55 protein-coding genes and 1 pseudogene (2 of these 56 running past the window's edge) are annotated in these 55,386 nt (G+C 67.1%); 26 read left to right on the forward strand and 30 right to left on the reverse strand.

What is annotated here, in order from left to right; translation table 11 throughout:
- Positions 1-405: the 3' portion of an adenosyl-hopene transferase HpnH gene (gene hpnH, locus AC1Z3W_RS01020; RefSeq protein ID WP_057925555.1), read on the forward strand. The gene continues 756 nt to the left of window position 1, outside the view; 405 of the gene's 1,161 nt are visible here — the last part of the coding sequence; its start codon lies beyond the left edge, outside the window; the stop codon is at positions 403-405.
- Positions 406-556: 151 nt separating this feature from the next.
- Here the strand turns inward: hpnH and AC1Z3W_RS01025 are convergent, their stop codons facing one another.
- The 3 genes from AC1Z3W_RS01025 to AC1Z3W_RS01035 form a co-directional block, all read right to left on the reverse strand.
- Positions 557-817 (reverse strand): hypothetical protein, encoded by a 261-nt coding sequence (locus AC1Z3W_RS01025; protein ID WP_057925554.1) that lies wholly within the window; start codon positions 815-817, stop codon positions 557-559.
- Positions 818-998: 181 nt separating this feature from the next.
- On the reverse strand, positions 999-1,484 hold the full coding sequence (locus AC1Z3W_RS01030) for a hypothetical protein (RefSeq protein WP_057925553.1): 486 nt from the start codon (positions 1,482-1,484) through the stop codon (positions 999-1,001).
- Positions 1,485-1,714: 230 nt separating this feature from the next.
- Entirely contained in the window at positions 1,715-2,092 is a 378-nt protein-coding gene (locus AC1Z3W_RS01035) for a hypothetical protein (RefSeq protein WP_124832715.1), read from the reverse strand.
- Between the two features lie 493 nt (positions 2,093-2,585).
- Here AC1Z3W_RS01035 and AC1Z3W_RS01040 point away from each other — a divergent pair, with 493 nt between their 5' ends.
- Both AC1Z3W_RS01040 and AC1Z3W_RS01045 read left to right on the forward strand, forming a co-directional pair.
- Positions 2,586-2,939, forward strand: coding sequence for a DOPA 4,5-dioxygenase family protein (locus AC1Z3W_RS01040; RefSeq protein ID WP_057925551.1), 354 nt, complete (start codon positions 2,586-2,588; stop codon positions 2,937-2,939).
- A 101-nt stretch (positions 2,940-3,040) separates the two neighbouring features.
- Positions 3,041-3,472 carry a nuclear transport factor 2 family protein gene (locus AC1Z3W_RS01045; protein ID WP_483506668.1) on the forward strand — a complete coding sequence of 144 codons (432 nt, stop codon included), beginning with the start codon at positions 3,041-3,043 and terminating at the stop codon, positions 3,470-3,472.
- Positions 3,473-3,493: 21 nt separating this feature from the next.
- Here AC1Z3W_RS01045 and trhA read toward each other — a convergent pair whose 3' ends face one another.
- From trhA to AC1Z3W_RS01060, 3 genes are all read right to left on the reverse strand, one after another.
- A complete protein-coding gene (trhA, locus tag AC1Z3W_RS01050) occupies positions 3,494-4,114 on the reverse strand; it encodes a PAQR family membrane homeostasis protein TrhA (protein WP_057925549.1) in 621 nt (206 codons plus the stop codon).
- 211 nt (positions 4,115-4,325) lie between these two features.
- Positions 4,326-4,532: a YbdD/YjiX family protein gene (locus tag AC1Z3W_RS01055; RefSeq protein WP_006761279.1), complete on the reverse strand. Its 207-nt coding sequence runs from the start codon at positions 4,530-4,532 to the stop codon at positions 4,326-4,328.
- A 12-nt stretch (positions 4,533-4,544) separates the two neighbouring features.
- Positions 4,545-6,623 (reverse strand): carbon starvation CstA family protein, encoded by a 2,079-nt coding sequence (locus tag AC1Z3W_RS01060; RefSeq protein ID WP_057925548.1) that lies wholly within the window; start codon positions 6,621-6,623, stop codon positions 4,545-4,547.
- A gap of 276 nt (positions 6,624-6,899) precedes the next feature.
- Here AC1Z3W_RS01060 and AC1Z3W_RS01065 point away from each other — a divergent pair, with 276 nt between their 5' ends.
- The 7 genes from AC1Z3W_RS01065 (at position 6,900) to AC1Z3W_RS01095 (ending at position 11,728) form a co-directional block, all read left to right on the forward strand.
- Entirely contained in the window at positions 6,900-7,028 is a 129-nt protein-coding gene (locus AC1Z3W_RS01065) for a hypothetical protein (protein ID WP_260428188.1), read from the forward strand.
- Complete coding sequence (locus AC1Z3W_RS01070; protein WP_483506671.1) at positions 7,025-7,933, forward strand: RNA polymerase sigma-70 factor; 909 nt, start codon at positions 7,025-7,027, stop codon at positions 7,931-7,933. Before AC1Z3W_RS01065 ends, AC1Z3W_RS01070 begins: the two co-directional genes overlap by 4 nt.
- Before the next feature lie 181 nt (positions 7,934-8,114).
- Positions 8,115-8,594, forward strand: coding sequence for a carboxymuconolactone decarboxylase family protein (locus AC1Z3W_RS01075; RefSeq protein ID WP_057925546.1), 480 nt, complete (start codon positions 8,115-8,117; stop codon positions 8,592-8,594).
- A gap of 77 nt (positions 8,595-8,671) precedes the next feature.
- Positions 8,672-9,076 (forward strand): cupin domain-containing protein, encoded by a 405-nt coding sequence (locus AC1Z3W_RS01080; RefSeq protein WP_057925545.1) that lies wholly within the window; start codon positions 8,672-8,674, stop codon positions 9,074-9,076.
- A 127-nt stretch (positions 9,077-9,203) separates the two neighbouring features.
- Positions 9,204-10,226, forward strand: coding sequence for a LysR family transcriptional regulator (locus AC1Z3W_RS01085; RefSeq protein WP_057925544.1), 1,023 nt, complete (start codon positions 9,204-9,206; stop codon positions 10,224-10,226).
- A gap of 205 nt (positions 10,227-10,431) precedes the next feature.
- A complete protein-coding gene (locus tag AC1Z3W_RS01090) occupies positions 10,432-11,187 on the forward strand; it encodes an SDR family oxidoreductase (protein WP_483506673.1) in 756 nt (251 codons plus the stop codon).
- 25 nt (positions 11,188-11,212) lie between these two features.
- Positions 11,213-11,728, forward strand: coding sequence for an Ohr family peroxiredoxin (locus tag AC1Z3W_RS01095; RefSeq protein ID WP_057925542.1), 516 nt, complete (start codon positions 11,213-11,215; stop codon positions 11,726-11,728).
- A gap of 55 nt (positions 11,729-11,783) precedes the next feature.
- Here the strand turns inward: AC1Z3W_RS01095 and AC1Z3W_RS01100 are convergent, their stop codons facing one another.
- Both AC1Z3W_RS01100 and AC1Z3W_RS01105 read right to left on the reverse strand, forming a co-directional pair.
- Positions 11,784-12,212 (reverse strand): PRC-barrel domain-containing protein, encoded by a 429-nt coding sequence (locus tag AC1Z3W_RS01100; protein ID WP_057925541.1) that lies wholly within the window; start codon positions 12,210-12,212, stop codon positions 11,784-11,786.
- Positions 12,213-12,600: 388 nt separating this feature from the next.
- Positions 12,601-13,731: a 3-deoxy-7-phosphoheptulonate synthase gene (locus AC1Z3W_RS01105; RefSeq protein WP_057925540.1), complete on the reverse strand. Its 1,131-nt coding sequence runs from the start codon at positions 13,729-13,731 to the stop codon at positions 12,601-12,603.
- A gap of 238 nt (positions 13,732-13,969) precedes the next feature.
- Between AC1Z3W_RS01105 and AC1Z3W_RS01110 the strand changes: the two genes are divergently transcribed.
- Positions 13,970-14,524 carry a hypothetical protein gene (locus AC1Z3W_RS01110; protein WP_057925717.1) on the forward strand — a complete coding sequence of 185 codons (555 nt, stop codon included), beginning with the start codon at positions 13,970-13,972 and terminating at the stop codon, positions 14,522-14,524.
- Between the two features lie 28 nt (positions 14,525-14,552).
- Complete coding sequence (locus AC1Z3W_RS01115) at positions 14,553-14,975, forward strand: hypothetical protein (protein ID WP_057925539.1); 423 nt, start codon at positions 14,553-14,555, stop codon at positions 14,973-14,975.
- An 85-nt stretch (positions 14,976-15,060) separates the two neighbouring features.
- Here the strand turns inward: AC1Z3W_RS01115 and AC1Z3W_RS01120 are convergent, their stop codons facing one another.
- Positions 15,061-15,771: a YceH family protein gene (locus AC1Z3W_RS01120; RefSeq protein WP_057925538.1), complete on the reverse strand. Its 711-nt coding sequence runs from the start codon at positions 15,769-15,771 to the stop codon at positions 15,061-15,063.
- A gap of 430 nt (positions 15,772-16,201) precedes the next feature.
- Here AC1Z3W_RS01120 and AC1Z3W_RS01125 point away from each other — a divergent pair, with 430 nt between their 5' ends.
- Together AC1Z3W_RS01125 and hutC are read left to right on the forward strand one after the other, a co-directional pair.
- The gene (locus AC1Z3W_RS01125; RefSeq protein ID WP_124832607.1) at positions 16,202-16,966 is read left to right on the forward strand and encodes an SDR family oxidoreductase; all 765 of its coding nucleotides are present in this window, start codon (positions 16,202-16,204) and stop codon (positions 16,964-16,966) included.
- Between the two features lie 47 nt (positions 16,967-17,013).
- Entirely contained in the window at positions 17,014-17,751 is a 738-nt protein-coding gene (gene hutC, locus AC1Z3W_RS01130) for a histidine utilization repressor (protein ID WP_057925536.1), read from the forward strand.
- A 100-nt stretch (positions 17,752-17,851) separates the two neighbouring features.
- On the opposite strand, the gene AC1Z3W_RS01135 is transcribed toward hutC, so the two are convergent.
- Both AC1Z3W_RS01135 and AC1Z3W_RS01140 read right to left on the reverse strand, forming a co-directional pair.
- On the reverse strand, positions 17,852-18,700 hold the full coding sequence (locus tag AC1Z3W_RS01135; RefSeq protein ID WP_057925535.1) for a phytanoyl-CoA dioxygenase family protein: 849 nt from the start codon (positions 18,698-18,700) through the stop codon (positions 17,852-17,854).
- A 75-nt stretch (positions 18,701-18,775) separates the two neighbouring features.
- Entirely contained in the window at positions 18,776-19,579 is an 804-nt protein-coding gene (locus AC1Z3W_RS01140; protein WP_057925534.1) for an ABC transporter substrate-binding protein, read from the reverse strand.
- A gap of 485 nt (positions 19,580-20,064) precedes the next feature.
- Between AC1Z3W_RS01140 and AC1Z3W_RS01145 the strand changes: the two genes are divergently transcribed.
- The 3 genes from AC1Z3W_RS01145 to AC1Z3W_RS01155 are packed head-to-tail and all read left to right on the forward strand — an operon-like array spanning position 20,065 to position 21,511.
- The gene (locus tag AC1Z3W_RS01145) at positions 20,065-20,544 is read left to right on the forward strand and encodes a helix-turn-helix domain-containing protein (protein WP_057925716.1); all 480 of its coding nucleotides are present in this window, start codon (positions 20,065-20,067) and stop codon (positions 20,542-20,544) included.
- Between the two features lie 52 nt (positions 20,545-20,596).
- A complete protein-coding gene (locus AC1Z3W_RS01150; RefSeq protein ID WP_483506675.1) occupies positions 20,597-21,229 on the forward strand; it encodes a nucleotidyl transferase AbiEii/AbiGii toxin family protein in 633 nt (210 codons plus the stop codon).
- A 60-nt stretch (positions 21,230-21,289) separates the two neighbouring features.
- Positions 21,290-21,511, forward strand: a complete 222-nt coding sequence (locus AC1Z3W_RS01155) for a hypothetical protein (protein ID WP_057925533.1) — start codon at positions 21,290-21,292, stop codon at positions 21,509-21,511.
- On the opposite strand, the pseudogene AC1Z3W_RS01160 reads toward AC1Z3W_RS01155, so the two are convergent.
- Positions 21,467-21,733, reverse strand: a pseudogene (locus tag AC1Z3W_RS01160) (hypothetical protein); the annotation flags it as partial. The gene AC1Z3W_RS01155 and the pseudogene AC1Z3W_RS01160 overlap by 45 nt on opposite strands.
- Before the next feature lie 58 nt (positions 21,734-21,791).
- Here AC1Z3W_RS01160 and AC1Z3W_RS01165 point away from each other — a divergent pair.
- Positions 21,792-22,658 (forward strand): LysR family transcriptional regulator, encoded by an 867-nt coding sequence (locus tag AC1Z3W_RS01165; protein ID WP_057925532.1) that lies wholly within the window; start codon positions 21,792-21,794, stop codon positions 22,656-22,658.
- Between the two features lie 28 nt (positions 22,659-22,686).
- On the opposite strand, the gene AC1Z3W_RS01170 is transcribed toward AC1Z3W_RS01165, so the two are convergent.
- Positions 22,687-23,871 (reverse strand): amidohydrolase family protein, encoded by a 1,185-nt coding sequence (locus AC1Z3W_RS01170; RefSeq protein WP_483506676.1) that lies wholly within the window; start codon positions 23,869-23,871, stop codon positions 22,687-22,689.
- A 68-nt stretch (positions 23,872-23,939) separates the two neighbouring features.
- Positions 23,940-25,139: an amidohydrolase family protein gene (locus tag AC1Z3W_RS01175; protein ID WP_483506678.1), complete on the reverse strand. Its 1,200-nt coding sequence runs from the start codon at positions 25,137-25,139 to the stop codon at positions 23,940-23,942.
- A 530-nt stretch (positions 25,140-25,669) separates the two neighbouring features.
- On the opposite strand from AC1Z3W_RS01175, the gene AC1Z3W_RS01180 reads away from it, so the two are divergent.
- Both AC1Z3W_RS01180 and AC1Z3W_RS01185 read left to right on the forward strand, forming a co-directional pair.
- Complete coding sequence (locus AC1Z3W_RS01180) at positions 25,670-26,284, forward strand: outer membrane lipoprotein (protein ID WP_057925530.1); 615 nt, start codon at positions 25,670-25,672, stop codon at positions 26,282-26,284.
- A gap of 279 nt (positions 26,285-26,563) precedes the next feature.
- Entirely contained in the window at positions 26,564-27,070 is a 507-nt protein-coding gene (locus AC1Z3W_RS01185) for a GNAT family N-acetyltransferase (RefSeq protein ID WP_124832604.1), read from the forward strand.
- Positions 27,071-27,141: 71 nt separating this feature from the next.
- Here AC1Z3W_RS01185 and AC1Z3W_RS01190 read toward each other — a convergent pair whose 3' ends face one another.
- Positions 27,142-29,139 (reverse strand): glycosyl hydrolase family 28 protein, encoded by a 1,998-nt coding sequence (locus AC1Z3W_RS01190; RefSeq protein WP_483506679.1) that lies wholly within the window; start codon positions 29,137-29,139, stop codon positions 27,142-27,144.
- 547 nt (positions 29,140-29,686) lie between these two features.
- Here AC1Z3W_RS01190 and AC1Z3W_RS01195 point away from each other — a divergent pair.
- Positions 29,687-31,045, forward strand: a complete 1,359-nt coding sequence (locus tag AC1Z3W_RS01195) for an aspartate aminotransferase family protein (RefSeq protein WP_483506681.1) — start codon at positions 29,687-29,689, stop codon at positions 31,043-31,045.
- A 58-nt stretch (positions 31,046-31,103) separates the two neighbouring features.
- Here the strand turns inward: AC1Z3W_RS01195 and AC1Z3W_RS01200 are convergent, their stop codons facing one another.
- Positions 31,104-32,399 (reverse strand): serine hydrolase domain-containing protein, encoded by a 1,296-nt coding sequence (locus AC1Z3W_RS01200; protein WP_124832601.1) that lies wholly within the window; start codon positions 32,397-32,399, stop codon positions 31,104-31,106.
- Positions 32,400-32,518: 119 nt separating this feature from the next.
- Here AC1Z3W_RS01200 and AC1Z3W_RS01205 point away from each other — a divergent pair, with 119 nt between their 5' ends.
- Positions 32,519-33,571, forward strand: a complete 1,053-nt coding sequence (locus tag AC1Z3W_RS01205) for an RNA-guided endonuclease InsQ/TnpB family protein (RefSeq protein ID WP_057925525.1) — start codon at positions 32,519-32,521, stop codon at positions 33,569-33,571.
- Positions 33,572-33,584: 13 nt separating this feature from the next.
- Here the strand turns inward: AC1Z3W_RS01205 and AC1Z3W_RS01210 are convergent, their stop codons facing one another.
- The 4 genes from AC1Z3W_RS01210 to AC1Z3W_RS01225 form a co-directional block, all read right to left on the reverse strand.
- Positions 33,585-34,784, reverse strand: coding sequence for a serine hydrolase domain-containing protein (locus tag AC1Z3W_RS01210; protein WP_057925524.1), 1,200 nt, complete (start codon positions 34,782-34,784; stop codon positions 33,585-33,587).
- A gap of 77 nt (positions 34,785-34,861) precedes the next feature.
- A complete protein-coding gene (gene hydA / locus AC1Z3W_RS01215; RefSeq protein ID WP_057925523.1) occupies positions 34,862-36,277 on the reverse strand; it encodes a dihydropyrimidinase in 1,416 nt (471 codons plus the stop codon).
- Positions 36,278-36,287: 10 nt separating this feature from the next.
- Complete coding sequence (locus tag AC1Z3W_RS01220) at positions 36,288-37,016, reverse strand: maleate cis-trans isomerase family protein (protein WP_057925522.1); 729 nt, start codon at positions 37,014-37,016, stop codon at positions 36,288-36,290.
- Between the two features lie 51 nt (positions 37,017-37,067).
- A complete protein-coding gene (locus AC1Z3W_RS01225) occupies positions 37,068-38,366 on the reverse strand; it encodes an MFS transporter (RefSeq protein WP_124832600.1) in 1,299 nt (432 codons plus the stop codon).
- 172 nt (positions 38,367-38,538) lie between these two features.
- Here AC1Z3W_RS01225 and AC1Z3W_RS01230 point away from each other — a divergent pair, with 172 nt between their 5' ends.
- The gene (locus tag AC1Z3W_RS01230) at positions 38,539-39,252 is read left to right on the forward strand and encodes a GntR family transcriptional regulator (RefSeq protein ID WP_057925520.1); all 714 of its coding nucleotides are present in this window, start codon (positions 38,539-38,541) and stop codon (positions 39,250-39,252) included.
- Between the two features lie 49 nt (positions 39,253-39,301).
- Here the strand turns inward: AC1Z3W_RS01230 and AC1Z3W_RS01235 are convergent, their stop codons facing one another.
- Entirely contained in the window at positions 39,302-40,486 is a 1,185-nt protein-coding gene (locus AC1Z3W_RS01235; protein ID WP_483506684.1) for a M20 aminoacylase family protein, read from the reverse strand.
- Between the two features lie 38 nt (positions 40,487-40,524).
- On the reverse strand, positions 40,525-41,853 hold the full coding sequence (locus AC1Z3W_RS01240) for a PLP-dependent lyase/thiolase (protein ID WP_483506686.1): 1,329 nt from the start codon (positions 41,851-41,853) through the stop codon (positions 40,525-40,527).
- Between the two features lie 179 nt (positions 41,854-42,032).
- On the opposite strand from AC1Z3W_RS01240, the gene AC1Z3W_RS01245 reads away from it, so the two are divergent.
- Complete coding sequence (locus AC1Z3W_RS01245) at positions 42,033-42,509, forward strand: Lrp/AsnC family transcriptional regulator (protein ID WP_057925517.1); 477 nt, start codon at positions 42,033-42,035, stop codon at positions 42,507-42,509.
- A 93-nt stretch (positions 42,510-42,602) separates the two neighbouring features.
- Here the strand turns inward: AC1Z3W_RS01245 and AC1Z3W_RS01250 are convergent, their stop codons facing one another.
- The 8 genes from AC1Z3W_RS01250 to AC1Z3W_RS01285 form a co-directional block, all read right to left on the reverse strand.
- A complete protein-coding gene (locus AC1Z3W_RS01250; protein WP_057925516.1) occupies positions 42,603-43,220 on the reverse strand; it encodes a 3'-5' exonuclease in 618 nt (205 codons plus the stop codon).
- Between the two features lie 230 nt (positions 43,221-43,450).
- Positions 43,451-45,175, reverse strand: a complete 1,725-nt coding sequence (locus tag AC1Z3W_RS01255; RefSeq protein WP_175827397.1) for a tannase/feruloyl esterase family alpha/beta hydrolase — start codon at positions 45,173-45,175, stop codon at positions 43,451-43,453.
- 28 nt (positions 45,176-45,203) lie between these two features.
- Positions 45,204-46,352 (reverse strand): porin, encoded by a 1,149-nt coding sequence (locus AC1Z3W_RS01260; protein ID WP_175827398.1) that lies wholly within the window; start codon positions 46,350-46,352, stop codon positions 45,204-45,206.
- A gap of 65 nt (positions 46,353-46,417) precedes the next feature.
- Positions 46,418-47,623: a 3-(3-hydroxy-phenyl)propionate transporter MhpT gene (gene mhpT, locus AC1Z3W_RS01265; RefSeq protein WP_057925513.1), complete on the reverse strand. Its 1,206-nt coding sequence runs from the start codon at positions 47,621-47,623 to the stop codon at positions 46,418-46,420.
- 201 nt (positions 47,624-47,824) lie between these two features.
- Positions 47,825-49,744, reverse strand: coding sequence for a feruloyl-CoA synthase (locus AC1Z3W_RS01270; RefSeq protein ID WP_483506688.1), 1,920 nt, complete (start codon positions 49,742-49,744; stop codon positions 47,825-47,827).
- Entirely contained in the window at positions 49,741-51,189 is a 1,449-nt protein-coding gene (locus AC1Z3W_RS01275) for an aldehyde dehydrogenase (protein WP_483506689.1), read from the reverse strand. Before AC1Z3W_RS01275 ends, AC1Z3W_RS01270 begins: the two co-directional genes overlap by 4 nt.
- Positions 51,190-51,235: 46 nt before the next feature.
- Positions 51,236-52,066, reverse strand: coding sequence for a p-hydroxycinnamoyl CoA hydratase/lyase (locus AC1Z3W_RS01280; protein WP_057925510.1), 831 nt, complete (start codon positions 52,064-52,066; stop codon positions 51,236-51,238).
- Between the two features lie 220 nt (positions 52,067-52,286).
- Positions 52,287-52,790 (reverse strand): MarR family winged helix-turn-helix transcriptional regulator, encoded by a 504-nt coding sequence (locus AC1Z3W_RS01285; RefSeq protein ID WP_057925509.1) that lies wholly within the window; start codon positions 52,788-52,790, stop codon positions 52,287-52,289.
- 232 nt (positions 52,791-53,022) lie between these two features.
- Here AC1Z3W_RS01285 and AC1Z3W_RS01290 point away from each other — a divergent pair, with 232 nt between their 5' ends.
- On the forward strand, positions 53,023-53,292 hold the full coding sequence (locus tag AC1Z3W_RS01290; RefSeq protein WP_124832592.1) for a PAAR domain-containing protein: 270 nt from the start codon (positions 53,023-53,025) through the stop codon (positions 53,290-53,292).
- Positions 53,293-55,386, forward strand: partial view of a type VI secretion system Vgr family protein gene (locus AC1Z3W_RS01295; protein ID WP_483506691.1) — the 5' portion only. 1,761 nt of this gene lie beyond the right edge of the window; the window shows 2,094 of its 3,855 coding nt (coding positions 1-2,094); its start codon is at positions 53,293-53,295; its stop codon lies off the right edge, out of view.

Genomic DNA, 55,386 nt, shown 5'->3' on the forward strand with positions numbered 1-55,386 from the left:
TACAAGTGCACGCCGTGGGGCAACCCGGCACGCACCGTGTTCGGCTGGCAGAAGCCGTGCTATCTGGTCGGCGAAGGTTACGTGAAGACCTTCAAGGAACTGATGGAAGACACGAACTGGGACAACTACGGCGTCGGCAACTACGAGAAGTGCGCGGACTGCATGGTCCACTGCGGCTTCGAAGCCACCGCCGTGATGGACACGATCTCGCATCCGCTGAAGGCGCTGCGCGTGAGCAAGAAGGGCATCAAGACCGACGGCCCGTTCGCACCGGACATCTCGATCGCGAAGCAGCGTCCGGCCGAGTACGTGTTCTCGCGCCACGTCGAGATCAAGCTCGAGGAAATCCAGCGCGCCGGCAAGGGCAAGCTGCAGAAGCCGGCGAAGCCGGCAACGGCGGCTTAAGCGCGTATCGCGATGCGGAGGTTGGCGCCTCCGCATCGGCCGGCATCGAAGAAGCGCCACGGAGTTCGCTCCGTGGCGCTTTTGTTTTGTCGGGCGTCGTCATGGGCCGGGGGCGCTTCCGCATTTGCATGAGCATGCGAACACCGCCCGTTCAGTGTCTCGACTGCGCCGCCGCGATCAGTTGCCATGCGGTCGGGCCGGGATCGAGCAGCGGGTCGGACGGCGGATCGAGATCGTGCCGATGTGTTTCCTCCGACGGCAGCGCCTGCCCTTTCGCAATGCCGACCTCGTCGCCGCACACGGTGCATCGATAGATGCCCGCGATCGTCACGTCGCTGCCCGGCGGCAGATTCTCGCTGAATGCGCGGCCGCTTCCGCACGTGAAATAGCCGCCGATCCTGTATAGCGCCATCGCTCCTCCTGACCGAAACGAATACGTTCACGCCGACACGCACGATCGCCGCAAACGCGAGGATGGATCGTCATCGACCGAACCCATTCGGCTCCTGTCGTGACATTAGACGGCGAGCGTCAGCCCCAGTGAATGGGACAAGTATGAAACACGGCCCCAGCGTCGGTCGTGTTGCCGCCGCTCAATGCAGGACGGCCGGTTCCCGCATCTTCGCCGCCGCCTGCGCGACCAGTGCCGGCTGCTCGGCGGACGCGGACGCGAACGCGCACACGTGACGCCACAGCTCGGCGAGCCGGTGCCGGGTGAGCGTCGCGACGCACGCGTCGTTCGCGGCGAGTATGCGTTCGAGCACTGCGCTTTCGTCGTCGTGCAGCGTCCATGCGCCGCTTTGCCCAGCGCGCGCCACGCTCGCGTCGAGCACGCGCTCCGCTTCGACGCACAGGTCGATGCTCGCATCGGGGGATACCGCGTCGTCGAGCGCGAGGAACACCAGATAGACGCTCGTGCGCAGCCGCATCAGCAACGCTTCGCTGCCGTGCTCGCCGCGCAGCGCGACGAGCGCCATGTGGCATTTCAGCGAGATGTCGCGCACATGCGCGGGCGGCAGCGGCAGCAGCCACTCGCGCGTCAATGGCGGGTGGCGACGGCCTTTCCGGACGGCCCTCATGACCCGTCCTCGCTGATGGACGTCGTCCGCGTCGAATGCCGGCCACGCGGCGCGGCATGCGACGGCACCGCGGCTTGCGTCGCGCTTGCCGTTCGTGCGTCGCCGCGTCCCGTACACGCCGTACACGCCGTCCCACCGCCGCGTCGCGCACGCGTCCGGCAACTGCCGGATCATCGACGTCCGCAACGCGCCGGGAAGTCGGTTGGCGCATGCCATGCTCGTCTCCCGCATCAGAACGTGTTCTCGCCCTTCAGGTAGTACGCGGTCTTCACGAAGAACGCCTTCACTGGACGACCGCTCTGCGCGGCGCTGGCCGCGCGCGCTTCCATCGCGGCCTTCTCCTCGCGCGAGCGGTCGGGCACCGGGTTCCTCACGCGGTCGAGCGCACGCTGCATCGCGAGCGGATAGTTCTGGTTGCCGGCTGTCGTCGCACGATAGCCGGCGCGCGTCATCTGCATCAGCTGCACGTCGGTCTCGGCACGCGCCGCCTTCCAATTCAACGGGGCGACGTTCGACTGCCACTCGGTGTTGACGGACTGCGCGAAGCTCGCGGCAGGCAGCACGGCAAGCGCGCCGGACAGGACAGCAAGGGAAACAACGGATCGCATCATGGCCTCCAGATGGTTGTCTCCGCATCGATCTTCGTCGTCGATGCGGTGCAATCATCGTATGTCGCGTGGCCGTGCGCTTGAATAGCCGATTCCGCAATTGATATTTTCAGCACCGGCAGCGGGGTCGCGATCCGCATGATTCGCCACTGCTGCCTGACCGGAATTTCTTTATTTCATTCAACCACCTGATCGCGTTTTCGCGGACGATTCGAAGCGGTGCGTAAATCGCCTTTGCAGTTTTCGAAATGACGTATTGCCGTCGAGATTTCGGCCGAAGCACGGGCCGGCAAGGCTTTCGACGCAATGCTGCATCCAGCGCACGAGCGAGAGACGTCTCATCGAACGCGCCGGCTTCTCTGACGCACGACAAATCCTCCGCGCCGATTTACCGCGCAGCGACAACACGTGTCCGACAAGGAAGCGCGATAATTACGCATCGACCGTACATCACGGCGCTCATGCCTTCCCCATTCTTCTCTCGAGTCCCGCCATGGCTGCCATCGACACCACCGCCATCGACAGTTGGCACGCACACGTCTACTTCGACGCCGCGAGCCGCGACGCGGCCTGGGCGTTTCGCCTTGTCGTCGAAGAGCGGTTCGGCACGATCATCGAGCTCGGCCGCTTTCACGAACGCCTCGTCGGCCCGCATCCCGCGTGGTCGTATCAGATCGCGTTCGATGCCACGCGCTTCGACACCATCGTGCCGTGGCTCGTGCTGAATCACGGCGCGCTCGACCTCTTCCTGCACCCGAACACGAACGACGAACTGCGCGACCATCGCGACAGCGCGGTGTGGATCGGCAAGTCGTATGAACTGAATCTCGGCGCGCTAGCGGGTTGACGTGCCGCACGCGTGACATCCACGTTTCGGGTCGCGCTGAAACGTCCGGCAGCGTTGCGTCAATACAGTGGTTCCGTTATCCACGCTTGCCGGAACCCGCCATGACACACCCCGACACCGATGCGCAACGCATTCATCAGGACTGGCACGCCGCCGTCGTCGCACGCGACCTCGACGCGCTGATGTCGCTGTACGCGGACGACGCGATACTCGAAACGCCGCTGATCGTCGTCGCGCTGCCCGACCATGGCTCGGGCGTGCTGCACGGCAAGGCTGCAATCGGCGAATTCTTCGCAGCGGGCCTGCGCAATCCGGGCAACAAGCTCGGACGCTGGTACCGCACGGGCCTGTTCTTTTCGAACGGACGGCAACTCACGTGGGAATATCCGCGCGAAACGCCGGAAGGCGATCAGGTCGATCTCGTCGAGGTGATGGATCTGCGCGACGGGTTGATCGCGCATCATCGCGTCTACTGGGGGTGGGTCGGGTTCATGGCGCTGTGTGATGCAGCCCGGACGGCCGGGCGCGAATGACGCGCGCCGTGCCGTGCACGCTCACGCGACATACATCGCGACGCTGACGAACTGGCACAGGCTGCCGGCCAGCACGAACAGATGCCAGATACCGTGCCCGTGGCGGATACGCTCGTCGTTGATGAAGAAGTAGATCCCCACGCTGTAGATGACGCCGCCGGCCAAGAGCCATGCGGTACCGACCGGTGGCAACGCGTGGATCAGCGGGCGGATCGCGACGAGCGCGAGCCAGCCCATCAGCACGTACAGCACCATCGACACGATGCGTGTGCGCCGTCCGAGCGTGAGTTCCTGCGCAATCCCGAATGCGGCGAGCCCCCAGCTCACGCCGAACAGCGACCAGCCCCACGGGCCGCGCAGCGTGACGAGCGTGAACGGGGTGTAGCTGCCCGCGATCAGCAGATAAATGGCCGAATGGTCGCACTTCTGCAGGATTGCCTTGAGCCGCGGGTTACGCACGCTGTGATACAGCGTCGAGATCGCGTAGAGCAGGATCAGCATCGCGCCGTACACGCTGAAGCTCACGATCTTGTAGGGATCGCCTTCGAGCGCGCCCATCGTCACGAGTGCGACAAGCCCTGCTACCGACAGCACCGCGCCGACGAGATGGGAAATGCTGTTGAAACGCTCACCGACATGCACGACGGGTTCTCCTGCGCGGATTCATCGGAAAAAAGCAGAGCCCTATGATACCGGCGGCCGGATCGCGTCGCGCTGAAGCCGGTCAAACGCTGCGGCGACGGCGCGCGCCAAGCGCCGCCCGTCCCCAAAAAGAAAAAGCGCCGCGAATGCCTTCGCGGCGCTTCCTGGCCCATCACCGGACGGCCTTACCGGCCGGCTTCACCGGTCCGGTTCAGCAACACTTCCCTGCCCCCGACCCATACCGCGCATTCTGACGCTCGCGGAAAAATTCCTCGTACGTCATCGGCTCTCGGTCCGGATGAGTCTCGCGCATGTGCGCGACGTAGGTGTCGTAGTCGGGCAGGCCGACCATCAGCCGCAACGCCTGCCCGAGGTAACGCCCCGCACTGCGCAGGTCGCCGCCAAGATCGCTGAACATCGCGGCCTCCCGTTATCGTCCGCTGCCGAGCGCCTGCGCGGCCGGCATCGCTTCGTACGGCGTCTCGCGCACGGTCGGCTTCGCCTCGCGGCGTGCGCGCAGCACGGCGATCACGCCGTACACCGCGATCGCCACGACGACGAAGATGAACAGCCCGGCCAGCGCCGCATCGATGTAATCGTTGAAGATGATCCGCTTCATCTGCGCGATCGACTTCGCCGGCGCGAGCACCTTGCCTTCGTCCACGGCGGCCTGCAGCTTCGCGGCGTGCGCGAGGAAGCTGACCTTCGGGTTCGCGTCGAAAATCTTCTGCCAGCCGGCCGTCAGCGTGCAGATCAGCAACCACACGGTCGGCACGATCGTCACCCACGCATAGCGCTCACGCTTCATCTTGAACAGCACGACGGTGCCGAGCACCAGCGCGATGGCGGCAAGCATCTGGTTCGAGATGCCGAACAGCGGCCACAGCGTGTTGATGCCGCCGAGCGGATCGACCACGCCCTGGTACAGGAAGTAGCCCCACGCGGCCACGCACAGCCCGGTGGCGACCAGGTTCGCGGGCAGCGACTCGGTGCGCTTGAGCGCCGGGTGGAACGTGCCGAGCAGGTCCTGCAGCATGAAGCGGCCCGCGCGCGTGCCGGCGTCGACGGCCGTCAGGATGAACAGCGCCTCGAACAGGATCGCGAAGTGATACCAGAACGCCATCATCGCTTCGCCGCCGATCACCTGGTGCAGGATGTGCGCCATGCCGACGGCCAGCGTCGGTGCGCCGCCCGCGCGCGCGATGATCGTGGTTTCGCCGACGGCCTTCGCGGTTTGCGTGAGCATGTCGGGCGTCAGCACGAAGCCCCATTGCGTGACGGTGTTGGCAACCGCTTCCGGCGTCGAGCCGAGCACGGCGGCCGGCGCGTTCATCGCGAAGTAGATGCCCGGTTCGATCACGCACGCGGCGACCAGCGCCATGATCGCGACGAACGATTCCATCAGCATCGCGCCGTAACCGATGAAGCGCGCGTTGGTTTCGTTGTCGATCAGCTTCGGCGTCGTGCCCGACGAGATCAGCGCGTGGAAGCCCGACACCGCGCCGCACGCGATCGTGATGAACAGGAACGGGAACAGGTTGCCCGACCACACCGGGCCCGTGCCGTCGACGAACTTCGTCAGCGCGGGCATCTTCAGTTCCGGTGCGACGACCAGGATGCCGATCGCGAGGCCGAGGATCGTGCCGATCTTCAGGAACGTCGACAGGTAGTCGCGCGGCGCGAGCAGCAGCCACACCGGCAGCACCGATGCGACGAAGCCGTAGCCGATCAGGATCCACGTGAGCTGCGTGCCGTTGAACGTGAACCAGGCGGCGAGCGTCGGCGAATCGTGCACGGACTGGCCGAACGCGATCGACGCCATCAGCAGCACGAAGCCGATGATCGACACTTCGCCGATGCGGCCCGGACGGATGTAGCGCGTGTAGACGCCCATGAACAGCGCGATCGGAATCGTCGCGGCGACGGTGAACGTGCCCCACGGCGAATTCGTGAGCGCCTTCACGACGATCAGCGCGAGCACCGCAAGGATGATCACCATGATCAGGAACGCGCCGAACAGCGCGATCACGCCGGGCACCGTGCCGAGCTCCATCTTGACGAGGTCGCCGAGCGAGCGGCCGTCGCGGCGCGTCGAGATGAACAGCACGATGAAGTCCTGCACCGCGCCGGCGAACACGACGCCGGCCAGGATCCACAGCATGCCGGGCGTGTAGCCCATCTGCGCGGCGAGCACCGGCCCGACGAGCGGCCCGGCACCGGCGATGGCGGCGAAGTGATGGCCGAACAGCACGTACTTGTTGGTCGGCACGTAGTCGAGGCCGTCGTTGAACTTGACCGCCGGCGTCATCCGCAGCCCGTCGAGCTGCATGACCTTGCTGGCGATGAAGCGGCTGTAGAAGCGATATGCGATGAGATATACGCAGACTGCGGCGATCACGATCCAGAGCGCGCTGACGCGTTCGCCGTGCGCAAGTGCGATCGTCCCGAACGCGAACGCGCCGAGCAGCGCGACCGCGATCCAGAGCAGGGTACTGGAAGCCCGATTCATGGCGTCTCCTGGTCTCCTATGTGGTTTTGAGTGGATCCGGCAAGGAGCCGAACCCGCGTGACGTCGATGCGTCGTGCCGCGTCTCGTGGAAGCCGCGGCAGTGGGCCGTAGTATTCCGCGCGACGGGGGCGGCTTACAAGCGCACAACTACGTACGCGGTGCTACGTAAAATTACGTAGGCGAGCGTCTGGAGCAGTCTGGAGCATCGCCGGGCCGCGATTGATCGCCGCCGGCAAGCCACGTACAGTATTCGCGTGCCTCGATTCAGGAACGACCATGCCCACCGGATTTCAGCAGATGAACGCGAATGGCGACGATTTCGTCGTCGACCTGCGCGGCCGCCGCGATGCCGCGCATCGCATCGACCGCGGCCCCGCATCGCGCATGGGCGCGCGGGCAGCATGAACGACGACGCCCAGACCTTCCACGCGCTGCGCCCGCGCCTGCAGAAGATCGCGTACCGGATGCTCGGCTCCGTCGCGGACGCCGAGGACATCGTGCAGGACGTCTGGCTGCGCTGGCACGAAGCGGCGCGCGACGGAATCGAGAACGGCGAGGCGTGGCTCGTCGCGGTCACGACGCGGACCGCGATCGACCGCCTGCGCGCGGCGAAGATCCGGCGCGAGCATTACACCGGCATCTGGCTGCCGGAGCCCGAGCTCGGCGAATCGCCGGCCACACCCGAGGAAATGACAGAGCGCGCGAGCGACGTATCGGTCGCGTACCTGATGCTGCTCGAACGGCTGACGCCGGAAGCGCGTGCGGCGTTCCTGCTGCGCGAAGTGTTCGACGTCGACTACGACCGGATCGCCGACGCGATCGGCAAATCCGAAGCCGCGTGCCGGCAGCTCGTCAGCCGTGCGAAGGCCCAATTGCGCGACGACGACCGGCCGCGCTACCTGGTGCCGCACGAAACGCACCGGCAACTGCTGCAAACTTTCTCGCACGCGCTCGCGCAAGGCGACTTCCCGTCGATCCAGGCGCTGCTCGCCGAAGACGCGATGCTGATCGGCGACGGCGGCGGCAAGGTCCAGAGTTTCCCACAACCGATGGTCGGCGGCCGCCGCATCGCCCAGCTGTTCTACGCGACGTGGCTGCGCTGCGGCAGCGGCGTCGAGATGCGCCCGGTCGTACTGAACGGCGAATGGGCGATGCTGCGTTTCATCGCGGGGCAGCTCGAATCCGCGATGTCGTTCGAGACGGACGGCACGCGCATCGTCCGGATCCTCGTGCAGCGCAACCCGGACAAGCTCGCGCGGATCGCGGCCGCGTGCGGTGGTGCCGACCAGCGCCTGATATCCGAAGACTGAAAATCGTAGCGCGCGCCGTGCCGCGATCGTGGCGGCATTGGTGCAGCACATGCAACACGATGCGTCCCTCCGCGTGGCTACCGCGCGCCGCTACGCGCTCCTAACATGATTTCACGCGGCGCCCTGCCGCCCCATGACACCCGCCGAGCGCGGGCAAGCCTTTTTGTCGCCTGGAGAAATCATGACGCAGCGTCTCAACTACATGCATCAATCGCCGGAGCTGTTCAGGCAGTTCCTCGAACTCAGCAACGTGCTGCGCACCAGCGCGATCGAGGAATCGATCCGCGATCTCGTGTCCGCGCGCGCATCGCAACTCAACGGCTGCGCATTCTGCCTCGACATGCACGTGAAGGAGGCACGCCTTCACGGCGAGCGCGAACTGCGCCTTCATCATCTGGCGACGTGGCGCGAATCGACGCTGTTCTCGCCGCGCGAGCGCGCCGCGCTCGCATGGACCGAAGTGCTGACGAAAATCCCCGAGCACGGCGTGCCGGACGATGTCTACGATCGCGTGCGCGGCCAGCTGTCCGAAAAGGAATTGTCAGACCTGACGTTCGAAGTGATGGTGATCAACGGCTGGAACCGCGCGAACGTGGCGTTCCGCACCGCACCGGGTTCGGCCGACAAGGCATACGGCCTCGACAAGGCGAATCTCGCCTGACGCCCGCGCCCGGCTGCGGGCAGCCCCCCTCCTTCGCCGCCGGCTGTCTGCCGGCGGCCCTCACCGGAAACCATCCCATGATTCGCTTGAAACATGCCGTCGCGGCCGCGCTCGTCGTCGCGGGGGCCGCAACCAGCGCCGTCCACGCGGCGCCCTCTGCCATCGTCACGCCGCTGATGACGAAACCGCTCGACGACTATCCGGGCAAGGAAGCGCAGATGATCTCGGTCGAGTATCCGCCCGGCGCGGTGGACCCGGTCCACCGGCACCACGCGCCCGCGTTCGTCTACGTAGTCGAGGGCTCGATCGTGATGCAGGTGAAGGGCGGCGAACCCGTCACGCTGAAACCGGGCCAGACGTTCTACGAAGGCCCGGACGACCTGCACACGGTCGGACGCAACGCGAGCCGCACGAAGCCCGCGAAGTTCATCGTGCTGTTGCTGAAGGACAAGGGCGCGCCGGTGTTCGTGCCGGAGAAATAATCGGCTCGCCGGCCGCCGCGGCCCTTTTTTCATAAAAATACGGCGGACGGTGTCACAGGTGGCGGCGCTGAAACGTCTAGACGCATATGGACAACACGATTCTCGCGCCTCCATGTCAGACACCTCCATGCCAGACACCTCCATCCGCCGCCCCGACGCCGACGATCCGTACGCACGAAGCTTCTCGAGCTGCTACGCCGGCGTCGTCACTTTCCTTGCCGTCGTCACCGAAGGCAGCTTCGCCCGCGCCGCCGACCGCCTCGGCGTCGGCCGCTCGTCGGTCAGCCGTCACGTGCAACGGCTCGAAGAGCGGCTCGACGCGCGCCTGTTCCAGCGCACGACGCGCAGCATGTCGCTGACGCGCGAAGGCGAGCGCTTCTACGAGAACTGCCGGCCGGGCATCGAACATCTCGCGCAGGCGCTCGACGACATGCGCGAGTTGCGCAGCGGGCCGCCGAGCGGGCATCTGCGCATCGGTTCGACGCCCGGTTTCGGGCGCAAGATCATCGCGCCGCTGCTGCGCGATTTTCACGCGCAGTATCCGGACATCACGCTCGAGCTGCTGCTGAACGACCGCCCCGTCGACTTCTCCGCCGACCGCGTCGACGTCGCGTTTCGCGACGGACGCATGGAGGACAGCGCGATCGTCGCGCGGCAGCTGATTCCAATGCAGATGATCGTCTGCGCGTCGCCGTCGTATGCGCATCGGCACGGTCTGCCGCGTCACGTCGACGAGCTCGCGAAGCATCGCTGCATCAACCTGCGCACCGCGTCGGGCCGCGTGATCGAGTGGGAATTCAAGGTCGACGGGCTCGCGCAGCAGCGTCAGCCCGCCGCGCATCACACGTTCAACGACATGGATCTCGTCGTGCGCGCGGCACTCGACGGGCTCGGCATCGCGCAGCTGCCGGCGTACCAGGTGTGCGACCTGCTCGCCGACGGACAACTGGTGAGCTGCCTCGGCCGGCATGCACCGGACGACGGCGGTCATTACCTTTGCTATCTCAGCCGCAAGCACCTGCCCACGCGCATCCGCGTGTTCATCGACTACATGATCGAACAGACGCGGGCGCGCGACCTGCAGTGCCTGACGACGATGACGACGCTGGCGCCGGCGGAAACGGAAACGGAGACGGAAACGGTCGATTGATGCAGGGCGCGCAACACCGTGGGTACCTGCAAGGCACTACCGGATCACGCGGCGCATGCCTACGATTCGGGCAGGCCGAACGACACGCAAGCCGGATCGCGTGCGGTTCCGCAACGTGCCGGCGCGATCGCGTGAATGCGGTGGGCGCCGGCTTCGACAGGTTCAAGCGGCGTGCATGTCGCGCGCCCGTTCAAGGAGAGCAATCGTGAAAATCGTCGTAATCGGTGGCACCGGCCTGATCGGCAGCAAGGTCGTCAGAAACCTCGTGGCGCGCGGGCATGACGCCGTCGCGGCAGCACCGTCGACGGGTGTCGACACGATCACGGGCGCCGGCCTCGACGAAGCGCTGGCCGGCGCGGACGTCGTCGTCGATCTCGCGAACTCGCCGTCGTTCGACGAAGCGACCGTGAAGGCATTCTTCGAGACGTCGGGGCGCAACCTGTTCGCCGCGGAACGCGCGGCGGGCGTGCGCCATCACGTCGCACTGTCGGTGGTTGGCACCGACCAGCTGCAACAAAGCGCGTATTTCCGCGGCAAGATCATCCAGGAGAACCTGATCCGCGAAGCCGGCGTGCCGTACACGATCGTGCGCTCGACGCAATTCTTCGAATTCGTCGGCGCGATCGCGCAAGCAAGCACCGAAGGCGACACCACGCGGCAGACCACCGCATTCTTCCAGCCGATCGCATCCGATGACGTCGCAGCCGCCGTCACCGAATTCGCGCTCGATGCGCCGCGCAACGGCATCGCTGAAATCGGCGGCCCCGACCGCGTGCGGATCGCCGACCTGATCGAGCATTTCCTGTCGGTCACGCACGATGCGCGCACGGTGGTCCGGGACGCGGGCGCCGACTACTTCGGCGCGGTGCTGCAGGACGACACGCTCGTCCCCGGGCCCGGCGCGCGCCTCGGTGCGACGACCTTCGACGCGTGGTTCCGCCAGAACCAGGCCGCACGCTGAGCCGCACCGCAGGATCACGCACACCATGACGCCATTGCGCCCGCCGCCGCTGTCGCTGCTTGACAAGTATCGCGGGCGCGAACCGCAGACGCTCTACTCGACGACCGTGACCGTCACCGGCGGCGCGGCGGAGCATGGCCGCGCATCGGGCGTCGCGCGCTCCGACGACGGACGTCTCGACGTGGCGTTGCGTTTGCCGTCCGCGCTCGGCGGGTCCGGCGACGGGCCGAATCCCGAACAGCTGTTCGCCGCGAGCTACGCGGCATGCTTTCATGGTGCGCTGAGCCTGCTGGCCGCGCGAGCGGGGGTGTCGATCGCCGGCGCGTCGGTGTCCGCGTCGATCGACTTCTGCCGCGATCCGATGGACGGGCTGTTCATGCTGAACGCGGACATCCGCGTGCGGCTGCCGGGCGTCGAACGCGCGGTGGCGGAGGAGCTCGTGCGCAATACCGAGCGCTTCAGCCCTTATACGAAGATGGCGCATCAAGGCATCAGCCACGTCGTGGCGCTCGCAGCGCCGGACGACACACCGAAAGGCTGATTGCAAACGCGGTGCCCGGCGCATCGCGCGACGGGCGCCGCACGAACGATGCCGATCAGTGCTTGTCGTCGACCTTCTTCGGCTTCGGCGGCGACGGCACCTTCGCGTACTGGAATGCCGGCGTCGCCTTCAGCGCATCCTTCGTCGCGCCCGGCAGGTAGATGTTGCCGTTGCGCGCGTCGAGCGACGCGATCGGCACCGCGACGTCATGCGCGGCCACGCCGAGGAAACCGCCGGCCGACACGATCGCCGCCGACACCGAGCCGTCCGGTGCGACGATCAGGTCGCGCACCGTGCCGACCTTCTGGTTCGCGTCGTTGTACACGGCCTTGCCGAGCACGCTCTTCTTCACGCTCCAGCCTTCGAGCAGCGCCTGCGACTGCTCGACGGTCACGCTGAGCGGCTGTGTGCCGGCGATCTGCGCGTGCGCGCTGACGCTCGATGCGAGGACGGTTGCTGCGATGAGGGTCTTGTAGAACTTCATGTGTCTTGCACTCCGGTTCGGTTGTTGTTGATTCCGGGAGCGAAGCGACGCGGGCGCAACGGCTGATCGGTGAGCACCCCGCGCTTCGTCGGTCGCATGGCAGACGGCCGCGCCGCCACTGCGCGTGTGCATGACGGGCCGGCGTGGCCGGGCCGCAGCGTGCAACACGGCTTTCATGGTAGCGACAATCGCGGGATCGTGCGCTCAGCGTGCAAGGCGGCCGGCGGGCGGACTGGATGGAGATCAACGATCGTGCGGAAAGGCGGTGCGCGCGGCGCGGAAAAACAAGCGCCGCGGCATGTCGTTCAGCAGAACATGGGGGCAGACAGGCAACCGGCCTTCACCGGTGCCTCGGACTACGCGGCGAGCGCCACGCAGTCACACTGCGTCACGCGTTGCGCGAATACACGCGGCGATGCCGCACCGCGTCGGCCAGCACATCGAGCACCGGCTCGGTCTGCGACCAGCTCAGGCACGCATCGGTGATCGACACGCCATACTTCAACGGCACGCCCGGCTTCAGATCCTGACGCCCGGCCTCGAGATGGCTCTCCACCATCACGCCGATGATCCGGTGCTCGCCCTGCGACAGCTGCCGCGCGAGATCCTGCGCGACATCGATCTGCCGCTCGTGCGACTTGTTCGAATTCGCATGCGAGCAATCGACCATCACCTGCTCGCGCAATCCGCTCTTGCGCAGCACCGCGCAGCTCGCTTCGACGTGCTCGGCGTCGTAGTTCGGCCCGTTCTTGCCGCCGCGCAGGATCACGTGCGCGTCGTCGTTGCCGCGCGTCTCGAAGATCGCGGCCATCCCCATCTTCGTCATCCCCATGAACGCATGGCTCGCGCGCGCGGCGACGATCGCGTCCGACGCGACCTGCACACCGCCGTCGGTGCCGTTCTTGAAGCCGATCGGGCAGCTGAGCCCCGACGCGAGCTGACGATGGCTCTGGCTCTCGGTCGTGCGCGCGCCGATCGCGCCCCACGCGATCAGGTCGGCGATGTATTGCGGGCTCAGCAAGTCGAGGAATTCGGTCGACGCCGGCAGGCCGAGCGCGTTGATGTCGAGCAGCAGTTGCCGCGCGGCGCGCAGCCCTTCGTTGATGCGGAAGCTGCCGTCCAGGCGCGGATCGTTGATGTATCCCTTCCAGCCAACCGTCGTGCGCGGCTTCTCGAAGTACACGCGCATGGTGATCAGCAGGTCGTCCTTCAGCGCATCGGCGGCGGCCTTCAGGCGGCGTGCGTAGTCGAGCGCCTGGTCGTGGTCGTGAATCGAGCACGGGCCGACGACGAGCAGCAGCCGGTCGTCGCGGCCGTGCAGGATGTCGCCGATCGCGCGGCGCGTGTCCTCGACGAGCGTCTGTGTGGCGGCCGGCACCGGCAACTCGTCCTGCAGCAGCGCGGGGGAAATCAGCGGGCGCACGGCGCCGATGCGGACGTCGTCGATGCGCGTGGTGTCCTGGGTCGCGTCGGCGCTGCCTACCTCGCGATCGTGGGAAGGATTGTCGAGGTTTTGCATGGAGATTCTCCGGGGGACGTCTGGAATGATGGGCAGGCTCGATTATGGCACTCGCGCGGGGCGGCAGCGACGCGCGGCGCGGTCCGAGGCTGCCGGCCATTCGGCCGAGTGGTCGCGTGTCACCGAAGTGCCGTACGATCGTGGCTGTCCGCTGCCGATGCGCCCGTCGTTCGACGCAGGCGGCACGACGCACCATCCGTCCGTGATTGACCGCTCGCAACTCGACCCGACCGCCAAGATGACCGTATCCGAACTGCTCGGCGCCATCCGCCAGCCCTACGCCGACCTGCTCGCGCAAGCGGCAACGCAACCGGCGGCCGTCGTCGAACCGGCCTTCCGGAAAGCCGACGGCACGCTCGCCACCGAAGGCCCGCTCGCGCTGCCGTGCCGCGCCGACATCGTTCGCACCGAAGGCGAATCGGCCGGCCAGCCGGCGATGGTCGACTCGACCGCGCAACTCGATTTCGAGCCATTCGCGTTCGAACTCGAAACGGCGACCGTATCGATCCGGCCGTTCGTGTGGGACTGGGCCACGATCGAAGCCGACGGTCTCGCCGAAGCCGCGGCCACCGACGTGTTCAAGACATGGTTCTTCGCGTGGTTCGACGCCGACGACGAAGGCGTGCCGGCCGAAGACGGCCTGCACGGCATCGTTCACTATCTGTCGGAGCCGGCACGCACGGAGCAAGGATGGCGCGTGAACGCGGATCTCGGTTCGGCGCCGGGCGCGGCCGTCGAGGACCTCCTGTTCCGGCTCGTCGACGCGGGCGCCACGCGCATCAGCGTCGGTTGAATCGCCTCTTCACCACGCACATGTCGATATGAAAAAAGCACTCGCCGCGTTGCTGCTATGCATCGCATTGCCCGCGTCGGCCGAAGTCAGCACGGAAGTGCTGTGCTTCAGGACGACCGGCGACAAACCCGTGCGCTTCGAGCTGCGCACGTATTACGACGACGTCGCCAAATGGCAAGGCGGTGTCGTCCGGTACGCGAAATCGAAGTCGGCGATCCCGCTGCTGCTCAAGCACGTGGATCAGGAAGAACTCGCGGAAGGCCGCCCGTACCAGTTCACGACAACCTGGTGGGAAATGGTCGACGGCAAGATCAACGGTGAGTACGAAATGATGAGCCAGGGTGCGATCGTCTATTCGATGACGTACACCCATGCGCGTACCGGCAAGAAGACCGATTTCGCGTGGGCGCAGGACGTCGATGCGTCCGGGAAGACAGGGTGCCGCTGGTAGTGCGGGTGCGGGCCGCAGAGCGAGGCAGGTTCATCATCCGGCGCACCCGCAGGCGCGCCGGTATCGAGTTGGTTCAGGCGCCCCGTCAGCCCGCGTCGCCCGGTGCGTCGACGTCGATTCCGAGTTCGGTCGCCATCCGCTGAACGAGTGCGTTCAGCCGCGCCACTTCATCAGCAAGCCGCTTCTGCTCGGCCTTCAACGCCTCGAACTCCGACGGCGGAACGGAATCCGCGCCGCCAACCGCATCGGAACCGGCGAAATCGGCAATGTTCACCTCGCCGCACATCAGGTGCATCCAGCGGTTCTCGCGCGCACCGGGCGCACGCGGCAGCCGGACGACGAGCGGCTGCGCACGCGCCGCGAGTTCGTCGAGGAACGCCTCGACCGACGAGATATCCGCGAAGCCGTGCAGGCGCGCGCTGTTCAGGCGCAGTTCGGCGGCCGTCTGCGGGCCGCGCAGCAGCAGGATCGTCAGCAGCGCGATCGCCTGGCTCGGGATGCCGAGCACGCGGTTCATGTTGTGCTCGAAACGCGGCACGCGGCTGCTGCTGCCCTCCATCACGAGGCTCAGGTGCTTGAGCCCGTCGAGCGCGGTCGTGACTTCGTCCTCGCTGACGTTCATCACCGGCAAGCGCGCGGTTTTCTGGTTGCAGCCCGCGGTCAGCGCATTCAGCGACAGCGGATAGGTGTCCGGCACCGTGTGCTGCTTCTCGACGAGCACCCCGATAATGCGGGCCTCGAGGGGCGTGAGTTCGCGCAGGGCGCGTGGCGTGGGCATGTCCGGCGTGGTGTTCATGGATCGTGTCGCAGCGTGCAGCAGGTGAAGGGAAACGGTCGCGGCCCGTCCGGCGTCGCGAAAGGGCGAGCCATATGATAGCTCGCGACGTGGGGCCCGGCGCCACTCGCACGACGGCGCGCGAACTTGCCGCAGCCGGCATTCGTCCGAACGTATCGGGCGGGCGGCACCGCGCGACGATGCGTGCGGGCGGCGTCGCGTATTCTCGCGCCGAGTCAGCGCCCGCGCGCGGCGTCGCCGAGCGTTTGCGCGTTTGCGCGTCGCTCAGGCCAGCGCTACGATACGCGTTCACCCGGAGACGCGCCGCCGCACGCGGCCGCCTTCGCACGCAACGCCAACCCCGCGCATCGCCCGTCCCGCACGCCGTGTCGCCGCGCATGCGCGCCACGCCACTCGTCAACACGGTTCATCCGTTCACCCGTTCACCGCCATGACTGCATCCTCTTCAGCGCCGAACGTGCGCGCCATCGTCACCGGACACACACGCGGCCTCGGCGCGTCGCTCGCCGAACAACTGCTGCAGGAAGGCATCGCCGTGCTCGGCGTGTCGCGCAGCCGTCATCCGTCGCTCGCCGCGCAGGCTGGCGAGCGCTTCGCCGAAATCGAACTCGACCTGTCGGACACGTCGGCCGTCGCGACCTGGCTCGCCGGCGACACGCTGCGCCGCTTCGTCGACGGCGCGTCGATCGTGCTGCTCTTCAACAACGCGGGCATCGTCGATCCGATCGGACCGCTCGACGCGCAGGACCCGACGCTCGTCGCGCGCGCGGTCGGCGTGAATGTCGCGGCGCCGCTGATGTTGTCGGCCGCGCTCGTGCAGGCGGTATCGGCCCCGACCGAATGCCGGATCCTGCATGTGTCGAGCGGCGCGGCGCGCAACGCCTACGCGGGCTGGAGCGTCTATTGCGCGACCAAGGCCGCGCTCGATCATCACGCACGCGCCGTCGCGCTCGACGCGAATCGCGCACTGCGGATCTGCAGCGTCGCGCCGGGCGTCGTCGATACCGGCATGCAGGCGACGATCCGCTCGACCAGCGAAGAGAATTTCCCGATGCGCGAGAAATTCGACCAATTGAAGGCAAGCGGCGCGCTGTCGACGCCCGAGGCCGCCGCGCGGCAGCTCATCGGCTACGCGCTGAGCGATGCGTTCGGTTCGGCGCCGACGGCCGACGTTCGCGAACTGCCCACGACCTGATCCGGGATAGAATTTCGCGGTTGCCTTTCCCCCCAAAGGATTCCCCGATGGTCACGAAGACCACCGCACCGTTCCAGCAAATCAAGACGCTCGTTCGCCAGAACGTCGATGCGGGCGACTGGCGCCCGGGGGACCGCATTCCGTCCGAACTCGATCTCGCCGCGCAATTCGGCGTCGCGCGCATGACGGTCAACCGCGCGCTGCGCGAGCTGACCGAGGAAGGCGTGCTGAAGCGCATCGCGGGCGTCGGCACCTTCGTCGCCGAAATGAAGCCGCAGTCGAACCTGCTGATGATCGCGCACATCCGCGACGAGATCCGCGCGCGCGGGCACGAATATCGCTGCCGCGTGCTCAGCCAGTCGCGCGAGCCGGCCTCGTTCGACGTCGCGGCCGCGTTCGGGCTGGCGGTCAACACGCCGGTCTTTCACGTGGTGTGCGTGCATGAGGAAAACGGCCGCCCGATCCAGCTCGAGGATCGCTACGTGAACCCGGCCGCCGCGCCTGAATTCATCGACCAGGATTTCCAGGTCGAGCCGCCGTCCGAGTACCTGTTCAACAACGTGTCGCACTACGAACTGGAGATCGAGCACGTCGTCGATGCGTCGCTGCCGACCGGCGAACAGGCGCGGCTCCTCGACATGCGCGCCGACGAGCCGTGCCTCACGCTCACGCGCCGCACCTGGACGAACGGGCTGCCCGTCACGTTCGTGCACTTCCTGCATCCGGGCAACCGCTACCGGCTCGGCTCGCGCTTCAAGCCGGGCGCCGGACGTCACCAGACCTGAACCTGCTTCAGCACCTGAAAACGACCACGCGCGGCCGCCGCTTCATCGCGAAACGGCCGCCGCGCGCGTGCTCCTGCGTGATGTCGTCGTTCTGCGCCGCTCAGATCGCTCCGACCTGCCCCGCATCGCGCGACCACACGACCGGAAACAGCGCATGCTCGAGCGGCGCGCCGTCCGGCAGTTCGTCGGCCAGCCCCGGGAAATCCGGCGACGTCTTCCAGCGGCGCGGCGCGTGGCGAATATCGTCGCCGACGAAGCGGATCGAGAACGCGCGCCGGCGGTTCTGCGTCCCGCCCGACGCATGCAGCGTCAGCATCCGGAAGCACACCATGTCGCCCGGCTCGAGCGCCCAGTGGCGGATCGGGAATGCGCTACGGTCGGCCTCGATGTCGGGCAGGTCGGCGAGGCTGCCTTCCGGAAACCACTTCGCCTCCTTGTCCATGAACGTGCGGGGCATCAGCCACGGCCCCTGGTGCGAACCCGCGACGAATTCCAGCGTCGATTCGAGCGGCACCGGATCGACCGGAATCCACATGCTGACGTTGTCGTCGCCTTCGATGTTGTAGTACGGCTGGTCCTGGTGCCACGGCGTGCGCTGCCGCGTGCCGGGCTCCTTCACGAGCAGGTGGTCGTGATGCAGCCGCACCGTCCGCGTGCCCATCAGCGCCGCGGCCACCGATGGCGCGGGCGAACGCACGATGAAGTCGCGGTATGCGTCGTTGTGCCGCCAGTTGCAGAAGTCCTCGAAGAACCAGCCCGGATCGTCGGGCCGGCTCGCGACTTTTGCGCGCTCGCTCGGCTGCGCGAGGTTCGCGTCGATGCCGGCACGCAGCGCGGCCACTTCGTCGGGCGAGAAGATGCCCTTGATGCATACCGCGCCTTCGTCGCGGAAGGCGGCAATCAGTTCGGGCGTCACGGCTTTCGCGACGCGGTCCTGGATACTCGTCATGGCTTGCCTGTCGATTGAGTGAATCACGGGATCATGGGGATCATGGGGATCATGGGGATCATGGAGGTCATCGGGTCATGGCGCGGCGGTCAACTGCTGCTTCGCACCGTAGATGTCGAAGTCGAAGTATTTCGCGGCGATCTTCTGGTACGTGCCGTTCGCGCGGATCGCGGCGATCGCGTCGTTCAGCCGCTTCCTCATGTCGGCGTCGCCCTTGCGCACGCCCATCGCGACGCCGTAGCCGGTGATGCGCACGTCGGTCACGTCGGGGCCGGCGAACGCGTAGCCCTTGCCGCGCGGCGTCTTCAGGAACGAATAGCCGGCCTGGGTCTTGTCCTGGAACGTCGCGTCGAGACGGCCGTTCACCAGATCCTGATACACCTGGTCCTGGTTCTGGTACGACACGATCGTCACGCCCTTGGTCGCCCATTCGGCCTTCGCGTATGCCTCCTGCGTGGTGCCCTGGTCGATCCCGATGCGCTTGCCGGCGAGCGACGCCGCGGTCGGCAGCAGCTTCGAGCCGGCCGGCGCGACGAGCGCGCCCGGCGACGCATACAGCTTGTTCGAGAAGTCGATCTGCTTGAGCCGCTCGTCGGTGGCCGTCATCGCGGACATGATCACGTCGAACTTGCGCGCACGCAGCGCCGGAATCATCCCGTCGAAGCCCTGCTCGACCCACACGCATTTCGCATGCAGCTGCTCGCAGATCGCATTGCGCAGGTCGATGTCGAAGCCCGCGAGCGAGCCGTCGGGCTGCTTCGCCTCGAACGGCGGATAGGTGGGATCGATGCCCCAGCGGATCGTCGCCGTGTCCTGCGCGAACGAGACGAGCGGCGCGAACGCCAGCGCGGAAACGACGAGCTTTGCAGTGCGGTTCATGGTGTGTGTCCTTGTGGTCTCGACGTGGCGGGCAAGCGCCGGGCGTCCGTTGGGGAGCGTCGTGCCGGGAGGCCCGGCACGGGTACGCGAAAGACGGGGACTTCGATGAAACTGCGATGCAGTCTAGACCGCTTGATTTTTGAACGCAAGCGGGGGAAATGGAGGTGGGCGAATTGGGAAAGCTGAAGGCAAAATCAGGAATGACGTTTGATTGATGGCCTAAAAATAGCCATTTTTTCAGATTTTTCTTATATTTTTAGCGTTCACCCTGGCATGATGTTTAGCTGCAACAGAACAAGTTTTGGCGAATATTCGCGAAAATATGCCTATACAGCGCGGCCGACCATAGCTGTCTCGATACTTCTGCATCGGCGTCACCGAGCGCTGCCTATACCGCATCAGGAGTCACAAGTGGCGACGAGCATCGTTGAGATGTAAGATATACTTTACATTCGCGCGCGATGAACCTGCGTCGGGAGGTCAGCATGCAACTCTATGAAATCGGTCAGGCCGTTGCGAAACGGAGGGCCGAACTCGATCTCACACAGGCTCAGCTTGCAAAACTCGCCGGATTGTCTCGCCTCACGGTGAATCAGCTTGAAACCGGTAAGGTCAAGGATCTTGGCGTCAACAAGCTGATCCCGTTGCTCGGCGTGCTCGGCATCGAACTCCTGGCGCAGCCGCGCCCCCCCCAAAGCGGTCTCTACAAGGCCGTTGTGAGCTCGAACGTCAGCTATAAGGGCGAATTGACCGAGCGACTGCTGGCCGACGCGCTGACCACGGGACACATTCCGGCGGGATACGAATCGCAGATCTCCGTCATCCTCGACGAAGTGCCGTTGCCGGTGGTAGTCAAGGCCGCCGAAGAAGCTGCCGAACGCTCCGGTACGCCACTTCGCGCCATCTGGAAGAATCTTGCCGCATGGTCGAAAGATCTTCATCTGTACCGGGAGGTATGGGCATGATTACACCAGCCGCCTTGCCCGACGGCCGTGGCAAGGCCTTTTCCGTCAAGCATTGACGCTCATCGCGGAAATCCAGAAGTACGGCACGTCCCGTCCGTTCTGGACGTTCGGTGGCGGCACCGTCCTCATGCTGCGTCACGGACATCGTGTCAGCAAGGACATCGACATCTTCATACCCGACCCGCAGTATCTCGGATACGTGAACCCGCGTATCAGCGACGCCGCGTCCGACATCACGACCGAGTACGAGGAACACGCCGGCTTCGTGAAACTGGTGTTGCCCGACGGTGAAATCGACTTCGTGGTCTCTCGAAACCTGATGTCCCCCGGTTACGACGAATGGACGTTAATGGACCACGTCGTCAAGGTCGAGACTTCAGCGGAAATCGTGGCCAAGAAAATGTGGCATCGCGGAGATCGCCCTACCGCGCGCGACCTGTTCGATCTCTGTCTGGTCATCGAACGGGAACCGGAGAGCTTGATGGAGGCAAGTGCATTTCTCGTGCGCCATCGCGATACCTTCCTGAGTCCGCTCAACGAGCACCGTGCGTTCGTGCAGTCGCGCTTCGACGCTATCCTGACACTCGGCTATACACCGTCGTTCGACTACTGCGTGAATCTGGCCGGCGAGTTCCTCCAACAGCTTCCTGACACCAGCACCGCGCGCAAATCGCGCCCCCGCTAACCCTACCGCCCTCCCCGCCACCAGAATCCGCTCGATCTGCGCATACCCGCGGCTGCGCGCATGCTGCAGCGGCGTCTCGCCGTTCGAATCGGCGAGGTTCACGTTCGCCTTCGCATCGACCAGCAATTGCACGATCCGCACACGGCGCTCGCTGCCGTCGCCGAGCATGATCGTCTCCAGCAGCGCGGTCCAGCCGAGCCAGTTCACATGATCGACATTCACGCCCGCGTCGATCAGCGTGCGCACCGCCTCCACGTGATTGCCCTGCGTCGCGAGCAGTAGCGCCGTGCGGACCTCGCCCGCGTCACAGCGATCGGCCGCGCGGCACAGCCACCCCGCGAGCGCGTCTCCGTCGGCGGCCGCGACGGCCAGGTGAGCGTCGTCAACTCCAACGCCCCGACGATCGCGATCCGATTGAACAACATCCGGTGTCCTCCTTGCATGTCCGCCCGCGCAGCCGCGCCGGCTCCGGCGAAACCGCGATTGCCCGCGGGCTCGGGCCATGTTAAAAGTCGTCGCACATATTTGGAAATGAAATGCTCGAATCCAGAAAAGTGTGGAAATGAATAGACCTTTGTTCGACCTCGACCTGTTGCGCGCACTCGTGATGGTCGCCGACTGCGGCAGCTTCACGACCGCGTCCGCGCGCCTGCATTCGACGCAGTCGACGGTCAGCCAGAAGGTGCGGCGGCTGGAGGAGATCGCCGGGCATCGCCTGCTCGACCGCGGCACGCGCGACGTGCGGCCGACCGACGCCGGCGTGACGGTGTTGAGCTACGCGCGACGCATGATCGCGCTGAACGACGAGATGCTGGAAGCGCTGTCGGGGGCGACCGTCGCGCTGACGATCCGGCTCGGCGTGCCCGACGATTTCGCGGCGGGCCGCACGACCCATGCGCTCGCCGCGTTCAAGCGCGATCATCCGCAGGTGAAGCTCGAAGTGATGTGTGGGCTGAGCCGCGACATCTGCGCGGCCTACGATCGCGGCGAGCTCGATCTCGTGCTGATCAAGCAGCGGCGCGATAGCCGCGAGGCGGTGGTGCGCTGGCCGGAGAAGCTGCGCTGGATCGACAGCGCGCAGCATCCGACGATCGACCTGGACCCGGTGCCGATCGTCGTGTTTCCGCCGCGCGGGCTCTATCGCGACGACATGATCAAGGCGATCGAGGAACGCGGCCGCCGCTGGCGGATCAGCTTCACGACGTCGAGCCTGAGCGGCATCCAGGCGGCCGTCGCGGACGGCCTCGGCATCAGCGTGCTGCCCGCGCGCGTGGTGACCGACGACCACGTGGTGCTGACCGACGAGCACGGCGGCTTCGCGCCGATCGAGAACATGGACATCGCGATCCTGCATCGGCCGACGGCCGATCCGATGGTCAGCGAACTGACGAAGGCGCTCGCGGCGATGCTCGAACACGAGCGGGAATGAGCGCAGCCGTCGCGATGCGGTGCCCGGCTCAGACCAGCGCGCCGTTGCGCGCGACGATCTTCCCCGCCGACACGACGAGCCGCCGCGTCGGCCGCGCGACGACGGCCTCGGCGAACGTCAGCGCATCGACGAGCACGACGTCCGCACGCTTGCCCGCCTCCAGACCGTAGTCGGCGAAGCCGCAACCGCGCGCCGCGCCGTGCGTCACGCAGTCGAGCGCGACTTCGAGCGCGTCGTCGCGGCGGAAATCGTTGCGCATGCCGATCAGCATCGCGCGCTCCAGCATGTCGGGCGAACCGTACGGCGTCCACGTATCGCGCACGCCGTCGTTGCCGCCGATGACGGTCACGCCGGCCGCGCGGCAGGCAACGACCGACGGCACCGGCACCGCGGCCGGCGCGGTCGTGACGATCGCGACGCCGAGTTCGGCCATCCGCGCGAGCAGCGCGTCGCGCTCGCGTTCGGCGATGTCGCCAAGGCAGAAGCCGTGGCTGATCGTGACCTTGCCCTGCATGCCGAGCGCGGCCGTGCGCTGCAGGATCAGGTCGAGCGAATAAGCCCCCATCGACCCGCGCTCGTGCAGGTGCAGGTCGAGCCCGCGGCCGTGGCGCTCGGCGATCCCGAACAGCACGTCCACCGCCTCGACCGGATCGCCTTCGATCGTGCACGGGTCGAGGCCGCCGAGCAGGTCGGCGCCCGCGCCGAGCGCGTCGGACAGCAGCGCGGCCGTGCCGGGGCGCTTGAGCACGCCCGACTGCGGAAACGCGACGATCTGGATCTCCACCTGGCCGCGCAGCGTCTCGCGCGTCGCGAGCACGCCGTGCAGATGCCGCAGCCCGGCCTCGGTGTCGACGTCGACGTGCGTGCGGATGCGCGTCGTGCCGGCCGCAAGGAACGCGCGCGACAGCGCAAGCGACGCGGCGCCCGCATCGTGGCCACTCGTCGCGCGGTAGTGGCGCTCGTTCTCGATGCGGTCGACGAGGCGCGGCCCCACCGCGTTGCGATACCACGGCATCCCCCAGTGGGTCTTGTCGAGGTGCGTGTGGCCTTCGACGAGGCCGGGCAGCGCAAGTGCGAGCGCGCCATCCTCGATCGCGCAGCCGGCGGGTGCGGCGAGCGACGGCCCGACGCGCGCGATGCGCTCGCCTTCGATCAGGATATCGAGCGCTTCGTCGGCGTGGGTGCGGACGTTGCGGATCAGCAGGTTCGTCATGTCGGTTCCAGTGTGGTCGGTCAGTGCAGGACCGTCACGATGCACGCACCGCGACGGCAATCAGGTCGTCATCGCGTGAAACGCAGCGCCGGTGCGAACGGCGCACCGGTGTCGCTTTCGCCGCGGCGGAACACCCAGCGTTCGGCCGGCACGCCGGCGACGGCGGCCGCCGCATTCGGTGCGCGCACCGCGACGAAGCTCGCGTCGCAGCCGACCGCGATACCGTAGTTGTCCTTGCCGATCGCACGCGCGCCGGCGTGCGTCGCCATGTCGAGCGCGATGCCGAGCGCTTCGTCGGTGTAAAAGCCCGAGCGGTAGCCGACCATCATCGCGCGCTGCAGCATGTCGCCGTTGCCGTACGGCCACCAGGCATCGCGAATGTTGTCGTTGCCGGCAAATACGTGCACGCCGGCATCGCGCAGCTGCTGTACCGGCGGGAATGCACAGTCGCCCGGCGCGTTGGTCAGGATCGACACGCCGGCGTCGGCGAGTGCCGCGGCCGCACGCTCGACGTCGCCATGGCCGACCTGGCCGAGCGCATACGCATGGCTCACGTTCACGCGGCCGCCAAGCCCCGCCGCGCGCGTGCGCGCCGCGATCCGCAGCAGTTGCGCGATGCCGGTCGCGCCCGGTTCGTGCAGGTGGATGTCGATCTTCGCGCCGCGCTTCTCGGCGATGCCGAACACGATGTCGAGCTGGCCGTCCGCGTCGCCGTCGAGCGTCGTCGGGTCGATCCCGCCAACCACCTCCGCGCCTTCGCGCACGGCCGCGTCGAGGATCGCGGCGGTGCCCGGGCACGTCACCACGCCGGCCTGCGGGAACGCGACCAGTTCGATGTCGACGATCCCGCGCCACTGTTCACGCGCGGCCATCACGGCCTGCAGGTTCGACAGGCCTGTCGTCGCGTCGACGTCGACGTGGCTGCGCATCGCGATCGTGCCGAACGCGGCGGCCTGCGCGATCAGCGCATTCGCGCGCTCGACGATCGGCGGCGCGGCCGCGAGCTGGCGCTTCTCGACCGCGAGCCGCTCGCGCAGCGAGCCGACCGGTTCGTGCGGCACCCAGCGGTCGCCGACGAAGCTCTTGTCGAGATGGATGTGGCCGTCGACGAAACCGGGCAGCACGACGCGCCCGCCAAGGTCGATCGTTTCCGCACCGGGCGCGGCCGTGCAATCGGCACCGATCGCGACAAAGCGGCCGTCATGGACGACGAGATTGATGGGCTGGCCGCCAGCATCGACGGCGTGGGTGAAGAAGCGATCGGTCATGACTCGGAATGGGTGGGCGGTCGCTGCGCGACGCCGGCACGGGCAGGGGAAGGAACCGCGGCCGACACGGCGCGACCGCTGGCAGGGAATGCGGTCACGATATCGGACGGGGCGACCAGTGGCCAATTAAATGTCGCGATGCCACGCATTCGATTTCGCGATGTGCGGTGCGCATGCCCGCCGGGTCTGGCGCGGTGACGGGGCGGGATCGCGGTGGGCGCGGTGGGCGCGGTGGGCGCGGTGGGCGCGGTGGGCGCAGTGGGCGCGGTAGAGGCAGCGAAAGCGGCGAAAAGGCCAACGACCCCGCAAGCGCGCAGCGTCACCGGAAGCAGGCACCCGGAGACCCCGTCGCCCCGTTACCGTTGCTCACTTCAGCACCCCGCGCGGCCGGCGATTTGCGCGGCAACAGACTTTACACGTTGTTACCCGGCCGCACCGGACGCGCATCCGCCCTTTCCTTATACTCACGCCGAGTTCGCCACCCGTCCTGGAATTCGTCGGCGAACACGTTGCCGATGCAGGGAAACACCATGATGCGCATGCCTTCCACGAAGACCGTCCTGTTCGCCACGCTCGTCGCCGTGGCGGCGCTTCCGCTGACCGCCTGTGTCGCGCCGGGCTACTACGGCGCGCAACCAGGCTATCCGCAGCAGCAATACGCGACGCCCGGCTATGCACAGCCCGCGTATTCGCAACCCGGCTACGTGCAGCCGCAGCAACCGGCGTATCCGAGCCAGGCGCCGCAGTACGACCAATACGGCAACCCGCAGCCTTACGGCGGCCAGTACGGCAACGGCTACGGCACGCAATACGGCACCGTCGCGAACATCCAGCCGGTCAACGGCTCGGTCGGCACGTCGGGCGTCGCCGGCACCGTCGTTGGTGCGCTGGTCGGCGGCCTGGTGGGCAACCAGTTCGGCCGCGGCCACGGCCGCGATGCGGCCACCGTGATCGGCGCGCTCGGCGGCGCCGTCGCCGGCAACCAGATCGGCCAGCAGATGGGCGCGGCCCAACCGCCGAGCAGCTACCGGATCGACGTGCAGGTCAGCGACGGCTCGACACGCTCGTTCGACGTACAGTCGCCGGGCGACCTGCGCCCGGGCGATCGCGTGCAGATCAACGGCAATCAGCTGTCGCGGTATTGATCCGGCTCGCATGCGCCTGAGCTGATCGGGCGCGTATCCACGATTTCGCGCGCTCCACGCCGTGCGCCGCTTCGGCGCGACGGCGGGCGCGCATCGCTTCATCCCCTTCCTTCAGGCAGCGCGGCACGCTTGTCGCGTACGGTCCTTCACCGTCATCTTCCGCATACGGTCGACGCTCGCGCGAGCAAACGCGTTTCGGCTTAGCATTGTCGATGCCCTGCCGCGCATCGCGCCGCAGATTCCGACCGCCCAGCAAATCGACAACGACAATCCCGGCCGATGATCACGATCCGCCTGCTCGACGCCGCCGATGCGGCGCAATTCCAGTCCGTCCGCCTCCGCGCGGTCGACACGTCGCCGACCTCGTTCCTGCCGACCCGCGCCGAAGAAGCCGGCGTCCCGGTCGACGAATTCGCGACGCGCATCACCGCCACCCATGAGCGCGCCGTGTTCGGCGCATTCGACGACGCATCGCTCGTCGGCATCACGGGCGTGCGCCGCGATGCGCGCGCCAAGGTCGCGCACAAGGCGACGATCTGGGGCGTGTTCGTCGACCCCGCGTATCGCGGGCGCGGCATCGCGCAATCGCTGCTCGACAGCGCGACCGCGCATGCGGCACAGGCGTGGGAATGCAGGCAACTGATGCTGTGCGTGAACGCGATCAACGGCACCGCGGAACGGCTGTACGCGTCGCAAGGGTTCGTCCGGTTCGGCACGGAACCGCGCTCGCTGCTCGTCGACGGACGCTTCTACGACGAACACCACATGGTCAAGACGCTGGCGTAACGCGTTCGCATTCAGCCTCGCGTTCGCGTGCATCGATCGGCCGCATGCGAACGCGCTCCTCCCCCATCACCTCACCGCGTGTCGGTGATCGTCGCATTGACCGCCTGCCCGGCGATCGTCACGTTCGTCAGCGTCATCGCGCTCACGTTGAACGCATAGATCGGCCCCGGCGACGTGACGGTCGGCGTGCCCGACGCGACCGGCGTGCCGAAGTCGCAGTTGCTGATCGTCACGCCGGAAATCGGCTGCACGGCGGGCGGCGGCGGCGTGCCGTTGTAGTCGAACGCGACCGGCCCCTGCGCAACGATCGCCTGGAAGCACGATGCGGTCACGCCGTTCAGCGTCACGTTGCTCGCCTTCACGTCCGAGATCGTCACGTTCTGCACGACCGGTGGCCGCGTGCGCACCGCGTCGTTCGCGGGCTGGTAGTCGCAGTCGAACGTGACGATGCCGCCCTGCGCGGCCGACGGATTGCCGGCCGCCGGCGTGACGACGCCGAGCGGCACGCTCGCGTTGATCGGGCTGCCCGCGAGCAGCGCGCTGCCGTAGCCGCCGCCCTTCAGGTTCACGCCGTTCGGCAGCGAAACGCCCTTCACGTGGAAGTCCTTCACGTAGCCGCCGCGGTTCATGTTGGTCTTCACGCGAATCGCGATGTTCAGCGGGTTGGTCTGCCAGTTCGCGTTCAGCATCGACAGGTTGGTCGCGTAGATCTGCTCGACGCCGCCGCCCATCTCGCTGCCGAGCGTGATGCCGCCGTGCCCGCTGTTCATCGTGCAGTTGCGGATCAGGTGTCGCTTCGCGGGGCCGTATTCGGTATCGAGGTCCTTGCCCGACTTGATCGCGATGCAGTCATCGCCGGTGTTGAACGTGCAGCCTTCGCACAGCACGTCGGTACACGCATCCGGGTCGAAGCCGTCGTTGTTCGGACCGACGCTGTTCGTCGTCACGCCACGCATCACGACGTTGCGGCTCGCGGTCGGATGGTGCTGCCAGAACGGCGTGTTCTGCGTCTGGTAGTTCTCCATCAGCACGTTGATACAGCCGATGAATTCGACCATGCATGGCCGCAGGTAGTGGCCGATGCCGAAGATGCGCTGCTCGACCGGCACGCCGGCCTCGGACAGCGCGGGCAGGTAGTTCTGGTCCTGCTGCCACGGCGTGACGGGCGACGTGAGCAGTGTGTAGAGCGCATCGGGAATCGCGGGTGCGACGATCCGCAGGTCGACGTTGTTCGGATTCGCGAACGACTGGCTCGGCACCGTCGCGCTCGCGCCGTATGCGCCCGACGAGCCCTTGTAGGTCCACCAGCACACGCTGCTGCTGCCAGAGCCGGAGAACGGCGTCATCGCCTGCCCGTTCAGTATCGACGTCGGCCCTTCGCCGGTCAGCGCGATGTTCGTCGCGTTGCGTGCATAGACGGGCGCGCCGTAGTTCAGGCAGTCGTTCGCCTGCCAGCGGCTGTAGTACAGACGGCCGTTCGCGCCGCAGTCGACCGGGCCATCCTTTGCATAGTCGGCCGGGTTCGGGCTGAAGTAGATCGTGCAGTGCGCGCTCAGGTGGAAATTGACGTTGCTTTGCAGCACGATCGGCCCCGCGCAGTACCAGTTGCCGGGCGGCACGACCACGCGGCCGCCGCCTTCGCGCACGCATGCGTCGATCGCCGCGAGAAATGCCGGACGCGAGTCGAATGCGCCGGGCGCGGTCGTCAGTTCGGAACCGGGGCTGACCGGCGATTTCGCTGCCGGGTACGGCGACGTCTGCGCGACGGTCGCGCACGCACGCGCACCGTAGTGCGTGACGTCGAAGTCGCGCCTGCGGAACGCGAGCCGCGACACATGCGCGAGCGACGCGGCAATGCGCGCCGCCGCGCCATGCTCGCCCCACACGAGGTCGACCGCCGACGCATTGGACATGCTGCCTCCCGCGAGCGCCCGGGTGGCCGCGAACGGTCCGCCGAGCATGGCGCCGCCGGCAAGTGCGCCGGTCCAGCCGATGAAGTCACGGCGCGATACCCGCTTCGGCGAGCGGGACCGGGCCGACGAAGGCGAACGGTGGCGGTTGGCGGCCATGAGACTCCTTCAGTGTAGGGACGTCGACTCGCGGGTGGCGGATCGCTATTTATACGTCGTCGTACTACATTGCGCAGTCTAGACGCGATCGAAGCAGGACGTGTATTTGTCGTTTACCCTGTTTTTATTGATTGAATACTCTGTATGTGTGCGCACACTCACATTCATCCACGCTTTTTTGGAGATATGTTGTCGTATGTTTATGCGCAAAAATTTTGGCTGAAATCCCCAACGGATGATGTCCACATCCGCCGGGGTGATTTCCCTATTCGCCAATCGCCGCTACCGGCGTGTCCGCCAGCTCAAGACCCGCCGAAGCCGTCGGCGCGAACATCAGCACCAGGTCGCCACGATCATGCCCGTCGGTCGACGCCGCCCCACCGACGGCCGGCGGGTGCGCGCTGATCCTTACGTTGCAGGCTGTCTTGAGATCAAAAGAACACTCCCGCGAATCCCTGCCGTCAATCCGGCTCGGTAGTTCCGCCTCTGTTCAGCCCCCTGCTGCCCGCGCTATCGTTTCCCCATCTTCACAGCCCAGGAGCTGCCTTTGCCTTCCCGCCACGGAGTCGACCTCATCCGCGCCCGCGCGCTGTTCGATCGCGAGCGCCAAGCGTTCACCGAAGCCATGCCGGTCTCCCGCGCGCTGTCCGCGGAAGCATCCGAGCACTTGCTGTTCGGCGTGCCGCTGCACTGGATGCAGGACTGGTCGACACCGTTCTCGCTGGTCGTGAAGGAAGCTCGCGGCGCGACGTTTACCGACGTCGACGGTCACCGCTACGCGGACTTCTGCCTCGGCGACACGGGCGCGATGTTCGGCCACGCACCCGAACCGGTCGCCCGTGCACTCATCGAGCAGGCCACGCGCGGCTACACGACAATGCTGCCGAGCAAGGACGCCGCGTGGGTATCGCGCGAACTCGCGCGGCGCTTCAAGCTGCCGGTGTGGCAATTCGCACTGAGCGCGAGCGACGCGAACCGCTTCGTGCTGCGCTGGGCACGCGCAGCCACCGGCCGCAACACGATCGTCGTGTTCAACGGCTGCTATCACGGCACGGTCGACGACGTGTTCGTCGATCTCGTCGACGGCCGCCCGGTGCAGCGCGACAGCCTGCTCGGGCAGTCCTGGGACCTGCTCGCGAACACGCGCGTCGTCGAGTTCAACGATCTCGATGCGCTCGACGCGGCGCTGAAGGATGGCGATGTCGCGTGCGTGCTCGCCGAGCCCGCGATGACGAACATCGGCATGGTGCTGCCGGAGCCGGGCTTCTGGGACGCGGCGCGCGCACTGACGCGCCGCTACGGCACGCTGCTCGTGATCGACGAAACGCACACGATCAGCAGCGGCCCCGGCGGCTACGCGGCCGCGCACGGTCTCGAACCGGACGCGCTGGTCGTCGGCAAGCCGATCGCCGGCGGCGTGCCGTGCGCGGTGTACGGGTTCAGCGCCGAATTCGCGGAACGCGCGAAGCAGGCAAAGCTGAACGCGCCGCCCGGCCATTCCGGGATCGGCACGACACTCACCGCGAACATGCTCGCGATGCATGCAATGCGTGCGACGCTCGCCGAAGTCGCGACCGACGCCGCGTACGCGCACATGTTCGAACTGGCCGCGCGACTCGCCACCGGGCTCGAACAGGCGATCGCGAAACACGGTCTGCCGTGGTGCGTGACGCGCATCGGCGCGCGCACCGAGTTCCAGTTCACGCCCACGCCGCCGCGCAACGGCACGATCGCGGGCGAACAGCTCGACAGCGAGCTCGAGCACATCGTGCATCTGTACCTGCTGAACCGCGGCGTGCTGATCACGCCGTTCCACAACATGATGCTGGTGTGTCCGCAAACGACGGCCGACGACGTCGACACGCTCGTCGCACAGTTCGACGCGTGCCTGGACGAACTGGCGTGATGTGACGAAAGGCACGTCTGGCTCGCCAGCACGCGCGAGCCGGACGCATGCACCCAAGCTACTTCGGCAGATCCGTCGGATCGACCTGCGTGCCAGGCACCCCTACGGAGCGTGCGCTCACTTTAAGCTCGTCGCGCAACGCCGCACGCGTATCGCCGCCACCCGCCCCCTGCCCCGATGCAGCACCGCCATCGAGCGCCGGCAGGATATAGCCGTTCACCATTCGCCGGAACAGCTTCACGTTCTCCGCATCGCGCAACCCGCCTTCCACCGGCAGCACGCCGGTCATCACGACCACCGTATTGCGCTTCGGCAGCACCGTGATGAATTGCCCCTTGAAGCCCATCGCGTCGAATTCGGGTTCGCTGTCGACGATGTTGTTGATCCACCAGTAGTAGCCGAAATGCGGCGACACGCGCGGCGACGTCATCTGCGCGATCCACGCTTGCGGCACCACCTGCCGCCCCTGCCAGCGCCCGCCGTCGAGCACGAGCATGCCGATCTTCGCCATGTCGATCGCGCGCAGCCGCAAGCCCCAGCCGGCCGACACGAGCCCCGTGCGGTCCGCGCGCTCCCACGCGGCGCGCTTCATGTCCAGCGGAGCGAACAGATGCGTCTGCGCATAGCGCTCGACGGGTTCGCCCGCCGCCGCGCTCAACATCGCGGACGCGAGGATCGGGTTCACGTCGGTGTATTCGAACGCGGTACCGGGCGCGACCTTCGGCGCCGCCGACGCGGCAAGCTTCAGCCGGTCCGGCGCGGTGTAGTAGATCGGATCGTCCTTCGGGCTGAAGTCGTAATGCAGGCCGCTCGACATCGACAGCACGTGCTTCAACGCGATGCCGCGCTTGTCGGCGAGCGCGCCGCCCAGGTCAGGGCGCCACGCGGCGAGCCGCGCAGCCACCGGCTCGTCGAGATGCACGGCCCCGCGATCGATCAGGATGCCGGCGACGAGCGACGTCACGGCCTTCGTCACCGAGTACAGCTCGTAGGTCGAATCGCGCGATGCGTTCGCACCGTAGCGCTCGAAGATCAGCTTGCCGTCCTTCACGACGAGCAGGCTGTACACGTCGAGCTTCTGCTCGCGGATCCAGCGCGACAGGTCGACTAGCATGCGCGAATCGACGCCGACGTCTTCGGGGGCGGCCGCCGCGATGCCGGTTTCATGCAGCGGCGGCAGTGCGTCGGCCGCGTGCGCCGCGGACACTACCGGCACCGACGCCGACGCCAGCGCACCACCGCCGATCAGCAACGCCGCAACCCGCGCGAGCAGCCGGCGCATGAAAAGCGCTGCGGGCCGCCGCGCGTCGGGATGCCATGCAGACGCATGGTCAATGACGTTCGTGATCCTCATCAGAATTTGCTCCGAGAGACCCCGCCATTTCCCCCAAGGGGACTTCCTTCGGGGCGGATGGCGGGAAGGAAAGGAGTGCTGTTGACAGACAGCTTCTTCCACGGGTTAGGATCAACGGCATGATCCTTGTCTACCGCTACCGCGTGAAGTCGCTCAACGGACTGCTCAACAAGCAGAGCCGTGCGGTGAACTACGTCTGGAACTTTTGCAACGATACGCAGAAGCATGCGCTGAAATGGAGCAAGAAATGGCCAACAGGCTTCGACCTGAATGGACTGACGAGCGGCAGCAGCAAGGAGCTTGGCATTCACTCCGGCACGATCAACGCGACGTGCGAGCAATACGCGAAGTCGCGCAGCCAGCACCGTCGGCCTTACCTGCGCTATCGCGGCAGGAAGTCGCTTGGCTGGGTGCCACTGAAGGGCCGAGACCTGAAGCGCGAGGGCGACGCGTTTCGCTTTGGCGGCAACACCTTTCGCGTGTTCAGCAGCCGCCCACTTCCTGAAGGCAAGATCAAGGACGGAACCAACTTTGCGCAGGATGCGCGCGGCCATTGGTTCTTGAACATCGTGATCGAGATACCCGATGTTCAGGCCCGCCCGATCCGTTCCGGTGTCGGCATCGATCTCGGCCTGAAAGACTTCGCCACACTTTCGACCGGCGAAAAGCTGCCTAACGATCGGTTCGGTCGATGCGCGGCCGAGAAGCTCGCGAAAGCGCAACGGGCGCGAAAGCACAAGCGGCATATCGCGAAGTTGCACGCCAAGGTGGCAAATGCCCGTGCCGATTTCCAACACAAGCTCGCGCTCGATCTGGTACGGCGCTTTGACTACATCGCGGTCGGCAACGTGTCGGCCGCGAAGCTCGCCAGAACCAGGATGGCGAAGAGCGTCTACGACGCATCCTGGTCGTCCTTCCGGAACAAGCTCCGTTACAAGGCGATCGCGCACGGAGCCACGTTCGAGGAAGTGGACGAAAGCGGTTCCACCCAGTCCTGTTCGGCGTGCGGGTCGAAAGACAGCACGACGCGGCCGAAAGGTATCGCGGGACTGAGAGTAAGAGAGTGGGCCTGCCGTGACTGTGGTGTCGAGCATGATCGAGATACCAACGCTGCCGTGAACATTCTCCGATGCGGACGTGCATCGCCAGCTGTGGGAATCCTCCGCCTTTAGGCGGAGGATGACGTCAACAAATCTCCGGTGCGTCGTTGAACGCGGCGGCGCTACCGGGCACGCCCTTCGTCTGCCGGCTGCGCTCGAGTTCGTCGCGCAGCGCCTGCGTCGCAGCCGCGCTTTCGACCGGCGGCTGCGCGGGCGTGAGCGCCGGCAGGATGTAGTCGCCGACCATGCGCCGATACAGATTCAAATAGGTCGCATCGCGCAACCCGCCATCCGTCGGCAGCAGGCTCGTCATCACGACCACCGCGCGCTGCGCGGGCAGCACCGTGATGAACTGCCCCTTGAAGCCCATCGCGCCGAATTCCGGCGTGCCGTGCTCGACGACGTGGCTGATCCAGCAGTAGTAGCCATAATCGGCCGCGGCCGGCGACGGCGTCGTCATCTGCCGGACCCAGCCGGCCGGCACGATCTGCTTGCCGTTCCAGCGGCCCTGGTCGAGCAGCAGCATGCCGATCTTCGCCATGTCGACGGCGCGCAGCCGCAGGCCCCAGCCGCCCGCCACCGCGCCGGTGCCGTCGGCGCCGCTCCAGCGGTAATGCGCGAAACCGAGCGGCTCGAACAGCCGCTTGCGCGCGAAGTCGTCCTCGCGCTCGCCGGCAGCAAGCGACACGGCCGTGCCGACCAGCACCGGGTTTACGTCGATGTAGTCGAAATGCGTGCCGGGCGGCTGCGCGGCACGGCTCGTCACCGCCACGCGCAAGCGGTCGGGCGCGTCGTAGTACAGCGGATCGGTGCCTTCGCGCGTCGTGTAGCGCAGGCCGCTCGACATCGACATCAGGTGCCGCAACTCGATGTCCTGCTTGTCCGCGAGTTCGCTCGCGAGATCGGGCCGTGCGGCCGCGATCAGCGGCGCGACCTTCGTCGACGGGCCGAGCTTGCCCTCGCCGTCGAGGATGCCGGCAAGCAGCGCGGTGATCGTCTTCGTCACCGAATACAGCTCGTAGTTGTTGTCGCGCGTGAGGCCGTCGCCGTAGCGCTCGAACACGATCCTGCCGTCCTTCACGACGACGAGGCTGCGCACCTCCATCCGGTCGCGGCGCAGCCATTCGGACATCCGCACGAGCGGCGCCGAATCGACGCCGGCCGCTTCGGGCACGACGCTCGGCAGGTCCTGCGGCGCGCCGCCCGCGGCCTGCGCCGGGCCGCCGCACGAACCGGCGACGACGGTCGCCGCCACGAGGCGCCGCATTGCGTGGGAAAGGCTCATGACGCTCCTTCAAGGTCGTTTGATACAGATGATGCCCGCGCGCCACGCGGGCCATCCTCGTTTCCTGGAATCGAACGTCAATCCAGGCACGGCTTGCCGGCCGGCAGGAACTGCCCGCGCCCCGGCTCTGCCGCGAGCAGCCGGCCATCCTCGACGAGCAGCTCACCACGCGACAGGCAATGGCGCGGCCAGCCCGTCACCTCGATCCCTTCATAAGGCGTGTAGTCGACCGCGTGATGCAGCGACGCATTCGCGATCCGCACGCGCTTGTCCGGGTCCCACACGACGATATCCGCGTCGGCGCCGACCGCGATCGTCCCCTTGCGCGGATACAGCCCGTACAGCTTCGCGGGCCGCAGCGACGTCAGCTCGACGAACTGGTGCAGCGACAGATGCCCCTTGCGCACGCCGTCGAACAGCAGCGGCAAGCGCGTCTCGAGCCCCGGGATCCCGTTCGGGATATGGTCGAACGAGACGGCCTGGCCGCCCGGATGCTTGCCGCACGGATCGTCGTAGTTGAACGGCGCGTGATCGGACGAGAACACCGAGAACACGCCCTGCTTCAATGCTTTCCACACGGCCTGCTGGTTCGCCGGATCGCGCGGCGGCGGGCTGCACACGCACTTCGCGCCCTCGTAGCCGTCATGACCGCCGTGACCGAGATCGGCGGCCGTCAGGTACAGGTACTGCGGGCAGGTTTCGGCGAGGATCGGCAACCCGCGCGACTGCCCCCAGCGGATCTGCTCGATCGCCTCGGCGCCCGACACGTGCACGATCAGGATCGGCACGTCGACCAGCTCCGCGAACGCGATCGCGCGATGCGTCGCCTCGCGCTCGACCACGGCCGGCCGCGCATGCGCATGGAAATGCGGCGCGACGTGGCCGTCGCCGAGCAGCCGCTCGGTCAGCCAGCCGATGCAGTCCGAGTTCTCCGCATGCACCATCACGAGCGCGCCGTGCGCGCGCGCGACCGACAGCACGTCGAGCATCTGCCGGTCGTTCAGCTTCAGGTCGTCGTAGGTCATGTACACCTTGAACGACGTATAGCCGTTCGCGATCAGACGCGGCAATTCCTCGGCCAGCACGTGCGGCGTCGGATCGGCGACGATCAGGTGAAAGCCGTAGTCGATCAGCGCGCGCCCTTGCGCGCGCCGGTGATAGTCGTCGACGGCCGCCTGCAGCGACTGCCCCTTCGCCTGCGCGGCGAACGGGACCACGGTGGTCGTGCCGCCGCACAGTGCGGAGCGCGTGCCGGACAGGAAATCGTCGGCCATCTTTAGCCCGTCGGGCATCGGCTGGTCGAGATGGCAGTGCGCATCGACGCCGCCCGGCATCACGAGCATCCCGGTCGCATCGAGCTCGCGCGGCGCGCGCGGCAGCCCGTGGCCAAGCATGGCCACGCGCCCCGCACGGATGCCGATGTCGCACGAGAACCGGTCCGCCGCCGTCACGACGTCCGCGTGACGGATCACGAAATCGAGATCGTTCGACATGGCGCGCGCCTCAGATCACGTCGCTGAAGAGACGGCCCCAGCCCTTCACCTGCCGCGTGTCGTAGTCGGCGAGCTGCAGCGATTTCCACACGACGGTGGAGATCGTGTCGTAGATCGGAATGCCCGTCTCTTCCTCGAGCGCCGGCACCAGGTGTGCGGCGTTCAGGTTCGTGCAGAAGATCGAGATCGCGCGCGGGCCGGCCTTCGCGACTTCGCGCACCATCCCGCCGATCTGGTCGCCCGTCACTTCGGAGAACGAGAAATTGACCTTCAGGTTCAGGTGGCGCTCGGCGATGCAGTTCAGCCCCGAGCTGCGGTAGTTGTCGACGATCTTCGTCTGCACGTCGTCGAGGTACGGCGTGACGAGGCCGAACTCGTGCGCGCTGGTCTTCTTCAGGATCTCGTTGAGCGCGAGCACCGACGTCGTGGCCGGAATGCCGGTCGCCGCGGTAATGCGCTCGCACAGCCGCTCGTCGGCCTCGAAGCCGAGCCAGCCCGACGACGTGCCGTTCCACGCGATCACGTCGACCTTCGCGTCGGCGAGCAGCATCGCGGCCTGGATGATCTTGTCGTCGTCGAACTGGCCGAGCGCCTGGCCCGTCAGCGAGATCTCGGTGACCGGAAAGCGCGCGAAGTGCGCGGACACGCCCGGCAGGCCGGCGACCATCGCGCTCGTCAGCGGTTCGAGCGACGTGTTGGACGAAGGGGTGAGCATGCCGAGCAGGGTACGTTTCTTCATGATGGATTTCTCTTTACCAGTGAATGCAATCAATGCAGTGAAAAGGGTCGGTCAGACGGGGAGCTTGTTTTCGTAGTCGATCGCGCTGGAGCACACGAGCAGGCCGACGCCGGCCGCCGCGAACACCATCAGCGCAAGGAAGTAGGAGCCGGTGAACTGCACGATCGCGCCGACGAGGATCGGCACGGTGATGCCGCCGATGTTGCCGCCGAGGTTCATGAAGCCGCCGAGGAAGCCGATCTTGTTGCGCGTGCCGAGCGACGACGGGATGCACCAGTACAGCCCGCACCAGCGCAGGAAGAACAGCGTCGACGACAGCAGCGCGACGCACGCGACCGGGCTCTTCACATAGGCGACGGAAAAGATCGACACGGTCGCGATCACCGCCGCGATGCCGAACAGCGTGCGCATCACGACGTTCGGGCGGCCGCCCGCGGCCTTCCACTTGTCGGCGATCCAGCCGCCGAGCAGCTCGCCGATGAAGCCGCAGAAAAAGATGATGAAAGTCGAGCCGCCCATCTGCTTGATGTCGAAGCCGTGCACCTTGTGCAGGTAGTTCGGCATCCACGTGAGCAGCCCGTAGAACACGCTGTTGAAGCACATCCAGCCGAAGAACATGCACCACACCGAGCGGTACTTGAAGAAGTCGCGCGAGCGGCCCGACGCACCGGCCGGCTCGGCCGCGAGGTCGCTCGCGTGCGATGCCTCGATGTAGTCGGCTTCGAGATCGTTGACGCCCGGATGCTCGCGCGGCGTATTGCGGATGTAGTACCACGCGAGGAAACCGGCCAGCACCGTGCCGACGCCCGCCACCGCGAACGCGAGCCGCCACGAGCCGAGCAGCGCGATCAGGCCGGCGATCAGCACCGCGCCCAGCGCCGCGCCGAGCGGCGCGCCGCCGTCGAGCAGCGTGGCGCCGCGGCCGCGCTCGGTCTGCGTCATCCAGATCGCGTTGAGCTTGCCGCCGGCTGGATAGATCGGCGCTTCGGACGCGCCGAGGCCGAGGCGCGTGAGCAGCAGCGACGGCGCGTTCGTGCATATCGCGGCGATCGCCTGGAAGAAGCCCCAGAACACGGTCGCCGTCGCGATCACGATGCGCGGCTTGAACCGGTCGGCCAGCATCCCGCCCGGAATCTGCATCACCGCATAGGTCCAGAAAAACGAGCTAAGGATCAGACCCTCCATCGCCGGCCCGATGTTGAACTCCTGCGAGATGTAAGGCATGGCGACGGACAGCGACGCGCGATCGACGTAGTTGATCGCGATGAGGCTCAGCATGACGACGAATATCTTCCAGCGGACGGCGGACTTGCCGACCGTCAGGCCGGCGACACCGGAGGTTGAAGACATGGACGGACTCCAGGGGTGAACGAGGATGATCAGGACGTCGCGCAACGTTGAGCCGAGTATAGGATTAGAAATTTATAATTACAGTTATCGTAAACGCTTGGTTTCATTGAATTTGTTTTGTCACTACGATGGTGCAGGGTAAGCCCCGATATCGTGATAAGCTCGCACCATCATGAGCCAGACACCCCGCAACCCCCTGCTTCTGCGCACCCGCGGCATGGCCGCGGAGATCGCCGCGCGCCTGCGCGTGATGATCGACGAAGGCGAACTGCCGCCTGGCGCGCGGATCGACGAAAAGGAACTGAGCCTCGCATTCGACGTGTCGAAGACGCCGCTGCGCGAGGCGCTGAAGGTGCTCGTCGCGGAAGGCGCCGTCACGCATCGCCAGTACATCGGCTATCGCGTCGCGTCGATCGACGTCGACGATCTCGTGTCGACGTTCGAGCTGCTGCACGGGCTCGAGGCGATGGCGGGCGAATTGCTGCGCCAGCGCATCGGCGCGGCGACGCTCGCCGCGCTGCAGGCGAAGCATCGGCGCATGGTCGAGTGCCACGAGGCCGGCAAGCGGGTCGAATATTTCCGGCTGAACCAGCAGATCCACCAGATGATCGTCGACGCGGCGGGCAACCCGGTGCTGTCGGGCATCTATGCGTCGCTGATGTCGAAGGTGCACCGCGCGCGCGGCGCCGCGAACGCGGACACCCTGCGCTGGGCCGAATCGCTGCACGAGCACGAGGAAATCATGGCCGCGCTCGCCGATCCCGACCACGCGCGGCTGCCGCAGGTGCTGCGCAGCCATTCGGAGAACACCGCGCGTGAAGTGCTGGCGATCCTCGATCGCACCGGCACGGCCGACGCGCCGGGCAAGCGGGCGGCCGAGGCGTAACCGCTCGCCGCATCAACGAACCGGCCGCCAGCGGCCTGCCGACGGCGCGCTACGCCGCCCTCAACGCGCGCCGTGCCACTTCCGCGAAATAGCGCGCGCCGACCGGCAGGATCTCGTCGTTGAAATCGTAGCCCGCGTTGTGCAGCGGCACGCCGCCGGGCCCGGCCGTTTCGCCGTTGCCGATGAACACGAAGTTGCCCGGCACCGCCTGCAAGAACGCGCCGAAATCTTCCGAAATCATCATCGGCTGCACGTCGGCGTTCACCGCATCGGCGCCCGCGACCTGCGCGGCGGCCTGCACGGCCGTGTCGACCCATTCCGGAGAATTCACCGTCGGCGCGAACTCGTGGGTGTACTCGAACGTGCAGGTCGCGCCATGTGTGCGGCAGATCCCTTCGCCGATCTCGCGCATCCGCGTTTCCAGCAGTGCCTGCACGTCGCGCGAATAGCTGCGCGTGTCGCCCTTGATCGTTACCGTCGACGGAATCACGTTGCGCAAACCGTCGGTGATGAACTCCGTGCACGAGATCACAGCCTGCTGGCCCGGATCGAGATTGCGCGACACGATCGTCTGCAGCGCGAGCACGATCTGCGAACCGATCACGATCGGATCGACACCCATGTGCGGGCGCGCCGCATGCGTGCCGCGCCCGTCGATCCGGATCACGAAGTTGTCCTCGCTCGCCATGATGCCGCCCGCGCGCGTCGAGAACGAGCCGGCGCGCATGCCCGGCATGTTGTGCGCGCCGAAGATCGCGTCCACCGGAAAGCGCTCGAACAGGCCGTCGGCCATCATCGCCTTCGCGCCGCGGCCGTGCTCCTCGGCCGGCTGGAAGATGAAGCGTACGGTGCCGTCGAAATCCTTGCGCTCGGCCAGCAGCCGCGCGGCACCGAGCACCATCGACATGTGGCCGTCGTGCCCGCACGCGTGCATCTTGCCCGGCGTGCGCGACGCATGTTCGCGGCCCGGCGCGTATTCGGCAATGTTCAGCGCATCCATGTCCGCGCGGATGCCGATCGCGCGCTTGCCGGTGCCGGCCGTCAGGTTCGCGACGAGGCCCGTGCCGCCGATTCCGCGATGCACGTCGAGCCCGAGCGTCGTCAGGATTCGCGCGACGTAGTCCGACGTGTTCACTTCCTCGAAACCCGTCTCCGGGTGCTGGTGCAAATGCCGGCGCCAGGTCTTCAGTTGCCCCTGCAGCGTGCTTTCTTCCGTCGCGTCGATTGCGTCCATCGTGCTTGCCTCGTCGATCGTCAGGTCGTCCGGTTCGCTCAGGCCACTGCGGCCGCGCGGTTCAGCCAGTCGCGCTGGCGCGCCCGCACCGCGTCGGCCGTCTCGCCGACGCACTGCCGGTAGACGGACGGCGCGGTCGCGCCTTCCGTGTTGATCGCCAGCACGCGCGCGTTTGCATCGAGCCCGGCCTGCCGCGCCAGCGCCGGGTCGCGCATCAGCACGGTCAGCCCCGCGATGCCCGCCGCGCCCGATTCGCCGGACACGAACGGCACGTCGCGTTCGCTGCCGGCGGCGAGCGCGCGCATCGCCTGCACCGCGTCGTCGTCGTCGATCAGCATGAAGTGGTCGATGCTCGGCGCGAGGAAATCCCACGCGAGCGGCGACGCCTCGCCGCACGCGAGCCCGGCCATCACCGAATCGACGCTGCCGGTCGCCTTCGTCGCGCGCCCGGCGAGCGCGCTCTGGTACAGGCAATCGGCCTGGCGCGGCTCGACGACGATGAAATGCGGCCGCCGTGCGCCATCATGCTCCCACAGATAGCTCGCGACGCCGGCAGCGAGACCGCCGACGCCGCCCTGCAGGAACACGTGCGTGAACGGCTGGCTGCCGTTGCCGCTGTTGCCGCTGTTGCCGCCGTTGCCGCCGTTGCCGCCGTTGCCGCCGTTGCCGCCGTTGCCGCCGTTGCCGCCGTTGCCGCCAGCATCATCGCCCGCTTGCTGTGTGAGCGCTTCGGCCGCGATCACGCCGTAGCCTTGCATCACGTCACGCGGAATCGCTTCGTAGCCGTCGTACGACGTATCCGACACCACGTGCCAGCCGTTCGCATCCGCAAGCTGCGCGGCGTGCACGACCGATTCGTCGTAGTTGCCGGCGATCCGCACGATCCGCGCGCCGTGCGCGGCGATCGCCTGCTCGCGCTCCGCGTCGACGTGCGCGTGCAGCACGATCACGCAGCGGCAGCCGATCGCGCGCGCGGCGGCGGCCAGTGCACGGCCGTGATTGCCGTCGGTCGCGCTGATCACCGTGAGATCGGCCAGCGATGCCGCGTAGCGGCCCGTGACGAGCCCCTGCGGATCGAGCGCCTCGGTGCGCCGCAGCCGCTTCACGAGCCGCATCAGCGCGATCGGCGCGCCGAGCGCCTTGAAGCTGCCGAGCGGCGAGCGGCACGCCTCGTCCTTCACGCTGACGCTCGCGACGCCGAGCCGCGCGGCCAGATCGGGCAGCGCGCGCAGCGGCGTGCGCGCGGCGCCGACGAGCGGCCAGTGCGCGAGCCACGCGCCGCTTTCGTCGGCCGCGGCGATGTTCATGATGCGGCGCAGCGCGTCGGGATAGTCGGTGCGCGACGCGCGGGGGTTGGCGATCAGCATGGCGGGAAGGCTCCGGATAAGGGCCGCGCGGGCGGCCCGTCGGTGGATGCGGTGCGGGCGCATACGGGTTGCGCTCGCCGTCGGTCCGAAAAATAATATTGCGCAAGCCGGTTAACAAAATCGCCAATTCGGCGCCCCGGACGCAAAAATTTCTCATTCTTCGAGGTCGCCGCCCCATCATGCCCACTCAACTCGATGCGTTCGATCGCAAGCTGCTGATGGAAATCCAGCGCGACGCGCACACGCCGCAGAACGAACTCGGCGCCCGCGTGAACCTGTCGACCGCCGCCGTGAACCGCCGCCTGCGGCGCCTCGCGGAAGACGGCGTGATCGAGCGCTATACGGCCGTCGTCGCGCCGGAGAAGGTCGATCATCCGCTGACGATCGTCGTGAACGTCGAGGTCGAGAGCGAGCAGATCGACCAACTCGACGCGATGAAGCGGACCTTCGAGCGCTGCCCGCAGATCCAGCAGTGCTATTACGTGACCGGGGAATGGGATTTCGTGCTGATCCTCGCCGTGCGCAACATGGATCAGTACAACGCGCTCACCCGCGAGCTGTTCTTCGCGAACAACAACGTGAAGCGGTTCAAGACGCTGGTGAGCATGAGCCGCGTGAAGGTCGGGCTCGAGGTGCCGGTGGAACTCGGCGAGTGACGGCCGACTCAAGGTGCCGGTGGATCCCGACGCGTGACGGCCGACTCAAGGTACCAGTGAACCTCGGCGAGTGACGACCGGCGTCAGCCGCTCTCAGCGCGCACCGGCGGCCAACGACCCGAAGAACGTCGCGACCTTCGCCTTGCTCGTCGTCTGCAAGCGCGACATGAGCCCGTGATCGATGTGCCGCACCCCGTACGTCTCGCCGATATCGCGCTGCAGCCGGCACCACAGATGGCTCGCGATCTCCGCGTCGACCATCGCCCGGTGGGCGCGGCCCGCCTGCGGCAAACGCAGCATGTCGGCCAGGCTCGACAGCCGGTGGCTTTGCGCGTGCGGGTAGATGCGCCGCGCGACGAGCATCGTGCACGCAAACGCGTGCTCGGCCGCCATGCCTAGCATTCCGAGCTCGGCCTGCCAGAACCGCTTGTCGAAGCCGGCGTTGTGCGCGACGACGGGATGGCTGCCGACAAATGCGGCGGCTTCCTTCATGACCTTCGACACCGGCGGCGCCAATGCAATCATTTCGTTCGTGATCCCGGTGAGCGCGACGACGTCGGACGGAATGCGGCGGCCCGCGTTCATCAGGCTCTGGTAGCGGTCGACGATCTCGCCGTCGCGGAGAAGAATCACGGCGATCTCGGTCGCCCTGTCCCCCATGTTCGGAGAAAGCCCGGTTGTTTCGAAGTCGAGTACCGCTACGGTTTGCATGGTCAGATCAGAGGAAAGATACCTGGCGTGGAACGTCGGTCAGGACGCGTCGCGCCGACGAGAAAGCGCCATAGTATCCCCGGTTGCCGCGTCGGGCGGCAAATGCCATCGCCATGCATGGCTCATCGCCGTTTCCGTCCAGACGGACCGGCACGCCAGCCACAGCCGCCGCGGGCAACGGCGAACGTACCGATGCGTCTGCACATCGGTACGTTCGCACGCCCTCTCCGTCAGCGACAACTGAAGCTCGCCGCCGAATTCACGTCGCCCGAGCCGTTGTAGCGTGCGACCTGCGGATACGGACACAGCGGCCGCGTGCGTCCCGCCCCCCACGAGGCCGGCACGTCCGCGTTCGGCACCGCGTTCGTCGTGTCGCGCGCCGTCGCAACGATCGCGGCGGGCGCCTGCCCCTGCTCGACCCACGCGACGAGCGGCGTCAGCATGTCGAACTGGTCGGCCGCCGGCCCGCCCGAGCAATGGTTCATGCCCGGCACCGGATAGAAGCGCGCGAAACCCGACGCGTCGCCGCCGTTCGCCTGCGCGAGCCGGCCATACCAGTCGCTCGTATCGTTGAACGAGAACACCGGATCGCCGGTGCCGTGGTAGGCGAGCAGCTTCGCGCCACGCGACTTCAGCGCGGACAGGTTGGTCTCGTCCGGCGGCGTCATGAACGACCACGCGGATTGCGTGTACACGCCGTTCGTCGCGAAGATCGCCGGCGCGTCGTTGTCCATGTCGAAGCCGAGCGCGAAACCGGGAAGGTTCGCGAGCGTCGCGGCGGTTTTCGGCGGCGTCATGAACGTGAACGCCATCGCGGCCGGGTCGAGCGTGACCGAGTTCGACTGCTTCCACGCGGCCCAGCCGCCGCCGGCCACGCCCGGATCGTACGGAAAGCTCGCGTAGAGCGCCGTGCCCGCGCTGTTGCGCGCACCCGCGAACACGTTCTCGAGCGCGCTCTTCTGCGCAGTCGTCAGGCAGGCGCCGGTACGCGTGCCGTTCGCGCAGGTCGGGATGTCCGTCTCGACGCTGAAATGCGCCTGGCACGCGGCGACGTCCTGCACCATGCCGTCCGTCGAGCCGTCGAGCGCATCGCACTTGTCGAGAATCTTCGCGCCGACGAACTGGCGTTCCGTGTCGGTGAAGCCGCTGCGGATGTCCGGCAGCCCGTTCGTCCCGGTCGCCGACGCGATCTTCGCGAACTGCTGCGCGCCGTACATTTCGCCGATCGCCGCCTTCGGCAAATGGAAGCCCGGATCGCCGGCGATGATCCCGTCGTAGTCGCCCGCGTTGCGCACGGCCGTGACCATCGCGTGACGGCCGCCGTTCGAGCAGCCGCCGAAATAGCTGCGGTCGGGCGTCTTCCCGTACGCGAGCCGGATCACCTGCTTCGCCATCGGCGTGAGCGCGTCGACGGCGCCGTAGCCGTAGTCGAGCCGCGCCTGCGGATCGAGGCCGAACAGCGGATTCTGCGCGGCGCTGTGCCCGGAATCCGAGCTGATCACCGCGAAGCCCATGTTCAGCGCGTCGGTCAGCGGCCCGCCGCCGCCGATCTCGCCGGTCGCGGTGACGACGTTGCCGTCGAGCCCGCCGTTCGCCTGGTAGAAGAAGCGGCCGTTCCACGCCTTCGGCAGGCGCATCTCGAAGCCGATCGCGTAGGTCTTGCCGTCCACAGCGCTCACCCGCTCGTTCATCTTCCCTTCGATCACGCAGTGTTCGGCGATCGGCTTGCCGGCCACCGTCAGCGCACCGGCGGCCGCGGTCGTCACCGACGTGAACGACGTGTTCGCATACGACAGCTTCGCGGCGAGCGCATCGCAGGTCTGCGCCATCGCGGCCGGCGTCGCGGCACTCAGGTGGGTCGGCGCGGCGGTGACCGAATCGTCGCCGCCGCAGCCGGCGAGCATCGCCGCCGCCGACAGCGGCACAATACAGAGGAATGCAGATTGCCTGTTCAAGATATCTCCCGTTCGTCAGACTGCCGGATCAGAACGTGTGCCGGATGCCGACCATCGCGCCGAGCTGCCCCATCCCTTCGCCGGGCGTCGTGCCGGCACCGCCGCCGCTGACCGCGTAGCGCGCATGCGCGCTGTTCCACAGATACGACGATTGCGCGTAGACGGCCGTGCGCTTGGTCAGCAGATAGGTCGCGCGCAGCGTGGCCATCGTCGCGCGCGTGTCGTGCGCGCTGTTGACGATCCGATAGCCTTCGCCGTCGACGACGAAATCGGGCTTCACCGCATACGACGCGCCGACGAAGAACAGATCCGAATGCGCGCCCGGTGCGGCCGGCGAACCGGTCGACACGCGCCGCCCGATCCAGCCCGCGCCGATCCGCGCGCCGGCCGCCTGCGCATAGGCGCTCACGTGCGTGCGCGTATCCTTGCCGCCGCTGCTCGTGAAGGCGACCGGCGCGATGCCGTCGAAGAAGTTCGCGGCGGCGCCCGTGCCGCCGCGCTGCTCCTCGTACGACGCCGCCGCACCGAAATACGCGCTGTCGTACTTGAGCATCACCGACCAGTCACGGCATTGCGTCGCGTCGCCCGGCACCTGCCCCGCGCACGTGCCCTGCCCCGGCGAGTTGCCGGTGCCCGCGCCGTCGCGGCCGAACGAATACGCGGCGCCGAGCGTCACGCCGCGATACGTGCCGACGTAGGTCACCGCGTTGTCGGTGCGGCCGTTCGGCACGTACGCGTCGAACGAGCCGAGGCCGTAGATGTCGGGGCCGATGATGTCCGCGCCCTGCAGCGCGAGATAGGTCATCGTGTACTGGCGGCCGAACGCGAGCGTGCCGAAGCCGCCCTTCAGCCCGACGAACGCCTGCCGCCCGAACAGCCGGCCGCCCTGCCCGAAATCGCCGCCGCGCACGTTGAAGCCGCTTTCGAGCGTGAATACCGCCTGATAGCCGCCGCCGAGATCCTCGGCGCCGCGCAGCCCCCAGCGCGACGGCAGCTCGCCCGTCACGCCCGGCATGCGCACCACGTGGTCGCCCGCCGCGTTCGCGTGCGACACGAACTCGACGCCGGTGTCGATGATTCCGTACAGCGTCACGCTCGACTGCGCGTGCGCGCCCGGCGCGGCGAGCGCACAGCATGCGCCGGCGGCCAGCAGGCCGTTCCTTGTCTTCGTCTTCATTTCGTTGCGTCTCCAGACCTTGGTGAATTGCGCGCTCTGACGGCGCGCATTGAAAAAGCGAAACGTCAGTCGCCGGCTTGCGGACGGCGAATCAGCACCAGCGCGGCGACGGCCGCGACGAGCGTGACGGGGATGCTCGCGCCGATCACCACGGGCGCGCTGCGGCCCGCGGCCAGCAGCGTCGCGGCCGCGAGCGGCCCGACGACGGAACCGAGCCGGCCGACGGCCACCGCCGCGCCGACGCCCGTGCCGCGCATCGCGGTCGGGTAGTAGATCGCCGCGAGCGCATACAGCACCGACTGCCCGCCGACCACGAACATCCCGGCCGCGAACGCGGCCGCCGCGAGCGACCCGAAGCCGGGTGCGGCCGCGAGCGCGGCGAGCGACAGCACGATCCCGACATACATGCCGCCGACCACGCGCGACGCGCGCATCCGGTCGAGCGCCGCGCCGATGCCGAGCGCGCCGAGCCCCGCGCCGACGTTGAACGCGATCTGCACGAGGCCGACATGCTCGCGATCGAGCCCGCGCGCGGCCATCAGCGACGGCAGCCAGTTCAGCAGGAAGTAGAGGACGATCAGCGTGCAGAAGTAGCTGACCCACAGCGCGACCGTCGATGTCGTACGGCCGTCGCCGAACAGCGTGCGCGCGACGCTGGTACGCGCGGCCGGCGTGCCGGCGACGTCGAGATACGCGCGCGATTCCGGCAGGAACCACGCCAGCAGCGGCACGAGCAGCAGCGGCCCCGCGCCGCCGACATAGAAGATGTGCCGCCATTCGGTGTCGCCGGCGAGCAGCACGCCGATCAGCGACGCGATCACGCCGCCGAACGGGATCCCGCAGTACATCGTCGCCACCGCGCTGCTGCGCGAGCGCGGCTCGACCGCTTCGGACGACAACGCGATCAGGTTCGGCATCGCGCCGCCGAGGCCGATGCCGGTCAGCACGCGCACGACGACGAGCATCGCGAAGGTCGACACCTGCGCGGTGGCGATCGACAGCAGCCCGAACAGCGCGGCCGACGCGATCAGCACGCGCTTGCGTCCGATCCGGTCGGCGAGCCGCCCGCCGAGCATCGCGCCCGGCAGCAGCCCGAAGGTGCCCGCGCTGAACGCGATACCCATCTGCGACACGCTCAGCCCGAACTCATGCGCCATGCGCGGCGCGGCGACGCCGACCGACTGCAGGTCGAGTCCTTCGAGAAGCGCGACCGCGAAACACAGCGCGAGCGTGGTCGCGACCGTGGGTTTTTCCGCAACGTAGGTGTTCATCTTGTCTCCAATCCCATGTCTTGTAGTCGGTCGGCCCTGCAACGGCCGCCGCGCGCCGCCGCCGGCCAGTGGCGGGTCGGCGCGCGAAGTGTCGTCTGAACGGTCGCCTTTATCAGGCAGCCTGATTCACTGGCCGCAAGAATGCCTGCCGGTATCGTGGCCGGCCGGTCGTTATGCCTGCTTGCTTCGGTTTGCTTCTGCCTACGCGTAAATCACGTCGGGATCGCGCCGCGCCGGGTCATACAGCGCGTCGATCGTCGCCGCGCGATGCTTCTGCACGGCCGCCTGGTTCAGCGAGCCCTTGTCGGTCGCTTCGCCGAGATCCAGCGATGGCGGCGTATCCATCAGCCGGATGCGCGCGACGAACGTCGACCCGCCGCTCGCATGCCGGTTCAGCGCGACAAGCCAAGCCGCGAATGCCGCACGCACGGCCGGCGCGCGCAGCACGTCGGCCACCGGCGCATCGGCAGCGAGCCCGGCAATCGCCCGGCACGCGTCGACGCGCGGAAACACCAGCAACCCGATGTCGTCGCGATTGATCCCGGTGACCACCACGTCCTGCACGTACGGCGCACCGCTCGACACCGCATTCGCGCGCAACGGCCCGACGCTCACGAACGTGCCGCTGCTGAGCTTGAAGTCCTCGGTCAGCCGCCCGTCGAACAGCAGCCCGAGTTCCGGCCGCTCCGGATCGGCAAAGACGCCCGCGTCGCCGCTGCGGTAATACCCTTCGTCGTCGAACACGTCGCGCGGATCGACGTCCGCGTGCCAGTAGCCGCGCATCACGTTCGGCCCCTTGAAACGCAGTTCGAGCTTGCCGCCGCATGGCACGAGCTTCGCGTCGCAGCCGGGCGCGGGCAGCCCGATATAGCCGGCGCGCATCAGCGGGCCTGTCGTGAACAGACACGACGGCGACGCCTCCGTCATCCCGAGGCCGGCCATGATCCGGATCCGCTCGCCGCAATGCCCGTGGGTCACGCGGTCGAGCCGGTCCCACGCGGCCTGCGACAGCCCCGCGCCGCCGAAGAAATACAGCTTCACGCGCGAGAAGAACGTGTCGCGCAGCGCGGCATCGCGTTCGAGCGCGGCGGTCAGCTCCTCCCAGCCCTTCGGCACGTTGAAGTAGATCGTCGGCGCGATTTCGCGCAGGTTGCGCACGGTTTCGTCGAAGCGGCCCGGCACCGGGCGGCCGTCGTCGATGTACAGCGTACCGCCGTTGTACAGCGCGATGCCGAGGTTGTGACTGCCGCCGAACGTGTGATTCCACGGCAGCCAGTCGACCAGCACCGGCGGCTCGCGCGTGAGCTCGGGCATCGTCTGGCGCAGCATCTGCTGGTTGCTGCACAGCATCCGGTGCGTGGTCGGCACGGCCTTCGGCAGCTTCGTCGAACCGGACGTGAACAGGATCTTCGCGAGATGGTCGGGGCCGACCGCCGCGTGGATCGCGTCGATCGTGCGCGGCACGGTGGCGAGCAAGCGCGACAGCGGTACGGCACGGCCCTTTCCGTCTGCACCTGCATCTGCATCGGCGTCGGCATCGCGTGCGACGATCAGCGCCGCATCGGCCGGCAACGTGGCGTCGAGCGCACGCGTGAACGGCGCGCGTTCGGCGACGAACACCGCGCCCGGCTTCAGCACGCCGAGCGTGTGACGCAGCTTGCCGTAATCGGTCGACACCAGCGAATACGCGGGCGAGATCGGCGAGTACGGCACGCCGGCCAGCATCGCCGCGAACATCAGCTGCAGATGCTCGAGATCGTTGCCGGACAGCACCGCGAGCGGACGCTCGGCCGACAGCCCGAGATCGACGAGGCCCTGGCCGATTGCGCGAGCGCGGTCGAGCATCTGTGCGTAGGTGATCTCGATCCAGCGGCCGTCGGCGCCGCGCCGTGCGGCCAGCACGCGCTCGGGATGCGCTTGCGCACCGCGCACGAGGCAATCGGTCAGGCGCGTCGGGTAGTCGCCGAGCGGTTCGCGCGAGCGCAGATACCACGCGCCGTTTTCCGCGCGTCGAATCTCGGCCGCGCCCACGGCGACGGCCGCCGCGCGATAACGCACGCCGCCCAGGTCGGTCACGGGCCCGCTTGCGGGCTTCGATGCATTCATCGTCACCTCGCTCATATGGGGTAATGACGCAGTGTGGTCTGCACGGTGATCCAGCGCAGCTCGGTGAATTCGGCGATCGACGCACGGCTGCCGAAGCGGCCGTAGCCGCTCGCCTTCGTGCCGCCGAACGGCATCTGCGCCTCGTCGTGCACGGTCGGCCCGTTGATGTGGCAGATCCCCGATTCGATCCGTCGCGCAACCGCCATCGCCCGTGCGACATCGCGGCTGAACACGCTCGCCGACAGCCCGAACTCGCTGTCGTTCGCGAGCGCGACCGCTTCGTCGTCGCTGTCCGCACGCAGAATCGCGACGACCGGTGCGAACGATTCCTCGCGGTAGAGCCGCATGTCGCGCGTCACACCGTCGACGATCGCCGGCTGCATCGTCGCGCCCTCGATCCGGCAGCCGAGCGGCAAACGCGCACCGTGCGCACGCGCATCCTCGACGAGCGACGCGGCACGCGCGGCGGCCGCCGCATCGACCATCGTGCCGAGCGGATGGCCGGCCCGCGGATCGCCGGCGACCAGCGTGCGCGCCTTCTCGGTCAACCGTTCGACGAGCGCATCGGCGATCGGCCGCGCGGCGATCACGCGCTCGGTCGACATGCAGATCTGCCCCTGGTTGAAGAACGCGCCGAATGCGATCGCGTCGACAGCCGCATCGAGATCCGCATCGTCGAGCACGAGCACCGGCGCCTTGCCGCCGAGTTCGAGCAGCACGGGTTTCAGGTGCGCGGCCGCATGGCGCGCGATGATGCGCCCGACGTGCGTCGACCCGGTGAAGTTGATCCGCTTTACGTGCGGATGCGCGATCATCCGCTCGACGAGTTCCGGTGCATCGGCCGCCGCGTGCGTGATCACGTTGACCACGCCCGCGCCGAGCCCGGCGTCATCCAGCACCGCGCCGATCAGCGCGTGCACGCCCGGGCACGCTTCGGACGCCTTCAGCACGACCGTGTTGCCGCATGCGAGCGGCATCGCCAGCGCACGCGTGCCGAGGATCACCGGCGCGTTCCACGGCGCGATGCCGAGCACCACGCCGCACGGCACGCGCATCGCGAGCGCGAGATTGCCGGGCACGTCGGACGGGATCACGTCGCCGTCGATCTGCGTCGTCATCGACGCGGCCTCGCGCAGCATGTTCGCCGCGAGCGTCGCATTGAAGCCGAGCCAGCCGGGCGTCGCGCCGGTTTCGGCGACGCCCGTCGCGATGATCTCGTCGATGCGCGCGTCCATCAGATCGGCTGCCTTCAGCAGCCGGCGGCGCCGCTCGGTCGGCGCGAGCGCCGCCCACGCGGGAAACGCGCGGTGTGCGGCGTCGATCGCCGCGTCGACGTCGGCCGGGCCGGCCGCCGGCGCGCGCGACGCGAGCGCGCCCGTCGCGGGGTTGAATCGTTCGAAGGTTCGTCCGTCGCGGGCGGTACACCACTCGCCTGCGATCAGCATCCGTCTGTCGGTCATGTCGTCTCCTGCCTTGCCTGTCTCTTGCGGTTGCGTCGGCGCAATGTCAGCGCTTGTATGCCTGCAGGCCCGGCTTGATCGTCTTGTCGTCCAGGAACTGCTTCAGTCCCTGCTCGCGGCCGCGCTCCGGATCGCGCAGCTGCGCCTGGTCGAGCTTCGCGTACAGGTAATCCTCGCACTGCTCCCACGTGAGTTCGCGCGAACGCTTGAAGCCGTGTTTCGCCGCGCGCAGCACGACCGGATTCTTGTCCATCAGCCGCGCGGCGAGCGCGATCGTCGCGTCGCGCAGGCCGGCCAGCGGCACGCTGCTGTTCACGAGGCCCATGTCCGCGGCTTCCACGCCGGTGAACGTGTCGCCGGTCATGATGTAGTGCAGCGCGCGGCGATGCCCGACCGTGTCCGCCATCGCCTTGCTGACGAGGTTGCCCGGCGGGATGCCCCAGTTGATCTCCGACAGCCCGAACACCGCTTCGTCCGCCGCGATCGCGAGGTCGCACGCGACGAGCGGCGAGAACCCGCCGCCGAAGCACCAGCCGTTCACCATCGCGATCGTCGGCTTGTTGTACATCCGCAGGCGGCGCCATTGCCATTCCGATGCGTCGCGACGCACCTTTTCCTGCAGCGCGTCGGAGCCGCCGTCGATCTCGCGGAAATATTCCTTCAGATCCATGCCGGCCGTCCACGCGGCACCCGCGCCGGTCAGCACCAGCACCCTCGCCTCGTCGTCGAACTCGACCGCGTCGAGTACCTCCAGCATCTCCCGGTTCAGCGTCGGGCTCATTGCGTTGCGCTTCTCGGGGCGGTTCAGCGTCACCCACGCGATGCCGGCCTCCACGTTCACTTCAACGGTCTGCCAACGATTGTCGTACTTGCTCATGTCTGTTCCTGTCGTTCGTTCCTGTGCGATTCGGTGCGCAGCATTCCTGCTGCGAACGGCTTCATTTAATATCAGGCTACCTGATATTGCAAGCGGCACGAGCGCCGGTGTAAACCCGGAGCGTAAAGCGGGGGGAAACGAAGAAATCGGGGAGCGGTCAGGCGACCGGCAAAGCGAACGCGGGCCGCACGGGCCCGCGTCGCGGAGGTTTGGGAAGGGGTCAGCCGCGCAGGTTGCGCGAGAACAGTTCGAGCGCGCGCTGCACGTGCGCGGCGTCGTCGGCGGAGATCTCGCCGAGCATGCGCGTCTCGAGCGGGCGCAGCACGGCTTCACATTCGCGCAGCATCGCCGCGCCTTCGTCGGTCAGCGTCAGCAGGATGATGCGGCCGTGCGACGGGTCGGCTTCGCGCGTGACGAAGCCACGGGCGGCCATCACGCTCATCACCTCGTTCGCCGATTGCGGCGTGATCCACGAGCGCTCGGCCAGTTGCGCATTCGACGACGCGCCGCGCGCCTCGAGCACCGACAGCGCCGTGTATTGCGCGAGCGTGATGCCGAGCGGTGCGAGCGCGTCGGTCATATGCCGGCGCAGCAGCCGGTCGAGACCGCCGATCACATAGGTCAGGCGCTGCTGCACGCGCGCCTTCGGCTTGTCGCCCATCGCGCGGGTGGCATTCTTCGCAGCATTTTTCGGCTTCGCGGGCTTGGTCGGGGTGGAGCTCATGGTACGGGCGGGATGGGGTTGCGGGCCATCTTACCAGCAGGGCGGGGGGCAAATTGCATAGCCGTGACATCGATCTCAACGCGCGCCCCATTTACGATTGACTCGTATAAGTACGAAGACATCCATCGATCTGCTAATCAAATTATCGAAAACCATCGATTTCCATCTTGAAAATTGCGCTGCACATCGGAGCGAGATAAAAGAACGTCTTCATTCCTCGCACGAGTCACCGATGAAGAACGCACAAGATCGCGAAATGGTTCGCCTGAGAGACATCACCGATCATGGCGGCACCGTCACCGAAGTCGCCGGTGATCTCAAGCATCTCGGCATTGGTGTGGCACTGGACGGCCATGGCGTGACGTGCCCGAAATGTGGTGGCGTTTTTCCGCTGCTGGCAAGCGGCCCGCGCACGCACCGTGGCCGCCTGGTCGGATATCGCGGCGACAAAACCGGCTGCGGTGCAATCGTCATTGGCCAGCGAACGGCGAGGGCAGAGTAAATGGAGATTTTTACCCAGGCCCGAACGCTGTCCATCTCCGGCGCGGCGTTACCCACCTACGGCATGGATGCGCTGCCGGTCTTTGTTCCAGTTCGGTTGCAAGGCATCGAAACCATTGGCCGTCTCGATGAATGCCGCTACCTCGTCACGTTGCGAACCGACGACGCCTATGCGGTCTCCCCCAGTCGCACGGCCGATCTCGATCTAGACAAATTGGTCGGCACGGAAGTCACCGTGTCGATCCAGCTCGAAGGCAAAGGGCGGTTCATTTCGGGGCTGGCCGGCGCCGCCGGACTTGGCAACATCGGCGCGGGCACGCGCGAGATCAGCGGGCTGGTCGAAGCGGCCCGGATCGCCGGTCAGGATCGCGACTCGATTCTGTACGAACTGGAACTACGCCCGTGGCTCCATCGCGCAACGCTGACGCAGGATTGCCGCCTGTTTCAGGACATGACCGTCGTTGAAATCACCGACGCGGTGCTCGCGAAATATCCCTATCCCGTCGATCAGCGCTTGGGCGCATTCCGGGGCGTCTATCCGACACGCGATGTGCAGCGACAGGCGTTTGAATCGGACTGGGCATTTCTGCAACGCCTCTGGGAAGAATGGGGAATCTGGTGGTGGTTCGAGCACGACGGCGGCCATCATCGTCTGGTTCTGTGCGACACGATGGGTGGCCATCATCCGCACGGCGCGGCCTACGAGACGCTGCGTTATCTGCCGCCCGATGGTCAGCATATCGACGAGGAACACATTCACACGCTGTCCGTGACCAGCCGCCTGACGCCCGGACGCGTGACCGTGACGGACTACGACTACACACGCCCGCGCGCCGATCTGGCGACCACGGCGGAAAACCCTCGCCTGACCGCAAGCGCAGACGGCGAGCTATACGGTTGGGGGGATTACAGTCAGCCGCTCGCGGGCGCGCAAGGGCTGACAGGTCAACCGAACGATACTGAGCGGGAGGCGCAACATTTCGCGCGCGTGCAGCTTGAGGCGCGACGCTGCGCGGGGCGGCGCGCAAACGGACGAGGGCATCTGCGCGGGCTCACGGTCGGGCATACCTTTACGTTGACCGGCTATCCGCAGCAGGCGGCAAACCGCGAATACCTCGTCGTATCGTGCGCGCTCGATATCGAGGAAGTCGCAGGACGCACCAGCAGCGCGCAGCCCTATCGCGTTGACGATCAATTCGAACTGTTGCCGACGAACGAGCCGTTCCGACTGGAACGCAGCGTCCACAAGCCGATCCTGAGCGGGCCCGAGAAGGCGATTGTGGTCGGGCCGGCCGGACAGGAAATCTGGACGGACCAATACGGCCGGGTCAAGGTGCAATTCGCATGGGACCGGCAGGGCCGGCACGACGAGCATTCGGGTATCTGGCTGCGCGTGCTATCGCCGTGGCAAGGCGTGGATATGGGCGCGACGTTCATCCCGCGCATCGGTCATGAAGTCGCGGTGTCGCACTACCATGGCGACCCGGATTTGCCGGTGGTTATCGGCAGTGCGGTCAACGCGCTCCGCCAGCCTGCGTTGGACCTGCCGCACAATCAGGCGCTGTCGGTGCTGCGCGGCAAGGAACTCCACGGCACTGCATCCGGCCACGTGGCTATCGACGATACGCGGGAGCAAATTCAGACGCAGATTGCCAGCGACGCAGGCACGTCGATGCTGAGTCTCGGCAACCTTCGGCGCATCACTCGAAAGAAGGGTCGTGCCGATGCGTGCGGCAAAGGCTTCGATCTTCGCACCGACGACTGGGGTGTTGTCCGGGCGTTGAAGGGTTTGTTCGTGTCGACGGACGGTCAACCGGGCGGCCCGGGTCACGCGAAGGACGCCAAAGAGGCAATGGGCCGGCTGACGCAGGCGCGCGAGCTACAGGAAAGCCTGACGGATTTGGCGCAACAGCACAACACACAACAACGTGGCGCGGACCAGAGCGACGTAGCCCGTGCGATCAAGGCGCGTAACGATGCGATTCGGGGCAATACGTCTGCCGGCCCGGACGATTTCCCGGAACTTGCCGAAGCCGATATCGTGCTGGCCGGGCCGGCGGGTATCAGCCTGGCGGCCGAGCGTAGCGCCCATATT

This window comes from Burkholderia sp. 10_S31, from assembly GCF_056930375.1.

What these genes read in the sequence shown, in the direction of transcription:
- AC1Z3W_RS01025 (WP_057925554.1), bottom strand. Translation starts at nt 817, where the DNA reads ATGGCGCTATACAGGATCGGCGGCTATTTCACGTGCGGAAGCGGCCGC.
- AC1Z3W_RS01030 (WP_057925553.1), bottom strand. Translation starts at nt 1,484, where the DNA reads ATGAGGGCCGTCCGGAAAGGCCGTCGCCACCCGCCATTGACGCGCGAG.
- AC1Z3W_RS01035 (WP_124832715.1), bottom strand. Translation starts at nt 2,092, where the DNA reads ATGCGATCCGTTGTTTCCCTTGCTGTCCTGTCCGGCGCGCTTGCCGTG.
- AC1Z3W_RS01040 (WP_057925551.1), top strand. Translation starts at nt 2,586, where the DNA reads ATGGCTGCCATCGACACCACCGCCATCGACAGTTGGCACGCACACGTC.
- AC1Z3W_RS01045 (WP_483506668.1), top strand. Translation starts at nt 3,041, where the DNA reads ATGACACACCCCGACACCGATGCGCAACGCATTCATCAGGACTGGCAC.
- AC1Z3W_RS01055 (WP_006761279.1), bottom strand. Translation starts at nt 4,532, where the DNA reads ATGTTCAGCGATCTTGGCGGCGACCTGCGCAGTGCGGGGCGTTACCTC.
- AC1Z3W_RS01060 (WP_057925548.1), bottom strand. Translation starts at nt 6,623, where the DNA reads ATGAATCGGGCTTCCAGTACCCTGCTCTGGATCGCGGTCGCGCTGCTC.
- AC1Z3W_RS01065 (WP_260428188.1), top strand. Translation starts at nt 6,900, where the DNA reads ATGCCCACCGGATTTCAGCAGATGAACGCGAATGGCGACGATTTCGTC.
- AC1Z3W_RS01070 (WP_483506671.1), top strand. Translation starts at nt 7,025, where the DNA reads ATGAACGACGACGCCCAGACCTTCCACGCGCTGCGCCCGCGCCTGCAG.
- AC1Z3W_RS01075 (WP_057925546.1), top strand. Translation starts at nt 8,115, where the DNA reads ATGACGCAGCGTCTCAACTACATGCATCAATCGCCGGAGCTGTTCAGG.
- AC1Z3W_RS01080 (WP_057925545.1), top strand. Translation starts at nt 8,672, where the DNA reads ATGATTCGCTTGAAACATGCCGTCGCGGCCGCGCTCGTCGTCGCGGGG.
- AC1Z3W_RS01085 (WP_057925544.1), top strand. Translation starts at nt 9,204, where the DNA reads ATGCCAGACACCTCCATCCGCCGCCCCGACGCCGACGATCCGTACGCA.
- AC1Z3W_RS01095 (WP_057925542.1), top strand. Translation starts at nt 11,213, where the DNA reads ATGACGCCATTGCGCCCGCCGCCGCTGTCGCTGCTTGACAAGTATCGC.
- AC1Z3W_RS01100 (WP_057925541.1), bottom strand. Translation starts at nt 12,212, where the DNA reads ATGAAGTTCTACAAGACCCTCATCGCAGCAACCGTCCTCGCATCGAGC.
- AC1Z3W_RS01105 (WP_057925540.1), bottom strand. Translation starts at nt 13,731, where the DNA reads ATGCAAAACCTCGACAATCCTTCCCACGATCGCGAGGTAGGCAGCGCC.
- AC1Z3W_RS01110 (WP_057925717.1), top strand. Translation starts at nt 13,970, where the DNA reads ATGACCGTATCCGAACTGCTCGGCGCCATCCGCCAGCCCTACGCCGAC.
- AC1Z3W_RS01115 (WP_057925539.1), top strand. Translation starts at nt 14,553, where the DNA reads ATGAAAAAAGCACTCGCCGCGTTGCTGCTATGCATCGCATTGCCCGCG.
- AC1Z3W_RS01120 (WP_057925538.1), bottom strand. Translation starts at nt 15,771, where the DNA reads ATGAACACCACGCCGGACATGCCCACGCCACGCGCCCTGCGCGAACTC.
- AC1Z3W_RS01125 (WP_124832607.1), top strand. Translation starts at nt 16,202, where the DNA reads ATGACTGCATCCTCTTCAGCGCCGAACGTGCGCGCCATCGTCACCGGA.
- hutC (WP_057925536.1), top strand. Translation starts at nt 17,014, where the DNA reads ATGGTCACGAAGACCACCGCACCGTTCCAGCAAATCAAGACGCTCGTT.
- AC1Z3W_RS01135 (WP_057925535.1), bottom strand. Translation starts at nt 18,700, where the DNA reads ATGACGAGTATCCAGGACCGCGTCGCGAAAGCCGTGACGCCCGAACTG.
- AC1Z3W_RS01140 (WP_057925534.1), bottom strand. Translation starts at nt 19,579, where the DNA reads ATGAACCGCACTGCAAAGCTCGTCGTTTCCGCGCTGGCGTTCGCGCCG.
- AC1Z3W_RS01145 (WP_057925716.1), top strand. Translation starts at nt 20,065, where the DNA reads ATGCAACTCTATGAAATCGGTCAGGCCGTTGCGAAACGGAGGGCCGAA.
- AC1Z3W_RS01155 (WP_057925533.1), top strand. Translation starts at nt 21,290, where the DNA reads ATGCTGCAGCGGCGTCTCGCCGTTCGAATCGGCGAGGTTCACGTTCGC.
- AC1Z3W_RS01165 (WP_057925532.1), top strand. Translation starts at nt 21,792, where the DNA reads ATGAATAGACCTTTGTTCGACCTCGACCTGTTGCGCGCACTCGTGATG.
- AC1Z3W_RS01170 (WP_483506676.1), bottom strand. Translation starts at nt 23,871, where the DNA reads ATGACGAACCTGCTGATCCGCAACGTCCGCACCCACGCCGACGAAGCG.
- AC1Z3W_RS01175 (WP_483506678.1), bottom strand. Translation starts at nt 25,139, where the DNA reads ATGACCGATCGCTTCTTCACCCACGCCGTCGATGCTGGCGGCCAGCCC.
- AC1Z3W_RS01180 (WP_057925530.1), top strand. Translation starts at nt 25,670, where the DNA reads ATGATGCGCATGCCTTCCACGAAGACCGTCCTGTTCGCCACGCTCGTC.
- AC1Z3W_RS01185 (WP_124832604.1), top strand. Translation starts at nt 26,564, where the DNA reads ATGATCACGATCCGCCTGCTCGACGCCGCCGATGCGGCGCAATTCCAG.
- AC1Z3W_RS01190 (WP_483506679.1), bottom strand. Translation starts at nt 29,139, where the DNA reads ATGGCCGCCAACCGCCACCGTTCGCCTTCGTCGGCCCGGTCCCGCTCG.
- AC1Z3W_RS01200 (WP_124832601.1), bottom strand. Translation starts at nt 32,399, where the DNA reads ATGAGGATCACGAACGTCATTGACCATGCGTCTGCATGGCATCCCGAC.
- AC1Z3W_RS01205 (WP_057925525.1), top strand. Translation starts at nt 32,519, where the DNA reads ATGATCCTTGTCTACCGCTACCGCGTGAAGTCGCTCAACGGACTGCTC.
- AC1Z3W_RS01210 (WP_057925524.1), bottom strand. Translation starts at nt 34,784, where the DNA reads ATGAGCCTTTCCCACGCAATGCGGCGCCTCGTGGCGGCGACCGTCGTC.
- hydA (WP_057925523.1), bottom strand. Translation starts at nt 36,277, where the DNA reads ATGTCGAACGATCTCGATTTCGTGATCCGTCACGCGGACGTCGTGACG.
- AC1Z3W_RS01220 (WP_057925522.1), bottom strand. Translation starts at nt 37,016, where the DNA reads ATGAAGAAACGTACCCTGCTCGGCATGCTCACCCCTTCGTCCAACACG.
- AC1Z3W_RS01225 (WP_124832600.1), bottom strand. Translation starts at nt 38,366, where the DNA reads ATGTCTTCAACCTCCGGTGTCGCCGGCCTGACGGTCGGCAAGTCCGCC.
- AC1Z3W_RS01230 (WP_057925520.1), top strand. Translation starts at nt 38,539, where the DNA reads ATGAGCCAGACACCCCGCAACCCCCTGCTTCTGCGCACCCGCGGCATG.
- AC1Z3W_RS01235 (WP_483506684.1), bottom strand. Translation starts at nt 40,486, where the DNA reads ATGGACGCAATCGACGCGACGGAAGAAAGCACGCTGCAGGGGCAACTG.
- AC1Z3W_RS01240 (WP_483506686.1), bottom strand. Translation starts at nt 41,853, where the DNA reads ATGCTGATCGCCAACCCCCGCGCGTCGCGCACCGACTATCCCGACGCG.
- AC1Z3W_RS01245 (WP_057925517.1), top strand. Translation starts at nt 42,033, where the DNA reads ATGCCCACTCAACTCGATGCGTTCGATCGCAAGCTGCTGATGGAAATC.
- AC1Z3W_RS01250 (WP_057925516.1), bottom strand. Translation starts at nt 43,220, where the DNA reads ATGCAAACCGTAGCGGTACTCGACTTCGAAACAACCGGGCTTTCTCCG.
- AC1Z3W_RS01260 (WP_175827398.1), bottom strand. Translation starts at nt 46,352, where the DNA reads ATGAAGACGAAGACAAGGAACGGCCTGCTGGCCGCCGGCGCATGCTGT.
- mhpT (WP_057925513.1), bottom strand. Translation starts at nt 47,623, where the DNA reads ATGAACACCTACGTTGCGGAAAAACCCACGGTCGCGACCACGCTCGCG.
- AC1Z3W_RS01270 (WP_483506688.1), bottom strand. Translation starts at nt 49,744, where the DNA reads ATGAGCGAGGTGACGATGAATGCATCGAAGCCCGCAAGCGGGCCCGTG.
- AC1Z3W_RS01275 (WP_483506689.1), bottom strand. Translation starts at nt 51,189, where the DNA reads ATGACCGACAGACGGATGCTGATCGCAGGCGAGTGGTGTACCGCCCGC.
- AC1Z3W_RS01280 (WP_057925510.1), bottom strand. Translation starts at nt 52,066, where the DNA reads ATGAGCAAGTACGACAATCGTTGGCAGACCGTTGAAGTGAACGTGGAG.
- AC1Z3W_RS01285 (WP_057925509.1), bottom strand. Translation starts at nt 52,790, where the DNA reads ATGAGCTCCACCCCGACCAAGCCCGCGAAGCCGAAAAATGCTGCGAAG.
- AC1Z3W_RS01290 (WP_124832592.1), top strand. Translation starts at nt 53,023, where the DNA reads ATGAAGAACGCACAAGATCGCGAAATGGTTCGCCTGAGAGACATCACC.